The organism is Pseudomonas sp. NFACC14 (assembly GCF_900106885.1).
In the GTDB taxonomy this organism is placed as follows: domain Bacteria; phylum Pseudomonadota; class Gammaproteobacteria; order Pseudomonadales; family Pseudomonadaceae; genus Aquipseudomonas; species Aquipseudomonas fluorescens_AA.
In genome coordinates, this window is the sequence record NZ_FNOA01000001.1 from 1 (window position 1) to 57,671 (window position 57,671).

General features: G+C 61.2%; 52 protein-coding genes (1 of these 52 running past the window's edge). 36 read left to right on the top strand and 16 right to left on the bottom strand.

The features are described from left to right. Positions 1–106: 106 nt before the first annotated feature. Positions 107–1,054, bottom strand: coding sequence for an ABC transporter substrate-binding protein (locus tag BLU85_RS00005; protein ID WP_092204366.1), 948 nt, complete (start codon positions 1,052–1,054; stop codon positions 107–109). Positions 1,055–1,357: 303 nt separating this feature from the next. On the opposite strand from BLU85_RS00005, the gene BLU85_RS00015 reads away from it, so the two are divergent. The 5 genes from BLU85_RS00015 to BLU85_RS00030 all read left to right on the top strand — a co-directional run bounded on the left by BLU85_RS00015 (position 1,358) and on the right by BLU85_RS00030 (position 4,903). Next, positions 1,358–2,350 carry an aliphatic sulfonate ABC transporter substrate-binding protein gene (locus tag BLU85_RS00015; protein ID WP_092204364.1) on the top strand — a complete coding sequence of 331 codons (993 nt, stop codon included), beginning with the start codon at positions 1,358–1,360 and terminating at the stop codon, positions 2,348–2,350. A 62-nt stretch (positions 2,351–2,412) separates the two neighbouring features. Next, positions 2,413–3,258: an ABC transporter permease gene (locus BLU85_RS00020; protein ID WP_092204363.1), complete on the top strand. Its 846-nt coding sequence runs from the start codon at positions 2,413–2,415 to the stop codon at positions 3,256–3,258. 3 nt (positions 3,259–3,261) lie between these two features. After that, a complete protein-coding gene (locus BLU85_RS00025; protein ID WP_092204362.1) occupies positions 3,262–3,975 on the top strand; it encodes an ABC transporter ATP-binding protein in 714 nt (237 codons plus the stop codon). Positions 3,976–4,097: 122 nt separating this feature from the next. Further along, positions 4,098–4,259, top strand: a complete 162-nt coding sequence (locus tag BLU85_RS31035) for a hypothetical protein (RefSeq protein WP_170847644.1) — start codon at positions 4,098–4,100, stop codon at positions 4,257–4,259. A 53-nt stretch (positions 4,260–4,312) separates the two neighbouring features. Continuing rightward, the gene (locus BLU85_RS00030) at positions 4,313–4,903 is read left to right on the top strand and encodes a helix-turn-helix domain-containing protein (protein WP_371128518.1); all 591 of its coding nucleotides are present in this window, start codon (positions 4,313–4,315) and stop codon (positions 4,901–4,903) included. Positions 4,904–4,945: 42 nt separating this feature from the next. Here BLU85_RS00030 and BLU85_RS00035 read toward each other — a convergent pair whose 3' ends face one another. Further along, complete coding sequence (locus tag BLU85_RS00035) at positions 4,946–5,455, bottom strand: hypothetical protein (RefSeq protein ID WP_170847643.1); 510 nt, start codon at positions 5,453–5,455, stop codon at positions 4,946–4,948. A 290-nt stretch (positions 5,456–5,745) separates the two neighbouring features. Further along, complete coding sequence (locus BLU85_RS00040) at positions 5,746–6,702, bottom strand: threonine dehydratase (RefSeq protein ID WP_092204360.1); 957 nt, start codon at positions 6,700–6,702, stop codon at positions 5,746–5,748. A gap of 94 nt (positions 6,703–6,796) precedes the next feature. Between BLU85_RS00040 and BLU85_RS00045 the strand changes: the two genes are divergently transcribed. The 13 genes from BLU85_RS00045 (at position 6,797) to BLU85_RS00105 (ending at position 23,763) form a co-directional block, all read left to right on the top strand. Further along, a complete protein-coding gene (locus BLU85_RS00045; RefSeq protein WP_092204359.1) occupies positions 6,797–7,612 on the top strand; it encodes a helix-turn-helix transcriptional regulator in 816 nt (271 codons plus the stop codon). Positions 7,613–7,840: 228 nt separating this feature from the next. Beyond that, on the top strand, positions 7,841–9,715 hold the full coding sequence (locus BLU85_RS00050; protein ID WP_092204358.1) for a 3-dehydroquinate synthase: 1,875 nt from the start codon (positions 7,841–7,843) through the stop codon (positions 9,713–9,715). Continuing rightward, positions 9,712–10,602, top strand: coding sequence for a UbiA family prenyltransferase (locus BLU85_RS00055; protein ID WP_092204357.1), 891 nt, complete (start codon positions 9,712–9,714; stop codon positions 10,600–10,602). Before BLU85_RS00050 ends, BLU85_RS00055 begins: the two co-directional genes overlap by 4 nt. Next, a complete protein-coding gene (locus BLU85_RS00060) occupies positions 10,599–11,366 on the top strand; it encodes an EboA domain-containing protein (protein ID WP_092204356.1) in 768 nt (255 codons plus the stop codon). Before BLU85_RS00055 ends, BLU85_RS00060 begins: the two co-directional genes overlap by 4 nt. 38 nt (positions 11,367–11,404) lie before the next feature. After that, the gene (locus BLU85_RS00065) at positions 11,405–12,289 is read left to right on the top strand and encodes a TatD family hydrolase (RefSeq protein WP_060741816.1); all 885 of its coding nucleotides are present in this window, start codon (positions 11,405–11,407) and stop codon (positions 12,287–12,289) included. After that, the gene (gene eboE, locus BLU85_RS00070; protein ID WP_092204355.1) at positions 12,286–13,515 is read left to right on the top strand and encodes a metabolite traffic protein EboE; all 1,230 of its coding nucleotides are present in this window, start codon (positions 12,286–12,288) and stop codon (positions 13,513–13,515) included. Before BLU85_RS00065 ends, eboE begins: the two co-directional genes overlap by 4 nt. Further along, positions 13,505–14,950, top strand: a complete 1,446-nt coding sequence (locus BLU85_RS00075; RefSeq protein WP_092204354.1) for an alkaline phosphatase family protein — start codon at positions 13,505–13,507, stop codon at positions 14,948–14,950. The genes eboE and BLU85_RS00075 overlap by 11 nt, the downstream gene beginning before the upstream one ends. Continuing rightward, a complete protein-coding gene (locus BLU85_RS00080; protein ID WP_092204353.1) occupies positions 14,929–16,071 on the top strand; it encodes a hypothetical protein in 1,143 nt (380 codons plus the stop codon). Before BLU85_RS00075 ends, BLU85_RS00080 begins: the two co-directional genes overlap by 22 nt. Before the next feature lie 10 nt (positions 16,072–16,081). Continuing rightward, complete coding sequence (locus tag BLU85_RS00085; protein ID WP_092204352.1) at positions 16,082–18,466, top strand: hypothetical protein; 2,385 nt, start codon at positions 16,082–16,084, stop codon at positions 18,464–18,466. 146 nt (positions 18,467–18,612) lie between these two features. After that, a complete protein-coding gene (locus BLU85_RS00090; RefSeq protein WP_092204351.1) occupies positions 18,613–19,533 on the top strand; it encodes a hypothetical protein in 921 nt (306 codons plus the stop codon). 19 nt (positions 19,534–19,552) lie between these two features. Further along, positions 19,553–20,857: a hypothetical protein gene (locus BLU85_RS00095; RefSeq protein WP_092204350.1), complete on the top strand. Its 1,305-nt coding sequence runs from the start codon at positions 19,553–19,555 to the stop codon at positions 20,855–20,857. A 3-nt stretch (positions 20,858–20,860) separates the two neighbouring features. Next, positions 20,861–22,675 (top strand): hypothetical protein, encoded by a 1,815-nt coding sequence (locus BLU85_RS00100; protein WP_092204349.1) that lies wholly within the window; start codon positions 20,861–20,863, stop codon positions 22,673–22,675. Positions 22,676–22,707: 32 nt separating this feature from the next. Continuing rightward, positions 22,708–23,763 carry a hypothetical protein gene (locus BLU85_RS00105; RefSeq protein WP_092204348.1) on the top strand — a complete coding sequence of 352 codons (1,056 nt, stop codon included), beginning with the start codon at positions 22,708–22,710 and terminating at the stop codon, positions 23,761–23,763. Between the two features lie 59 nt (positions 23,764–23,822). Here BLU85_RS00105 and BLU85_RS00110 read toward each other — a convergent pair whose 3' ends face one another. The 5 genes from BLU85_RS00110 to BLU85_RS00135 form a co-directional block, all read right to left on the bottom strand. Then, positions 23,823–24,587: an SDR family NAD(P)-dependent oxidoreductase gene (locus BLU85_RS00110; RefSeq protein ID WP_092204347.1), complete on the bottom strand. Its 765-nt coding sequence runs from the start codon at positions 24,585–24,587 to the stop codon at positions 23,823–23,825. 279 nt (positions 24,588–24,866) lie between these two features. Then, positions 24,867–27,236: a CehA/McbA family metallohydrolase domain-containing protein gene (locus BLU85_RS00120; RefSeq protein WP_092204345.1), complete on the bottom strand. Its 2,370-nt coding sequence runs from the start codon at positions 27,234–27,236 to the stop codon at positions 24,867–24,869. A 52-nt stretch (positions 27,237–27,288) separates the two neighbouring features. Continuing rightward, positions 27,289–28,038, bottom strand: coding sequence for an ABC transporter permease (locus BLU85_RS00125; protein ID WP_060741800.1), 750 nt, complete (start codon positions 28,036–28,038; stop codon positions 27,289–27,291). A gap of 7 nt (positions 28,039–28,045) precedes the next feature. After that, positions 28,046–29,047, bottom strand: coding sequence for an ABC transporter substrate-binding protein (locus BLU85_RS00130; protein ID WP_092204344.1), 1,002 nt, complete (start codon positions 29,045–29,047; stop codon positions 28,046–28,048). Beyond that, a complete protein-coding gene (locus BLU85_RS00135; protein ID WP_092204343.1) occupies positions 29,044–29,883 on the bottom strand; it encodes an ABC transporter ATP-binding protein in 840 nt (279 codons plus the stop codon). Before BLU85_RS00135 ends, BLU85_RS00130 begins: the two co-directional genes overlap by 4 nt. 134 nt (positions 29,884–30,017) lie before the next feature. Here BLU85_RS00135 and BLU85_RS00140 point away from each other — a divergent pair, with 134 nt between their 5' ends. After that, complete coding sequence (locus BLU85_RS00140) at positions 30,018–30,761, top strand: GntR family transcriptional regulator (RefSeq protein ID WP_092204342.1); 744 nt, start codon at positions 30,018–30,020, stop codon at positions 30,759–30,761. A 6-nt stretch (positions 30,762–30,767) separates the two neighbouring features. On the opposite strand, the gene BLU85_RS00145 is transcribed toward BLU85_RS00140, so the two are convergent. Together BLU85_RS00145 and BLU85_RS00150 are read right to left on the bottom strand one after the other, a co-directional pair. Next, a complete protein-coding gene (locus BLU85_RS00145) occupies positions 30,768–31,679 on the bottom strand; it encodes a bifunctional helix-turn-helix transcriptional regulator/GNAT family N-acetyltransferase (RefSeq protein WP_256572890.1) in 912 nt (303 codons plus the stop codon). A gap of 178 nt (positions 31,680–31,857) precedes the next feature. Beyond that, positions 31,858–32,649 (bottom strand): GntR family transcriptional regulator, encoded by a 792-nt coding sequence (locus tag BLU85_RS00150; RefSeq protein ID WP_092204340.1) that lies wholly within the window; start codon positions 32,647–32,649, stop codon positions 31,858–31,860. 246 nt (positions 32,650–32,895) lie between these two features. On the opposite strand from BLU85_RS00150, the gene BLU85_RS00155 reads away from it, so the two are divergent. From BLU85_RS00155 to hisM, 5 genes are all read left to right on the top strand, one after another. Beyond that, positions 32,896–33,909, top strand: a complete 1,014-nt coding sequence (locus tag BLU85_RS00155) for an SIS domain-containing protein (protein ID WP_092204339.1) — start codon at positions 32,896–32,898, stop codon at positions 33,907–33,909. Positions 33,910–33,911: 2 nt separating this feature from the next. Beyond that, positions 33,912–34,766: a PfkB family carbohydrate kinase gene (locus BLU85_RS00160; RefSeq protein ID WP_092204338.1), complete on the top strand. Its 855-nt coding sequence runs from the start codon at positions 33,912–33,914 to the stop codon at positions 34,764–34,766. 61 nt (positions 34,767–34,827) lie between these two features. Beyond that, positions 34,828–35,598, top strand: a complete 771-nt coding sequence (locus tag BLU85_RS00165; protein ID WP_092204337.1) for an ABC transporter substrate-binding protein — start codon at positions 34,828–34,830, stop codon at positions 35,596–35,598. A gap of 24 nt (positions 35,599–35,622) precedes the next feature. Then, a complete protein-coding gene (locus tag BLU85_RS00170) occupies positions 35,623–36,312 on the top strand; it encodes an ABC transporter permease (protein ID WP_092204336.1) in 690 nt (229 codons plus the stop codon). Beyond that, on the top strand, positions 36,309–37,010 hold the full coding sequence (hisM, locus tag BLU85_RS00175) for a histidine ABC transporter permease HisM (RefSeq protein WP_092204335.1): 702 nt from the start codon (positions 36,309–36,311) through the stop codon (positions 37,008–37,010). Before BLU85_RS00170 ends, hisM begins: the two co-directional genes overlap by 4 nt. Before the next feature lie 10 nt (positions 37,011–37,020). Here hisM and BLU85_RS00180 read toward each other — a convergent pair whose 3' ends face one another. Further along, positions 37,021–37,617 carry a TetR/AcrR family transcriptional regulator gene (locus tag BLU85_RS00180; protein ID WP_092204334.1) on the bottom strand — a complete coding sequence of 199 codons (597 nt, stop codon included), beginning with the start codon at positions 37,615–37,617 and terminating at the stop codon, positions 37,021–37,023. A gap of 512 nt (positions 37,618–38,129) precedes the next feature. On the opposite strand from BLU85_RS00180, the gene BLU85_RS00185 reads away from it, so the two are divergent. The 9 genes from BLU85_RS00185 to BLU85_RS00225 all read left to right on the top strand — a co-directional run bounded on the left by BLU85_RS00185 (position 38,130) and on the right by BLU85_RS00225 (position 51,016). Further along, positions 38,130–39,143, top strand: a complete 1,014-nt coding sequence (locus tag BLU85_RS00185) for an SDR family oxidoreductase (RefSeq protein WP_092204333.1) — start codon at positions 38,130–38,132, stop codon at positions 39,141–39,143. Between the two features lie 80 nt (positions 39,144–39,223). Further along, on the top strand, positions 39,224–40,744 hold the full coding sequence (locus BLU85_RS00190) for a class I adenylate-forming enzyme family protein (RefSeq protein ID WP_092204332.1): 1,521 nt from the start codon (positions 39,224–39,226) through the stop codon (positions 40,742–40,744). Then, positions 40,734–41,345, top strand: coding sequence for an HAD-IB family hydrolase (locus BLU85_RS00195; protein WP_092204331.1), 612 nt, complete (start codon positions 40,734–40,736; stop codon positions 41,343–41,345). Before BLU85_RS00190 ends, BLU85_RS00195 begins: the two co-directional genes overlap by 11 nt. A gap of 3 nt (positions 41,346–41,348) precedes the next feature. Beyond that, positions 41,349–43,112, top strand: a complete 1,764-nt coding sequence (locus tag BLU85_RS00200) for an FAD-dependent monooxygenase (RefSeq protein WP_092204330.1) — start codon at positions 41,349–41,351, stop codon at positions 43,110–43,112. 119 nt (positions 43,113–43,231) lie between these two features. Further along, a complete protein-coding gene (locus BLU85_RS00205; protein WP_092204329.1) occupies positions 43,232–44,311 on the top strand; it encodes a phosphopantetheine-binding protein in 1,080 nt (359 codons plus the stop codon). Positions 44,312–44,385: 74 nt separating this feature from the next. Beyond that, positions 44,386–47,796, top strand: a complete 3,411-nt coding sequence (locus BLU85_RS00210) for a beta-ketoacyl synthase N-terminal-like domain-containing protein (RefSeq protein WP_092204328.1) — start codon at positions 44,386–44,388, stop codon at positions 47,794–47,796. A 7-nt stretch (positions 47,797–47,803) separates the two neighbouring features. Next, positions 47,804–48,325: an SRPBCC family protein gene (locus BLU85_RS00215; RefSeq protein ID WP_256326523.1), complete on the top strand. Its 522-nt coding sequence runs from the start codon at positions 47,804–47,806 to the stop codon at positions 48,323–48,325. 56 nt (positions 48,326–48,381) lie between these two features. After that, positions 48,382–49,080: an outer membrane protein gene (locus BLU85_RS00220; RefSeq protein WP_092204327.1), complete on the top strand. Its 699-nt coding sequence runs from the start codon at positions 48,382–48,384 to the stop codon at positions 49,078–49,080. A gap of 280 nt (positions 49,081–49,360) precedes the next feature. Then, positions 49,361–51,016 carry a sensor domain-containing diguanylate cyclase gene (locus tag BLU85_RS00225; protein WP_170847642.1) on the top strand — a complete coding sequence of 552 codons (1,656 nt, stop codon included), beginning with the start codon at positions 49,361–49,363 and terminating at the stop codon, positions 51,014–51,016. Between the two features lie 4 nt (positions 51,017–51,020). Here BLU85_RS00225 and BLU85_RS00230 read toward each other — a convergent pair whose 3' ends face one another. Both BLU85_RS00230 and BLU85_RS00235 read right to left on the bottom strand, forming a co-directional pair. After that, the gene (locus BLU85_RS00230) at positions 51,021–51,686 is read right to left on the bottom strand and encodes a LuxR C-terminal-related transcriptional regulator (protein ID WP_092204326.1); all 666 of its coding nucleotides are present in this window, start codon (positions 51,684–51,686) and stop codon (positions 51,021–51,023) included. Then, entirely contained in the window at positions 51,673–52,455 is a 783-nt protein-coding gene (locus tag BLU85_RS00235) for a DUF3108 domain-containing protein (RefSeq protein ID WP_092204369.1), read from the bottom strand. The genes BLU85_RS00230 and BLU85_RS00235 overlap by 14 nt, the downstream gene beginning before the upstream one ends. A gap of 243 nt (positions 52,456–52,698) precedes the next feature. Here BLU85_RS00235 and BLU85_RS00240 point away from each other — a divergent pair, with 243 nt between their 5' ends. Genes BLU85_RS00240 through BLU85_RS00250 form a run of 3 tightly spaced genes read left to right on the top strand, consistent with a single transcriptional unit; the run spans position 52,699 to position 54,368 of the window. Next, positions 52,699–53,127, top strand: coding sequence for a DUF1810 domain-containing protein (locus BLU85_RS00240; RefSeq protein ID WP_092204325.1), 429 nt, complete (start codon positions 52,699–52,701; stop codon positions 53,125–53,127). After that, entirely contained in the window at positions 53,120–53,599 is a 480-nt protein-coding gene (locus tag BLU85_RS00245; protein WP_060741778.1) for a DUF4760 domain-containing protein, read from the top strand. The genes BLU85_RS00240 and BLU85_RS00245 overlap by 8 nt, the downstream gene beginning before the upstream one ends. Before the next feature lie 13 nt (positions 53,600–53,612). Beyond that, positions 53,613–54,368 (top strand): SIR2 family NAD-dependent protein deacylase, encoded by a 756-nt coding sequence (locus BLU85_RS00250; protein ID WP_092204324.1) that lies wholly within the window; start codon positions 53,613–53,615, stop codon positions 54,366–54,368. 105 nt (positions 54,369–54,473) lie between these two features. On the opposite strand, the gene BLU85_RS00255 is transcribed toward BLU85_RS00250, so the two are convergent. The 3 genes from BLU85_RS00255 to BLU85_RS00265 all read right to left on the bottom strand — a co-directional run. After that, entirely contained in the window at positions 54,474–55,001 is a 528-nt protein-coding gene (locus tag BLU85_RS00255; protein ID WP_092204323.1) for a GNAT family N-acetyltransferase, read from the bottom strand. 397 nt (positions 55,002–55,398) lie between these two features. Beyond that, positions 55,399–56,643 (bottom strand): saccharopine dehydrogenase family protein, encoded by a 1,245-nt coding sequence (locus BLU85_RS00260; RefSeq protein WP_041476374.1) that lies wholly within the window; start codon positions 56,641–56,643, stop codon positions 55,399–55,401. A gap of 25 nt (positions 56,644–56,668) precedes the next feature. Beyond that, positions 56,669–57,671: the 3' portion of a carboxynorspermidine decarboxylase gene (locus BLU85_RS00265; RefSeq protein ID WP_092204322.1), read on the bottom strand. The gene runs 95 nt beyond the window's last position; the window shows 1,003 of its 1,098 coding nt (coding positions 96–1,098); the start codon falls outside the window, past its right edge; the stop codon is at positions 56,669–56,671.

A 57,671-nucleotide genomic window follows, 5' to 3' on the forward strand; every position in this document is an offset into this window, starting at 1 on the left:
GTCAACATCTCTGCAAGCTGACCCGCCGCTATCGCGAGCAAGCTCGCTCCCACAGGGGATTGAAGCTGCATGGGATGTTGGCGAGCGACTCAAAAAACGGTGGGCCTTATTCGCTCAAGGCTTGGCTGAAGGATGTGTCGATCATCCCGGCAGTGGCCAGCGGGGCCGGCAGCGCCTTGACCTTGAACAGGAAGTCCGCGGTGCTTTGCAGGTCGGCGGCGGCCTGTCGATCCACCGGGCCGACGCTAATGTGGGCCTGGCGCAACCAATGGCGTGAGACGTTCGGGTCGAGGTTGGCCTTTTTCGCCCACAAATCCGCGTATGAGTCGGTGTGGTTGTCGACCCAGGTGCGGGCTTGTTTCACGCGGCCGAGGAAGTCGGCGATGGCTTCGCGCTTGCTGTCGATGGCCGGTGTCGAAGCGGCAATGGCGCTGAGACCGGGCATGAGGTTTTTCGCCGTCAGGATCGGCCGGGCGCCGGAGAACAGGATCTGTTGCGAGATGTAGGGTTCCCACACCGGAAAGGCATCGATGCTGCCCTGGGGCAAGGCCGCCGCCGCGTCGATCGGCATCAGCTTGATGAATTCCACATGGTTCTCCGGCAAGCCGGCCTGCTCCAGGGCGCGCAGGGTCAGTTGCTGGCTCCAGGCGCCGGGCCAATAGGCGACCTTCTTGCCCTTGAGGTCGGCGATGGTCTTGACCGGTGAGTCCTTGGGCACCAACAGCGCAATGGTGTCCGGGTTCTGCCGCGAAACACCGATCAGTTTCACCGGTGCCTGTTTGGCAGCCAGGAACAGAAAACCCGAATCGCCGAGGAAACCCAGGTCCAGGTCGCCGGTATTCAGCGCCTCGGCCAGGGGCGCGGCGGCTTGGAAGTGTTTCCAGTCGACGCGGTAGGGAGCGCCCTCAAGCCCCCCCGAGGCCTCCACCGAAGCCCGCACGTTGTAGTAGTTCTGGTCGCCAACATGCAGGACCAACGGCTCACTGGCCTGGAGCCAAGGGGCGGCGAACAATGTGCTGAGGAGCAGACGGCGCAGGGATCGGGCGAACTTCATGAAGGCATTCCTGAATGAATTTCATAGAACATAACGCTCTTGTAATTCGCATTCGAAATTCTTTTAACGCATAAGCTCATAGTCACAAGCAGCCACTGTCCATGATCCAACAGTGCCGCAACAGACTGTTGCCCGGGCAACATTTCCTTGAAGCCTTCACTCCATGGCAGCACCCCGGAAACCGCCCTTTCGCCGGCCATGGCACAGAGCCTGCAATATTCCTTTCAAGCGAGATTTTCTTCCGCGCTCCGATCTTTCGGAAATAAGAACATTGCCTTCTCGCCACCTTGCTGGAGTTGCTCCATGAAACCCGATTTCCTTTTTTCACTGGCCCTCGCCAGATCCCTGATCGGTGCCTGTGCCCTGGCGTTGAGCCTGCCGACCCTGGCCCAGGCCGCAGAAAGCCCTCCGGCCGAAGTGCACCTGGATTACGCCTATTACTCGCCGGTCAGCCTGGTGCTCAAGCACTTCGGTTACCTGGAAAAGGCCCTGCCCCAGACCAAGGTCAGCTGGGTCCTGAGCCAAGGCAGTAACCGCTCCCTGGAATACCTCAACAGCGGCGGCGTCGACTTCGCTTCGTCCGCCAGCCTCGCCGCGGTGCTGAGCCGGGCCAATGGCAGCCCGATCAAGTCGGTGTATGTCTACAGCCGCGCCGAATGGACCGCCCTGGTGGTGCGCAAGGATTCACCGTACCAGACGGTCGCCGACCTCAAGGGCAAGAAAATCGCCGCCACCAAAGGCACCGATCCCTACCTGTTCACCCTGCGCAGCCTGCAACAGGCCGGGCTGAAGAAAGACGATGTGGAGCTGGTGCACTTGCAGCACCCGGATGGTCGCACCGCCTTGGAAAAAGGCGATGTCGATGCCTGGGCCGGTCTCGACCCGCACATGGCCGCCAGCGAAGTACAAGCCGGGTCGCGCCTGCTGTATCGCAACCCCGCCTTCAACAGCTACGGCGTGGTCAGCGTCACGGAGAAATATGCCCAGGAGCATCCGCAGACCATCGACACCGTGCTTGCGGCCTACGAACAGGCCCGGGCCTGGGCGGTGGAGCATCCGCAAGAGCTGGCCAAATTGCTGGCCGACGAATCCGGACTGCCGCTGGAAGTGGCCCGGTTGCAACTGTCCCGCACCGACTTGGGCAGCCCGCAGTTGAGTGCCAAGGATGTGCTGGCTTCCAAGGCTGCCGCGCCGATCCTGGTCTCGGAAGAATTGGTTCGTCGCGGGGTGAATGTGGACCAGGTGATCGATCAATTGCTCGACACCGGCCGCCAGCAGGCCGTGGCCCGTCAATAACCCTTGCCCAGGCGACAGCCGATCCGCGCCTGGCGCGGATTCGGCGTTGCCGGAGGAACGCCATGAGCAGTGACAGCAAAGACCTTTCCAGCCCCCATTTGGCCCTGCCCGCATCGGGCAAAGCGCCCCTGTTCGATCCCGACCGCTGGCGGCTGCGCCTCAAGGGGCTGGCCTTGCCGGTGCTGATCATCGTGTTCCTGGAGATCATCGTGCGCATCGGTTGGCTGCCCGCCTACCAGATGCCGGCTCCCAGCGAGATCGCCCTGACCCTCGGCGACCTGGCCGAAGGTGCGCTCTGGAAACATATCAGCGCCAGCCTGTTGCGAGTGCTGCTGGGCTTTGCCATCGGCGCCAGCCTGGCGCTGGTCTTCGCCGCCTGGGTTGGCTTGAGCCGGGAGGCCGAAGCCTATCTGGAGCCGACCTTCGCCGGCCTGCGCTCGATCCCCAGCCTGACCTGGGTGCCATTGCTCCTGCTGTGGCTGGGCATCGACGAAACCTCGAAGGTGGTGCTGATCGCCATCGGCGCGTTCTTTCCCGTGTACCTCAATGGCGTGGCAGCGATTCGCGACATCGACCGCAAGCTGGTGGAGGTCGGCCAAATGTACGGCTTCAGCCGCCGCCGTCTGGTGCGGCGGATTCTCCTGCCCGCCGCCCTGCCCGGCCTGTTCACCGGGTTGCGCGGCGGCATGAGCCTGGCCTGGATGTTCCTGGTGGCCGCCGAGCTGATCGCCGCGACCAAAGGCCTGGGCTATCTGCTCAGCGATGGCCGCGAAACCTCGCGTCCGGACATCGTGCTGGCGGCGATCATCGTGCTCGCTCTGCTGGGCAAGCTCAGCGACGGCATCCTCGCCGCCCTGGAAAAACATTTCCTGGCCTGGCGCGACACCTTTAATGGCACCGAGGAGTGAGCCATGACCCAAGCCCTGCTGGACATCCACGTCGAGCGCAAGACGTTCGCCGACACCACCGTGCTCAATCATATCCACCTGCGACTGCAACCCCGCGAAACCGTGTGCCTGCTGGGCCCCAGCGGCTGTGGCAAGAGCACCTTGCTGCGCATCGTCGCCGGTCTGGAGAAAGACTTCGAAGGGCAACTGCTCAGTCACACCGAACACCTGGCCTTTGTGTTCCAGGAACCGCGCTTGATGCCCTGGCTGACGGTGCAACAGAACATCGGGTTCAGTGATGACGACGATTACGACAAGGCCTGGGTCGCGCAGTTGATCGAGGAAGTCGGCCTCAGGGGTTTTGCCGACGCGTTGCCCAAGGCGTTGTCCGGCGGTATGGCGCAGCGGGTGGCGATTGCCCGCGGCCTGTACGCGCGACCACAGGTGCTGTTGCTGGACGAGCCCTTCAGCGCCGTGGATGCCTTCACCCGCATGAAATTGCAGGATCTGTTGCTGCAACTGGCCGAGCGGCACGGGATCGCCTTGTTGCTGGTGACTCACGATGTCGACGAGGCGCTGTACCTGAGCGACCGGGTGTTGGTGATGGACAACCGCCCCAGCCGCATTCGCCAAGCGTTGACGGTGCAACTGGACCATCCGCGAGACCGGCGCGACCCGTTGCTGGCCCGACTCAAGGCGCTGGCCCTGACCGAACTGCAGCGCGCCCATGTGATTTGATCAAGGCGCTTCACTAAGCACTTAAAAGCATTAACAAATAAACAATCAGTATTTATGGTTATAAACATAACCACGTACTCTCAGCTCATCCCGTCCCATTGGTCACGACAGTGAAGTGCCTTATGAAACCGACTGACAACGTTATCGACTTCGTCCAGTTCCGCAAACGCAAGCAGGCTCAGCAACTGGCCCGGGCCATGTGGGAAATGTACGCGCGTAATGCCGGTTACCAGGCGTTCCAGTGGGTCCAGGCGTTCCAGCCGACCAGGACGTACCAGGCGTGAGCGCCCAGGAACCCTCGCGCTTTTTGGCGAGTGCCGACGAACCCGAAGTGGATCTGAACAACCTGGAAACCTTGGATGAAGATCCGATTTGCGAACGGGTCGCGCAGAACCTGCAACGCCTTCGCGGCAAGCGCCACCTGTCCCTGGACGCCCTCGCCCGCCAGTGCGGGGTAAGCCGGGCCATGCTGGCGCAGATCGAGTCAGGACGCAGCGTGCCCTCGATCAAGGTGCTGTGCAAAATCGCCAAGGGCCTGAAGGTGTCGGTTGCCGCGTTCCTGGAACATCGGGCTTTCGAGGGGGTGGCGGTGCTGTCGGTCAGCCAGAGCAAACGCCTGGTCAGCGCCAGTGGCGCCTTCGTCAGCCGTGCCCTGTTCCCGTTCGATGTGGCACGCCAGTCGGAATTCTACGAGCTGCGCCTGAGCCCGCTGGGGGAGGAACACTCCGAAGGGCATGGGCCTGGTGTCCAGGAGAACCTGGTGGTGTCCCAGGGTGTGCTGGAGATCAGCGTCAACGACGAGCGCTACCTGCTCTCCACCGGTGACTCGATTCTGTTTTATGCCGACCAACCACACCGCTATCGCAACCCGGCCGACAGCGAAGCGGTGGCGTATCTGGTGGTCACCTACCCGGAACGCCTGGACTGACCTCGCCACGGGGCCAGTCTCAAGGACGTTGCCCGGCTGTAATCAGCAGGTGCAGCACATCATCGGCATGCCGTTGCAGCTCATCATCATCGGCATGCCGCAGTCGTTCATCATCTTCATCATCAAGGCGCAGCAGTTCTTCATCATGTCCATGTTCATGCCCGCCATCGGCATGACTTTGCACATCATGCAGTCCGCCATCACCGTGCATTCCATCACGCATTTCATCATCGGCATCGGCATGCCCATCATCGGCATTGGCATCATCATGCTCGCCATCGGCATGGCCATGCTCGCCTGGGACATGCACATCATGCTCATGTTGCCGCAGTGCATCATCATCGGCATGCCGCAGTTCATCATCATCTGCATCATGTCGGCGCTGTTCTTGAACATGGCCATGTCCATGCCGGCGGCAGGCATCATTTTGCACAGCATGCCGTCGTCCATCATTTCGCAGGTCATGGTCGCCATCATCATCGGCATGCCCATCATTGGCAACATCGGCATGTTGGCGTTCATCGGCATTGGCATCTGCATGGCGTTCATCATGGTGGTGTTCCCTGTAAGGTCGAGAGTCGGACAAGCTGATGGGGCGGATTCTAAGCATTGACCCGGACCCGACAAGATGGCGATCGAACAGCAGGAATGAACGTTCAGACAGGCTTACCGGAGCGACACGCGCCAAGTCGTCTGCTGCTGCATGCACTGCGCTTTCATTGCAGATACTTTCCAAACGACAGCTTCGATTCTTCGGTCGTGGATATGCCATCCAAACCTATATCAATAACCGTAAGAAATAATCGATCTAGATATCCCCCAGCGTTTCCCGCCACGAGGGCTCAGCCAATCAACCGGGCATACACCGGCCGGTCGATATTCCCACCGGACAGAATGACCCCCACCTTTTTCCCCTGCATCGCTTCACGCTCCTGCATGAGTGCCGCCAAGGCCGCGGCACCTGCGCCCTCGGCCAGGTTATGAGTATCGGTGTAATACACCCGCATGGCCTCGGCTATTTGCGCGTCGCTGACCGCGACGATCCGCGCCGCAGCGGTCCCATAGATGGCAAAGGCCTCGGGGATGGGTCTACGCACGGCCAAACCGTCCGCAAAGGTATTCGCCGAAGCGGTCTCACACAGTCTTCCGGTTTCAAATGACGACTTCGCCGCGACGGCCTCGGTGGACACCACGCCCACCACCTGGGTTTTCAGCCCCAAGGCATCGCGGGCGGCAATGACTGCGCAAATCCCCGACCCACAGCCTATCGGCACGTAGACCGTGTCGAGGTCCGGCACCGCCTTGAACAGCTCAAGCCCATAAGTCGCCACGCCCCTGACCAACTCCGGATGGAACGGCGGCACCAGGTAGAGCCCCTGAGCGTGGGCCAGGCGTGCTGCCTCTTCCCGGGCCTCATCGAAATCGCGGCCATGTTCGACCACTTCGCCGCCAAAGCCACGCATGGCATTGTTCTTCTCCACCGAGTTACCTTGCGGCACGACGATCAACGCTTTCAGACCCAAGGCAGTGGCCGCCAGCGCCAGGCTCTGGCCATGGTTGCCGCGCGTCGCCGTGACAATGCCTTTCGCCTCGGGATGCTCGCGCCTGAGCCAATGCACGAAGGTCAGGCCGCCGCGCACCTTGAAGGCCCCGGTCGGGGTGTGATTCTCGTGCTTGACCCACACCGTGCACCCCAACCGCTCAGCCAGCAACGGCCAGGCGTATTGGGCCGTGGCGGGCATGAATTGATAGAGATGGCGGGCAGCGTGTTCAATGTCGTCGCGGGTCAGTGTGAGCATGATTGGGCCTCCTGGTTTTGCCCAGTCTAATCAGCGCGACGGCGACGGGGCTTTCAGAAAACTGACCTGACTTTCAGGCCCGCTCTTCATTACTATGCTGTTCATGAACCCGCGAAAGCATCCACCACCGCCCCTGTCTGAACCGGTCCGTCGTATCGAGGCAGGGCCCTGGGCGATCGAATTGCTTCCCGGCTGTGCCTACGCGACTCGCTACGTCGCGCCCCAGTCGGCGATCGGTTTTGCCTTCGACAGTCAGCGCGGCCGGCACGCCATCGGCAGCGACCGCGTGTTGCCCTTCGAGGCGCTGCCCAACGGCCTGGCATTCGTTCCCGCCGGGTGCGACGTGTTCTCCGAATCCCCCCGGGGCGGTGAATACCTACGGATGGTGCGCACCGACGGCCTGGCGTTGCCGGCGAAACATGCGTTCAACAATCGTATTGACCCGCAGGCCATCACCCTCGCCTTGAGAATGCGCAGCGCACTGCTGCGTGCCACGGCAGAGGACGATTGGGAAGCCTGGGCGCTCGGGCTGGCCGAGCGAGTGAAGGACCACAAGCGGTTTTCGGCACACTCCCACGGCTCGATCACGGGCGGCCGGATGCGCCTGCTCGATGAATTCATCGACGCCGGTCTCGACGGCCCGCTGGGGGTCAAGGAAATGGCGGGGCTGCTGGGCTTGTCCGAAGGTTATTTCATGCGGGCTTTCAAGCAGGCGACTGGCAAAAGCCCACACAGCTACCTGATCGACCGACGCCTCGCCAAGGCACGGGCGCTGATGCGCGATTCAACCGCCCGACTGACCGACATCGCCCACATCTGCGGCTTCAATTCCCAGGCACACATGACCACGCTGTTCAAGCAACGCCTGGGCGCCAGCCCGGCGCAGCTGCGCGGGTATTCGAGGCCCTGAACCCCCTGGGCAATGGGTTGAGACGGGAAATGGCGCCCCAAATCAAATTGCCATCAGATGGCCTTGCAAAAACACCCTGGCCGTCTAGATTCAAACCTGTCTCCAACCAGATCTTCAACCACACCTGACAGCCCCTCGGGCGAGAGCGTCTATTGGCCTGAAAAACACACTTGGCGTTGCTTTCAATTACTGACACGGAATCAGTCATATCAACAAGAGGGATGCTTGATGAAGCATGGCCGTGGGTATCGTTCGCGCTCGCAAAAAGGACCAGCCGGACATTTCTGGCTGTCATTGGTTTGCTTTTCAGGCCTGGTGATCGCCAGCTTCCTGTTGTTCGAACAACAGATCCAGGATTTCCTGACCCATCTCAACCTGTACCTGCCCTCGACGCCCGCGCAGAAACTCAACTTGGCCTTGCTGCTGATTGCCCTGCTGGCGCTGGACGTGGTGTTGCCGGTGCCGTCGAGCATGGTCGCGCTACTGGCCGTGGCGATGCTTGGCAGCCTGGGTGGATACCTGGTGATTTTCGTCGGCCTGTGCCTGGGGGCCGGGTTGGGTTATGCGCTGGGAGCCGGTTATTTGCGCCTGCTGTCTGGTCGCCTGGGCCTGCATCAACGCCAGCCGGGGCAACTGGCCTACCGGTTGGGCACGCTGTCGTTGATCTGCCTGCGCGGCGTCCCGGTGCTGGCGGAAACCTCGGTCGTCGCCGCCGGCATGCAACGCTACCCATTGCGCGCGTTCATCCTGGTCACCACCCTGGCCAATGCCGGCCTCGCGTTGGCCTACAGTGCCATCGGCACCTTTCTCGTCGAACAGAACGCGCTGTTGGTGACCCTGCTCGCCAGCATGGTATTGCCCGGGCTGTTCATCGCCGGGTACAGCCTGTTCAAGAACATTCGCCGACGCGACACGGAGCAACCGTTGCACGGGCGCTTCAAGGTCAGCTACGACTACCCGGTGGTGTTCACCGATCATCTGTTCGACCCGCTCAATCCCTGCCTGCATCGTCAGCTCACTGCCGGACACCGCGGCCAGGTAACGGTGCTGGTGTTCGCCGATGAACAACTGCTGCACAGCGCTCCGCACCTGCTGGCACAGATCAATACCTACTTCGCCAGCCATTTTCCGGACTTGCATTTGCAGGCGCCCCCCATCGCGGTCCCGGCCGGCGAATCGAGCAAGGATTCCCAGGTGTTGCAGCAGTTGTACAGCGACATGCTGCAACATGGCCTGGACCGGCATTGCTATGTGCTGGCCCTCGGTGGCGGCGCGGTGCTCGATGCGGTGGGCTACGCCTGCGCCACCTTCCACCGCGGCATTCGCCTGATTCGCATCCCCAGCACCGTACTCGCCCAGAACGACGCCGGCATCGGTGTGAAAAACGGCATCAACGCCTTTGGCCAGAAGAACCTGCTGGGCGCCTTCTACCCCGCCACCGCGGTCATCAACGACTTTCAATTGCTGACCAGCCTGAGCCGACGCGACCAGATCGCCGGGCTGGCCGAGGCGGTGAAGGTGGCGCTGATCAAGGACCAGGCGTTTTTCCAGTGGATGGAGCAACAGGCCGACGCCCTCGCCCACTTCGATCACGCGGCCAGCCGCTACGCGATCCGCCGCTGCGCCGAACTGCACCTGGCGCACATCACCGGTGCCGGTGATCCCTTCGAACGCGGTAATGGGCGGCCATTGGACTACGGGCATTGGGCCGCCCACAAATTGGAAAACCTCAGTCACCACCGACTGCGCCATGGTGAAGCCGTCGCCGTGGGCATGGCCCTGGATGGCCTCTATGCCAATGCCCTGGGGTTGTTGAGCGACGCCGACAGCGACCGGGTGCTGCACCTGCTGCTCAAGCTCGGCTTCTGCCTGAACCCGCCGGAGTTGAACTTGAAAGATGCACAGGGACGCTCGCAGGTTCTGCTCGGGCTGGAAGAATTCCGCCAGCATCTGGGCGGGCAGCTCTCCATCCCCATGCTCAGTCGGATCGGCGAGTCGGTGGACGTGCATGAAATCGATACCGCACGAATGGAGCGGGCGCTGCAACGGCTCTGCACTCAGGCCGACCCTGCACTCGCACTGAACGAGAGCTGTGCGCAATGAACCCGTCGTCGCCGGACCTCAAGACCTGGATGACCCTCGGGCGCGTGTCCAACCTGCCCACGGTGTGGACCAACACCCTGGCCGCCGCCCTGCTCGCCAGCAGCGCAGGGGCCCTGGCACCGCCGTCGTCCCTGGTGTGGCTCCTGCTGCTGGCGGCGCTGTCGCTGCTGTACCTGGCCGGCATGCTGTTGAATGACCTGCTGGACGCCGACTGGGACCAACGCCACCACAATCCGCGCCCTATCACCCTGGGCCTGGTCAGCCGCCAGCAAGTGCGGTTGGCCACGGCGCTGCTACTGGTGCTGGCCGCGGCCGCGCTGCTGGGCCTGAGCCGGTTGATCGAACAACCGCACTGGCTGCTGGGCAGCGCCACGCTGTTGGTGGGTTGCATCCTCGGTTACAACCTGCTGCACAAGAAATACGCCCACAGCGTCTGGCTGATGGGGGCCTGTCGCTCGGCGCTCTACCTCACCGCGGCGGCCAGCCTGGCGATGCCCCCCGAACCGATCTGGTTCTGCGCCCTGTTGCTCGGCGTCTACATCAGCGGCCTGACCTACCTGGCCCGCCAGGAACACCGCAATCAACTGATCAGCCGTCTCCCGCTGCTGCTGATGTTGAGCCCACTGGCGTTGGCGATCTACACAGACAACGCCTGGTTCTGGCCAGTCCTGCTGATATGGCTTGGCTGGTTGGGCTGGCACTACTGGCGCAACCTGGCCAACCCGCGGCAACGGCAGGTCCGCGCCTTTATCGGTGCGGGCCTGGCCGCCCTGCCGTTGTTCGATGCCCTGGTGCTGGCCGTCGCCAACCAGCCGCTGGGCAGCCTGTTATGTGTCCTGGTGTTTTTCCTGCTTCCTCATTTCCAACGCTGGATCAAACCCACATGAACACGGACGTTACAGCATCGGCAGCCCTCGACATGCGCCAGGACTGCCTGAACGAACAACGCCGGCATTTCATCCAGTCACTCGATGAAACCGAACGGCAATGGTGGCTCTCGGCGCAGACGCAACTTGCCCAACGCCCGGACGCCAACACCGCGGCGCTCCTGAGCGGCCAGTGCAAGCGCCACCTCAAGGAGCGTGCCCAGCCCGGCACCGACGGCTGGAGCAATGTCCAACTGGCGCGGGCATTGCTGCTGGCCCAGGTCCTGGAACTGCAACCCGGCGCCGGGCAAGTGCCCTTGCTGCGCCAGTTGTTCCTGTGGGGCGACGACCAGGAAAAGATCGCCACCTTGAAAGCCCTCGACTGGCTCGACAGCGGTGGCCTCTGCGTCGGGCTAGCACTTCAGGCCGGGCGTACCAGCAACAGCCAGGTGTTTGCCGCCCTCGCCCTGGACACCGCCTACCCATCGCGTCACTACGACGAACGGGCCTTCAACCAACTGGTGTTGAAAGCCCTGGGCATGGGCCTCGATGTAGGGCGCCTGGTCGGCCTGACGCAACGACAAGGCGTCACGCTCAACCAATTGGCCCTCGACCTGCTGGACGAACAACTCGCCGCCGAACGCACGGTGTCCGCCGGACTGCCCCACGTGATTGCCTTTGCCTTGCTGAGCCCGGCGCAACGTCAGCGCCTGGCCGGGCTGGCCCGGCAACAACGCTTGCCTCCGCCATGGCAGGCGCACCTGGGCGGCACCTTGCCGAACTGATACCCGCTCCTCCCCTGCCTTTTTGACGAGGATTCACCATGCTCAAGTACTTCGACCCGCATATCCATATGGTCAGCCGCACCACCGACGACTACCAGAACATGGCGGCCGCCGGCATCACCGGCGTGATCGAACCGGCCTTCTGGCAGGGCCAGGCCAGGACCAGCGTCGGCAGCTTCATCGACTACTTCGACACGCTGTTGGGCTGGGAGCGTTTTCGCGCCAGCATGTTCGGCATCCATCACTTCTGCACCATCGGCCTGAACCCCAAGGAAGCCAACGACCTGTCGGTGGCCAATGAAGTGCTGGAGATCCTGCCACGCTACCTGGTGAAAGATGGCGTGGTGGCGGTGGGTGAAATCGGCTACGACGACATCACCCCGGAAGAGGATCGCTTTCTCGCCGCCCAATTGGAGCTGGCCAAACAATTCAACCTGCCGGTGCTGGTGCACACCCCGCACCGCGACAAGATCGGTGGCACCAAGCGCACACTCGCGGTCATTCGCGAGGTCGGCATTGCCGAACACCTGGTGATCATCGACCACCTCAACGAACTGACCCTGCCCCTGGTGCTCGACAGCGATTGCTGGCGCGGCCACTCCATCTACCCCAACACCAAGATGTCGGAACAGCGCATGGTCGCGCTGCTGCAGCAGTACGGCACAGAAAAAATGGTGGTCAACAGCGCTGCCGACTGGGGCATCAGCGACCCACTCAAAGTGCCCAAGACCGGCCAGGCGATGCTGGCCGCCGGCTTCAGTGAAGCCCAGGTCGAACAGGTGCTGTTCCACAACCCGGTGGACTTTTTTGCCCAGAGCGGCCAGCTGGACAAAACCCTGGTCAGCACGCCCCTGCCCATCGACCAGCGGCGACAGTGGCAAGACAACTCTGCCTTGCGGGGCCAGGAGCCGGTGATCAAATGAGTGCCCACACGGGTTGGACGGCCATGCAGATCGGCTATTGCAGCAACGTGCACCCGACCCATGACCTGGGCGGGCTGCGCGCTTCCATCGAACGGTATTTCCAGACCGTCCGTACACTGCGCGGGCTCGACACCCAAGACAGTGGATTGTGGATCAGCGCCGTCGCCGCCGCCGAGCTCCAACAGGCGTCCGCCCGTGCGGATTTCCTCGACCTGCTGCAACGCAACGGACTTCGCCTGACCTCACTCAACGGTTTCCCCTACGGCCAATTTCACCAGGGCGCGGTGAAAGCTGACGTCTACCTGCCCAGTTGGGCCGATCCGCAGCGGCTGGCGTACAGCCTGGACCTGGCTCGATTGCTCGCCCAGGCCCTGCCAGCCGACTGTGCCCAGGGGGTGATCTCCAGCCTGCCGCTAGGCTATGCCGCCCACTGGAGCCCGACGTTGCAGCAACGTGCCGAGCAGCAACTGCGCGAGCTCACCGCCGCGCTGGCCCGGTTGCAACGGGAGACGGGCAAGAAGATCGTGATCTGCCTGGAAATGGAGCCCGATTGCGTGCTGGAAAACACCGACCAGGCCATCGCCTTCTTTCGTCACTGGCAAGCCACGGACCCGCACCATGAACACCTGGCGCTGTGTTTTGACGTCTGCCATCAGGCCGTGATGTTCGAAGACTGCTATCAGTCACTGGACCGATTGCGTCGGGCCCGGGTCCCCATCGGCAAGATCCAGCTATCCAATGCGCTGATTTGCCGCCTGCCTGAGGATGCGCAGCGGCGCGAACAGGTGCTCAAGACATTGGGCGGTTTTGCCGAACCCACCTACCTGCACCAAGTCAAAGCCCGCGCTGGACAGGACCGGTTATCAGCCTGGGCCGACCTTCCCGCGGCCCTGTACGAGTGTGAGCAGGACGGCCACGCCCCTCCCGAGCTGAGGATCCACTTCCACATTCCGTTGTTCAGCGAACACCTGCTGTTGCCCGAACTCAGCGGCAGCCAGGTCGCCCTTACACAGACCTTCGATTTTCTGGCCGACCATGGAGATTTTCGCCCGGTACTGGAAGTGGAAACCTACAGCTGGGGCGTCCTGCCCAGCCAGTTGCGACCCACCACCGAGCACGCCCAACTCCAGGGCATCGCGGCGGAGTTGCACTGGGTCGAGGATCAGTTGCAGCAGCGCCAGTTGCTGCAACCCCAAGCGCTGGAGGCCTGTGCCGATGTCCTCTGAGCCTGCGCGCCAGCCGTTGCTGCTGATCAACGTGGTCGGCCTGACGCCCGCACTGTTGGGGGCCGCGACGCCCTGCATCAATGCCCTGTTGAAAACGGCCAGGATGGCCACGCTGCAACCGGTGTTCCCGGCGGTCACCTCCACGGTGCAAGCCTCGATCCTCACGGGCCAGCCACCGTCGGAGCACGGCATCGTCGGCAACGGCTGGTATTTCCGCGATCAGGCCGAAGTGCGTTTCTGGCTGCAACCCAACGCACTGATCCAGGGGGAAAAAGTCTGGCAGACACTCAAGCGCCAGTACCCCGGGTTTCGCTGCAGCCAGTTGTTCTGGTGGTACAACATGTATGCGGACGTGGACGCCGCCATTACCCCGCGGCCGCATTACCCGGCCGATGGCCGCAAGATGTTCGGCCTGTATTCTGCGCCGGCCTCGTTGCACGAGCGTATCGAACAGCAGATCGGCGAATTCCCCTTTCCAAGCTTCTGGGGCCCGGCGGCCGGCATCGCCTCGAGCCGCTGGATCGTCGACTGCGCCATCGCCGAATTCCAGCTCGACCGCCCCGACCTGCAGTTGATCTACCTGCCCCATCTCGACTACAGCCTGCAACGCCTGGGCCCCGATCATCCGTCGATTGCCGACGAGGTGCGCGCCATCGACAGCGAAGTCGGGCGTCTGCTGGACTTTGCCCAAGCACAGGGCGCGGCGGTGATGCTGCTGTCCGAATACGGGATCGAAGCCGTCACCCAATCCGTTTCCATCAACCGGTTGCTACGCGCCGAAGGCTTGTTGCAGGTCCGCCAATCGCTGACCTGGGAGTTGCTCGATCCCGGTGCCAGCGCGGCATTTGCCGTGGCCGACCATCAGGTCGCGCACATCTACGTGAAGCAGGCGCGCGACATCCCTCGCGTCAAGGCGCTGTTGCAGCGCCAGGCCGGCATCGAGCAGGTGCTGGATAAAACCGAACAACGGGCCTGGCACCTGGATCATCCGCGCAGCGGCGAGCTGGTGGCCGTGGCCGCCGCCGGTTGCTGGTTCGATTACTACTACTGGTTCGACGACCGCAAGGCCCCCGACTTTGCCCGCACCGTGGACATCCATCGCAAGCCAGGCTACGACCCGCTCGAGCTGTTCATCGACCCGGCCATTCGCTTCCCGAAATTGAAAGTGGCGCGCCGCCTGCTCCAGAAAAAACTCGGCTTTCGCTACTACATGGACCTGATACCACTGGACACCCGCCTGGTCCGCGGCAGCCACGGACGACTGCCCGCGAGCGAGAAGACCGGCCCGCTGCTCATCACCAATTGTGATCTGTCGTTGCCGCAGCACCTTGCGGCCACGGCGGTGAAGCAACTGCTCCTGGAACACTTCCGGGGGCACCCTCATGCCGATACGGCGAATGCCAAGGAGCTTCCATGCGGCGAGCCATTTCCATAACCGTTCTCGGTGCCCTGGCCGGTTTGGCCCAGGCACAGGACACCAACAACTTCGATTGCAGCAACTTCCTGCAGTTTGGAGCAGACATCAACAAGACCCGGACCGCGTTTGCCCAGAGTCCCGAGACCATGGCCTGGAACTGGTTCGTCTGTTTGAACCAACCCAGCACCGCGCAAAGCAGCAATCTCGTGTGGGAGACGATGAAGCCTTCGGACCAGGTCTACCTGCCCAACGGCGCACCACCGGGCACCTATGACAGCTCAGCGCCGCTCCCGGCCGCGGTGGTGACGCAAGCCAAGGCACAGGGCATGGACCTGTCCCGATCCTTTCATAACATCAATGCCACCCAACAGGTCGATGGCCTGATCCTGCAAATGGGGGGTGCCGTGCCCGATGCCCAACAAGGCCAGCCCGTACGCTTTCAGTTACTGATGGGCAAGGACACGTTCGATTACATCGTGAAGAAGCAGGTCTACAACGTGAATGGCCAGGCCGCCCTGGCCAACGACCTGAACTTTCCACCCACCGCCTGGGAGTTGAAAGCCGCGTGGCTGTGGATCGGCACGGACACGACCTACCGACAAACCCTGGTGAACGACGGCTACTACATTGCCCAGGCCTACTACCAGCAGGACGACGGTACCTACCAGGTCGGCTATGTGGCATTGAGCGGTCTGCATGTCGTCAACAAACTGAACGCCAACTGGGTCTGGACCACCTTCGAAAACATCAACAACAGCAAGTACACCGTAACCAATGCCCCGACGCCGGCGCCGATGACCAACACCACCGGGCCGACTGCGGCCGCCAAGCCGGTCAATGCCAGCTTCCAGGCCAATAATCGGAGCCTGTCGAAGTACGAGTTGATCGGGGTCGAGTTCCAACCCATCACCCAGGTACTGGCCAATTCGCAACTGGAATCGGCGTTCCAGAACACCTCCTCCTGCCTGGCCTGCCACGGCACCGCCGCCTACTCGAACGACAACGGCTACTTCAATTTCGCTCTGAACCAGGGGGGCGGCATCGTCTATCCCACCACCCCGCTGCCGCCCTCGGCATTCGATGGCTACAAAAAACTGGACTTTGTCTGGTCGCTGAAACGCGCCCAGTGGCAACGCTAAGGAGCATGACATGAGCGTATTGAATTTCCCCCGTATCTACCTCAACGGCCATATGTTCTGGAACCCACCGACGGCCAACAATAACGACGTATATCCGCTGTATGACGCGGTCAACGCGGACATCAACTGGCCGTTCATGAGCCACTTCGGCATCAACGCCACGAACGCCCCCACCCAGTTGATGCCCTGGGCCATCAAGCCCCTGGCAAAGAATGAGCTGCCGCTCTATATGCTGCAGGTACCGACCAATGCCAACCCGAAAACCTACCCATACATGCCCGCCGAATGGGATCTGTTTGGTGACAATGCCTGCGGCACGGTGAGCTACAAAGGGACTCGCTCAACGATCATTGGCGGCGAGCTGCAGGCCGACACCTACATCACCCAGGATGCGCTGGTTGGCAGGGACTACCAATTGCTCGGCAATCCCTTTGGCAGCAACGCTCCGACTGCCGCGCGCTTCGTGGACGTCAGCCCGTGGCAGAACACCTTCACCGCGTTGTATTTCGACAAGCTGATGCTGGGGGATGCCACGTGTGGCCTGACCCTCAATCGCCAGTATCGGATGATGGATCGCTTCCTCAATTTCAATTGGGGCGCCTTCGGTGGCCTGGTGTATGTCACCACCACCTGGCAGACCTGCTTTCCCCAGGAGAACCTGGAATGGGTCATCGGCGATTCGGCGCTGCTGAGTAACCTGCAGCAGCAGATGAAGCTGAAAGGGGCAAAGGGCCTGATGTTCAGGTTCTCCACCTACCTGACCTGCTACGACAGGAACGGTGTTTTCAACGACTTCCCGTACGTCAACACCCGTTCCCATGCCCCCTCGGATACGGCTCGTCTGCAAGCGATGTATCAGAAGGGCCTGGACAACGTTTCCGGTATTTTCTTCAATCCCGCCTACAGCCGCACCGCCGCGACCCTGGGCCTCTGGTTCGCCGACGAATACCCGACCGCGCCCGCCGGCCTGCGCCTGGTGCCCGCGCAGGCCGTATCTGTTGTTCAACCCAGTGGAACGCCCCAAAACGCCACACTGGGCGTGACCTCGGTGCAGATTACCGGCAACACCCTGTCGCTGGATCTGGCCAACACGTTCCCGTTCTATCCGGTAGAGCCCAATGCCCCCATCCTGACCGCCGAAAAATTCCAGGCCGGCGACTACCAACTGGGTGTACGCGAGGGTGATCAATTCACGCCGGTAGTGGACTTGGGTTTCGACCGGTATAACCAGGCAGCCTTCGACAAACGCTCCGGCCTGCAGGACTTCACGCTCAGCGACGCGGACCTGACGAAACTACAATCAGGTCATCCATTGGAGCTGCGACTCAAAGCTACGGCCGCCCCGACACCCGTGATCGCCGCCACCCAGCAAACCTGGACCGCCGAAGTGGTGGAGAGCGGCAGTTTCATTGACGTGGGTGACCATAAGACACTGACCATCATGGTGCAGAAAAATGGTCAGCCGGCGGCCAATACCACGCTGTGGGTGGCGGAATATGGCAACCCCTACATGGTGACCACCAGCGACTACTATCTGGCCTCCAGCAATGCGGCCAATTTCACGCTGTTCTTCGACCACCCGAACCACCCCGAGCTGAACAAGGCCAATCTGCCGAACTTCACTAACGCGCCGCCCGTACAAAACTATCTGGCCGAAGGCAGCGGCCGCCGACTGACCGCGCTGCGCAATACGGATGAGTCCAGTGGAGACCAGATCGGTTATCAGCAATTCCTGCAGGGCGAGGGCAAACCGGTCACGATCGACTTGCACCCTTGCCTGGCATTCGACGCTGGCCTCTACGTCACCGGAACCCTGCACGACGACATCCACGCCACTCCGGTGGAGTACTCTTATGTCACCACGACCACCGACGCCAACGGCATCGCCCAAGTGAGCTTCAGGGCCGTGGCTCCGGGCTTCCCGACCTTGCGTTTTTTCGTCAAGGACGGCGACAGCGATCCGGTCATCCCCTTCAGCTTCCCCGTTCCCCAAGCCTATATCGACTTCCTCGCCCCGCTCCGCGTCCTGCCCTTGGACGTGCAACTGCAACAGGACTTCATCAACTACTGGAACACCGTCTACAAGGATCAGAACGCCGCCACGCAGCTGTGGGAGGGCTTCCTCTACCCACGCATCCTGCAGACCTTCTATTACCTGTACCCCATCATGAACAAGTACATGCCGCTCAACTCCCAGGCACGCGTCGAAGGCGCCATCGACCAGTTGATTGTGCTGATCAGCAAGCCCTACCAGGAAGAAAGCACGCTCTCGATGCCCATCACCCGTGACATGTCCCAGAGCCGCCGCGCGGTATTGGAGCTGTGGGCCAAGAAGCTGGTGAAGCGCAACTATCCGCCACAACAACTCAAGATGAGCGACTACGACAACCTCTGACCGTAACGCTGTTCACCCAGGAAAGATAAACCACTGTGGGAGCGAGCTTGTGGATCTGAGCTTGTGTGGGAGCTCAGCTCCCACACAAGCTCGGCTTCCACAGGCTCGCCCACAGTGTCACCCGGTACTTTTCAAAGGAATGACCTATGAAAACCAGTATCTTGAACCGGCTGTTGCTGTTGATCCTGCTGTCCAGCGCTCCGCTGTTCGCCCAGGACAGCGGTGCCGTCTACTTCACCATGGGCGTGCACAACACCGAGGGGTGCAACGAACAGAACGGCAACTGCATCGCCAAACGCGCCCCGGGCGACCCTTCCGATCCGTTCTTCCCGGCATTCTGGATCAGCGATTGGACCATGTACCGGGTGATGCACAACTACGAAAAAAACCCGCCGCCCTACAGCAATCCGCCCTCCACCCTGACCCCGGCGGACTACACCGTCTCCCGAGGCACCAGCTACTACGACACCGCCTATATCCCGGCCGATGGCGACGGCTTCGGGGCGATGATGGAGCACTATGAGAAGTACTGCCTGCCGATCTTCCCGATCAAGAACAACAACTACACCTGCTCCTTCGTATCCCTGGGCAACAAGGCGTACTTCCTGACCTACCCGCAGGATCGCCCCAAGGACATGCCGGCCTGCTGCATGTTCTCGCCGATGAATCATCCGCCGCGCCAAGACTTCATCCAGCACCTGCCCTACAGCGCCGAGCGCAGCCAAAACCTCGACGCCAGCGTGCAGGCCTACGCGCTGGACCTGCAATCGCCACAGGGGCCGATCCTGTTCGGTTATGCCTTCTACAAAAAGATGTCGGGACAACCGCCCTACCGGCAGCCCCAATCGTTCTTTTTCTCCGGCGACACCAGCGTCGCCAATGCCCCCATCGTCAGCCAGAACTACACCCATTTCCGCATCGCCAGACCGGACCCTGCCCAGACCTGGGCGCAGGTGGCCGCGATGTGCCCGGCGAATCCACCGCCCTGCCAGTTGTTCGAGCCACCGGCGTCCCAGAGCAACGGGCAAAAGGCGCAGTGGAACAAGCTCATGCAGCGCAAACCCTGAGCAATGACGGAGAATCGCCATGAACATTTCACTGCGTTTCACCCTGGTACTACTGGGTCTGGCCAATCTTCCGGCCCTGGCCCTGGAGCAATCCCAGGAACAAACCATGCCTCGGACGCAGGCCTCCAGCCTGAATTGCCAGCCCCCCAGCACGGCGCCGGCGGCCAACGCCAGCCAGGACCTGTTCGATCAATACAGCTGGCAGCTGTTCATCGCCGTGAACTGGCCCGCCCAGGCAGGGCAGCGCGGGGATCCCGACTGCAGCAAGCAACCGGGGGACCCTGGCTACACCGTCTGGCAGACCTACAAGACCGTGGCAGAAACCTTCCTGCCACGGGGAGCCGATCCAGGCCCCTGGAACACCCCGCAACTGGCCAAGAGCCTGGGCATCATCAACATCGCCGCGCTGAAGAACAGCTCCCAGGTAAATGCCGTCGACCAGGCCGTCGGCGGCTGGCTGATCGACCAGGCCGGCAACCCGACCTACTACGACATCTCGGCCAACGAGACCTCCTACAACTACATCGTCGCCAACCAGTTCTATAACGCCGACGTGGTGTCCAAAGCCAACAACATCAACTTTCCCTACGGGGTCATCGAGGTCAAATCGAGCTGGCGCATCCTCACCCCCCATGACAATGCCAGCCGCTACCTGACCATGCTTGCGCGCGTAGCCACGTTCGACGACCAAGGCCAGCGCACCGGCGTCACCGAGGCCTACCTGGGCCTGGTGGGGTTGCACATCATCACCAAGGTGAACGGTTATCCGCAGTGGATCTGGTCGACCTTCGAACAGATCGACAACGTTGCGCCCAAAGTGCTCGTAAACGGCGTATGGGTCGACCAGCCGGCAGCCGGCACGGCCTATTCCTACTTCAACCCCAACGCGCCGGCAGCCAGCCTCAACCAGTCACCCTGCGACTGGCAGACCCAGGGCGCGCACCTGGTCTGCGTGCCCAAACCCGGCACCACCTTCCAGACCCCGAACCCGTTGAACCGGTTCACCCCGATCGCCGAGGTCACCAACCAGGTCAACGCCCGTTACCGCAGCGACCCGGACCTGCAACGCAGCGTGTTGAAGTACTACCAACTCATCACCACCCAGCGCCCGCTGATGCCGGACAACCCCAGCAATCCACTGGGCCAGCCGACCCCCGCCCTCTCGGCCAACGTGACCATGGAAAGCTACATCCAGCCCAACAGCAGCTGCATGAACTGCCACTCCATGGCGACCCCGGTCAAGAGCCCCTACAAGTCCGATTACTCCTACCTGTTCAAATTCGCCAATTCGCCTGTCGGCAAAACCATCAAGGACGAGGAATAACTCATGAGCATCCTGAACGGACCACGGCTGAATTTCTGGGGCGGCATCCGCACCGACGTCAGCCTGCCAAACAACTCCCCGACCATTCCCTACGATGGCAACGATGACTGGCCGCTCTTCGACCTGACCACCTCGACCCTGGCACCCGGGGCCGAGTCCTACACCGACGACCAGTTGAACAACATGATCAATGCCCCCGCCCCCATCGGCCACCAATACACCGCCGGGGGCTGGAATCACTACGGCCAGCATGTCGTCGACATGCAGAACGCCCTGATCAGCTCCCAGGGCATCCCCGGCAGCATCAACACCACTGGCGACCTGGTGGGCCAGGCCGTCTATCTGCTCGGCTCGGTGGACCCGGTGACCGGCCAGGGGCCCGTCTCCGGCCCGATGATGGTGGACCTGGACCCCACCGCCTCGACGACCACCCAGATCTTCGTCGGCGGCCTGCAAATCGGCGGCAACGACAACATCCAGTTGCTGATTCGCAGCGACACCGTGTGCAGCAGTTTCTACATGAAGAAGCGTGTGCTGGAACCAGAGCAAATGGATGCCCCGGGCTCCTTCCGCTTCAGCGGCACATTTCAGCTGACCTTCCCCCTGAGTAGCGTCGTCAACTGGAACCAGAACAGCAGTGGGCTGCGTTCGATCATCCAAGCGCCGGGCGCAACGGGTATCGTCCTGCGTTTCGTCATGTTCGAGATGTGTCCCGCGATGACCACCGAGCAACTGGACGCCGACTACGCCGCTGGCCGGTACACGCCCAACCCGAGCATCGGCAGGGTCATCGGCACACTGGCCCCGGCCTTCGCCGACGAGCCGCTGAACTGCCAGCCGGGCCGGCAACTGATTAACCAGTGCACGGGGAACGCCGGCTATGCCGAACTGAGTGACAGTGGCCTCCTGAGCATCGACATGGTGAATGTCATTCCGAAGAAAACCTTCCGGTCTGTCCGGGACGATATCACCAGCCCCATCGGGCCCAACGCCGATTACGGGACCGTGACCATCAGCGCCGGCACCACCACCCTGACCACATTGGACCCGACCAGCAGTCCCTTGGTTGACTACTACGTGTACGGCGGCATCGTCGACGTGCCCCTGACCACCAGTCAGCAGCAGACGGTGCGGACCACGGCACTGGCCATTACCGCGCCCGACAAGGTTTGCAACACCACACTTAATGCCACCGAATCGACCTATCGGATCTATGCCGACCAGCGTAACGTCTACCTGGAGGACTACCCCAACGGCCTGTCGATCACCCTGCAGGTCCGGTACCTGGGCGGCGCGGTGACCAGCACCACCGAAATCGGCCTGAAGGCGGCGGCCCCCGCGGTCTATGATCAACCGCAATACTGGGACTTCCTCGACTTCCCTGATTCGTTGACCGTCGACAATGGCCAGCTTTCCGTCAGCTTCCCGGTCACCCTCAAGCCGGGCAGCGCCGCTCAAGCGGGGTTTGTTGCCCTGACCTGCACGGTCAACAATTTCCCCAGCAGCGCTTACTTCACCAACTTTCGCAAATACGCCCAGACCGACTTCGGCATCCCCCAGGGCACGACCATCACCTGGCCGCTGATGTACCCCAACGTGCTGCGCTTTCACTACCTGGCCTTCCCCGCCATGTCGCGCTATATCCCGCTGAATCAGCCCGACGCCATCATGGGTGCCAAGAACCCCATCCTGGCCCGCACCTCGGATGCGTACAAAGGCACCACGCTGTTCATGCCGGTGGTGCGCTCGATGTCGCCCTGCCAGCGGGCACTGCTGCGGGCCTACCTCACCGGTGAACCGTGGCAACCGCCGCAATGACCGCGTCCCCCTTTTGTTCACGGAGAGAGCCTATGTCAGTTCCCCTTCAGATCCCCGCACACCCGGAGGAAAGCCTGCGCCCCAGCACTCTTGTCGCCGAGGACCTGCTGAACCCTCGTGGCCTCTGCCTGCAAGCCGACGGCAGCCTGCTGCTCACCGAAGCAGGTTCCGGGTTGCCCGACCAACCTTTCAGCGGCCGTATCAGTCGACTGCGCCCGGATCCCCAGCGACCCGGCGCCTACCTGCCCCGCGAAACACTGGCGCAAGGGTTTCGCGCCATGAACATGCAGGCACGTATGCTGCGCGATGAAATCATGGGGCTGTCGGATATCGCCTGCGGTGACGGACGCTGTCTGGTCAGCCAGACCGATTACGTCGCGGGTTCCAAACTGCTGGACCTGCAATTCACGCCGCCCGAGCCGGTCTTCCATAGCCGCGGCAACCTGAATGCGCTGTGCTACCACCCGACCCGCCGCAGTTGGCTGGCCGTCAAGCCCGATACCAATCAGTTGGTGGAGTTCGTCACGGGCCAGCAAGAGCGCGTGCTGGCTCAACTGCCCGAACTGGATCAAGGCCAGGAAGCCGTTCCCGTGACCCTGGTGTACGAACCGGCGACAGACGCTGTGCTGATCAGTCTGTTCTCGGGGGAACTGCACGGCGACCCGAGCCGCAAGGGCATCGACTTTGCCGAAAAGGCCGGCCAGGTGATCCGGGTCTGGACCGCCAGCGCCGAGATCGACATCCTGATTCGCGGCCTGCAACTGCCCACCGGGCTGGCACTGTGCCCCAACGGCCAACTGCTGGTGCTGGAACTCTGCGAGCGCTTGCAACAACCCCTGCTCCCCGACTGGAACGGCGAACCCCTGCATGGCGGCTTTACCCGGTTCAGTGGACGACTGCTGGGCTGCGACTTGCAAACAGCCCAGGTCACGGTGCTTGCCCGAGGCTTGGATACCCCGTCCAACCTGTGCCTGTTACCCGACGCGGTACTGGTCAGCGAAGGCATGGGCCTGGTCGGGCGGCCACTGCCCACGCCAGAGGAAAACGTGGTGCCGTTACGCGGCAGGCTTCGTCGGGTGCATCTCTGATAGAACACCGGCCGGGTGCACAGCCCGGCCGGTGACCCAGGTGCCATCCAGCACTCGATTCAGCCTGCGGTAACGGTCATGCCGCCGTCGGCCATGACCACCGCACCGACCACAAAACTCGCGCGATCGGAGGCCAGGAACGCAACCACCTCGGCAATTTCTTCCGGCCGTGCGGCCCGGCCGATGGGCGCGGCTTCACCGTGCTGGGCGAGGAACGCCGGACCGTCCTCGACCACGTCATTGAGAATGTTGGTGACCACATCGCCAACACCGATGGCATTGACGCGAATGCCATGCTCGATGACTTCCAGTGCCAGGGTGCGCGTCAGTTGCGCCAGGGCACCTTTGGACGCGGTATAGGCGGCAATGGTCGGGAAGGCAAAATAGGACGCGTAGGACGCAATGTTGACGATGGCCCCCGCCTTGTTCGGCATCATCGCCTTGACCGCTTCGCGTGAATGCAGGAAAGCGGCCGTGGCGTTGACCGCCTGGATGCGCTCCCAGTCCTGGCGCGTCATGTCGATGACGAGTTTATTGATGATGATCCCGGCATTGTTGACCAGGATATCCAGCCGGCCGAACTGCTCGACGGCCAGGCCGACAGCGCGCTCGGCGGCGCCATCCGCGGTGATGTCGGCCTCCAGCGGCACCAGCCCGGGACGGGCCAGCTCATGGACGGCGGGGTTGATGTCTTCGGCGATTACCTTGGCGCCGCGGGCATGCAACAGCAATGCGATGGCCTTGCCGATGCCACTGGCGGCGCCAGTGACCAGTGCAACCTTGCCTTGGACTTCGTGGGGAATGTTGTATTGGATATCGGTCATGATCGCTCTCCTGCGTGAGCGGGCAGACGAGACATTCGCCCGCCCGGCGCCCGTGGGCGCTGTCGTTATCGACGACTTCACTTTCTCGCAATGGCGACGGCCAGGCTTTCGCAGGCTTGCTGGGACTGTCGGGGTTTTGCGCAAATGTGACCATAGAGAGCTCTCGCCGGGCTCTGTAGGCGCTGGCGAAGCCTGCGATCTTTTGATCTTGATCTTGATCTTTCACTTGAGATTCAAGTGTCTGGGGAAAGATCGCAGCCTCGTTGCACTCGACAGCGCCTACAAGGTCAGGAACAGCGCGGAGGTCCAGACCCGTGACTGATCCCGCTGGCGGGCACAGATGAACAAGGGGTGTTCACGCCCTGGATCAAGCCCCAGACGGGCCAGGTCTATGCGTCCCTGCAATTCACGGGGTAACGCCGCAGCGGTCATCCGTTCCAGGGACAGCTTCAACTCCGCGCCCGGCAACTCTTCGACCACTTGCGATTGCGCCAGCAACTCATCGCCGGACAGCGCCATCACCACCGTCGGTGCGTGTACGTAAGGTTGCGGTTCGGACGGGTCGCCGACCTTGATGTAATTGTCGATACGGCTGTGGATCTGCAGCGTGGCGCCGGCCAGTTGCGACAGGTCGATTTCGATGCTGTCGGTATCGCCGTTGGTGTCGGTGCGAAACGCCAGGACCGTGGCGTCCTTGCGCCATACGGTCTGCTCGGGATGGTCGAGGCCCAAGGCGCGAAAACCATTGATGACCGCGCCGGTGATGCGGATTTCGCCAGTCCAGTACGCGCCGCGATAGCGGTCCTTGATCCGCGCACCACCCAGGCGCAGGCGAATGCGTTGGGCGCAGAAACCCAGTTCCTGGTGCAGGTTGCGAGACCAGATCAACTGGTCGCCATCGAACAGATCGACCTGCTCCCACCCTGCCTCCCCCAGCAGTCGATAGTCCAGGGAGGCATTCGAATCGGCAGTGAAGACTTCACCCATGACGTGCTTGCCCTGGCGCAGGCTGGCGAACGAACGCTCACCCGTCGTGGCGAAGGTACGGCGGGCGCGCAAGGCCTTGCCGACGCTGGCGCGGTCGAAAGCCTCGGCGACCACACCCGTCAACCCGCCACGGGAGCCGAACACCGCCGTGGCCGGAACGCCGCCACCGCAGCGGCCCTGGTGCTCATCGCTGTTCGCCGCGGCGCCAACCCGATAGCCACGCTGCAGCGCTTCGGCGTAGACCCAATGGAACTGGCCCCAGGCCGAACCCACCTCGATCAGCCGCTCGAGTTCCGGGTGATGCCAGTCGAGGTTGCAACGGCGTCCGCCGACATGGGGCATCATCAGATGGCCTTCGGGGTCCTTGGCATAGGCGGCGTACAACTCGTCAACCGGCCAGGCGCCAGGCTTGATGGTGCCGGCGGTGAACTCGTTCCATTCGAAGGAACGCACCAGTCGCCCTTGATTGTCGAAGGGGAACTCGGGTTTGCGGTCATGCAGGAATACGACGTTGCGGTCGCCGCCCGCACAAGAGTTACCGCACCATTCGGTTCCGGGATAACACACGAATCGGCCCGGCTCATTGAGCTCGTGGATCAGCTTGACCGCCTGATCCCAGCGTTGCTCGGTGATATTGAAGTCATTGGCGGTGTACCCGAGGACGTCGAGCCCGGCGACATCGCGACCGTAGCTGAGGTTGTACAACGTGTCGTTGGTGCCCACCGTGTCATCGGAGTGCACATGCAGGTCGGCGTAGAGCGGGCGCAACGCTGTACCGGCCGGGTCGACAGTGACGAAGGCCTGGGCCCCGTCGACAAAAGGCGCCGCCACGCTGGCGGACAAACGCCACTCGCCCACGGCGCCGAGGTCAAGCGCCTCGAGCCGGGCCGTCGCCCAACCTTCGGACGCCAGCGTGAACGGCTGCCGACGCTCGCCGCCCTCCGGATCGACCAGGGTCAGTACACCCTCGAGCGGCAGGTTTCGGCAGGTGTTGCCCCAGGCATCATCCACCCGCAAGAGGACATCGAAGGCTTCCCCGGCGCTGACTAGTCGAGGCACGATCAGTTGCACGCGCTGCGCCGGTCCCGGCACTATGTCCAACAAAGGATCGCCCGGCACTTCGGCAAATTTCGAACTGCCCAGCGGGTCGATGAACAGGCGGAAACGGAAGTCCTTCTCGACGAAACTCTGCACCCGCGTCCCCGCCCCGCCCTGGCGTCGGTCCCCCAGACGAATGATGACTTTATCCCCCGGGTTCAGGTACCCGTCGATGATGTCGATGATGATCGCTTTCTGAAATGGCCGTTCATGGCCCTTCTGGTCGAATCGCACCTTCAAGTGCTGCACCGTGGCCTGGCTCTGGCCGGGGACCAGCTCCCCGGCCTGGTATTCGGCGCTGACATAGTTGGGGCCGGCCGGGTTCGAGGTCTGGAACAAGGCCCAGTCGGAATAGAACTTGAAGGCCAGCTTGAGCCACGCGCCGTCGGCCAGGCCGCTGCCACCGACCTCGTAGACCAGGGTGATTTCATCCCACTGCCCGGCGACCAGCGTGTCACGGTCGCAGTGGACGCTGCCCAGGAACGGACGTTTCTTGTTGCGTTCGTACAGGCCTTGTGGGGCGATGTAATGCCCGGCTTCGCGGGGATCGAAAACGTTACTCACATGACACCTCGTGCAGTGGTCCACTGAAGGGTTCGAATACGTGGGGCGATGCTTATTGCACGCGCCATTGCTGGTAGTGACGCTCGATGCGCCGGAACACAAAACTTTCCATGAGCCAGGCAATCAAGCCGATCACGACAATGCCCAGCAGCACCTGGCTGCTGTTGCCGATCTGCCCGCCCGTGGCGACCATCCAGCCGATGCCTCGGGAAGCGCCGATCATTTCCGCCGCCACCAGCGCCCGCCAGCCCTGGCTGAAGCCGATGCGCAAGGCGGCGGTCACGAACGGCAACGAGGCCGGCAAATAGACGTGGGCCAACAGTTGCCAGGCGTTGGCGCCCAAGGTCCGTGCCGCGCGAACTTCACCGCCGCGGATGCTCTGCACGCCCTCCTGGATGGTCACCGCCATGGGAAACATCGCGGCAATGAAAATCACCAGCACGATGGAGACATAACCCAGGCCGAAAATGATCATGATCAGCGGCGCCCAGGCAATCGGCGGGATGGCCATGAACAGGCTGTTGAGCGGCGAGATGAAATCGCGAAAGCGCGAGGACAGGCCCGCGGCCGTGCCCAGCAGGAGCGCAACGATCACCGCGGCGCAAAAACCACCCAGCTCTTCCAGCACACTGGCCTGCAGGTGCTGCCACAGCGAACGGTCACCCAGCCAGCGCAGCGCCTCGCGGGCAACGTCCCAGGGCTGCGGCAGGATGTAGGTGGGAAAGCGGCTCGCCAGGGCGATCCAGATCAACAACAGGAATGGCAGCGACGCCCATCCCCAATTCGGTTTTGGCAAGGACATGACGGACTCAGTGCGCGGCTTTTTCCAGGTAGGAGGTATCCACGATCTGTTCGGTCTTGAGCGTGGTGTCGATAAAACCCAGGTCGTGGGAGTAATCCATCAGGCGCTGGATGAACTGGATGTCCGTCGCCTGCAAGTCCGCCGACCAGCCCAGGCGGGTCCGGGCCTGGGCGACGATGGCTTCGGGGGCGATGGTCTTGCCGTCCGGGCCTTGCACCGCTTCGAGCTTGAACGCCTCGGCGATGAGCCGGTTCGATTCGGCGGGATGTTCGTTGAGGAAAGCGATGGCCTTGCGATGGGCGCGCAGCAGCTTCACCACGTCATCCGGGCGCTCCTGCAAGGTTTTCGGCAAGGCGATCACCACGTACCACGGGTACTGGGGCAGCGCCTGGTTGACGTCCAGCAGGATCCGGCTCGAACCGCGCAACACCGACTGGCTGACGAAGGGTTCCCAGGAAAATGCCGCGTCGACGATGCCACGCTCGAGGGCGGCGTTCATGTTGCCCGGCGGCATGTCGATGATGTCCAGGTCCTTGTCGGGATCGAGCCCGGCCTTTTCCTTCAGGACATAACCGCGCAGCAGCACATCCATGCCACTGCCCTTCTTGACCCCGGCGAGTTTTTTCCCCTTGAGCGCTTCCAACTGGGTGATCGGACTCTTGGCGTCGACGATCACCGCGGCCTGGCCGTAATTGACCTTCGCCAGGATCCGGCTTTGCAGCCCGCGGGAAAACCACTGGTACACCGGTGGGGTGCCGACATAGGCCACGTCCAGTTCACCGGCGGCCAGTGCCTGCTGGATCACCGGGCCATCGCCCAAGGCCTTGAGGTCGACGTTCAAGCCTTCTTCGCGGTAGTAACCTTGTTTGTCGGCGATCAACGCCGGGGCGTTGGCCATGGCGAAGACATAACCCACACGCAAGGGTTTCGCCTCGCCCGCCACGGCGAATGCGCTGCCTGCCAACGTGGCGGCAGACAATGTGAGGGCAAGCAGCGAACGTTTGATCATGCTGTCAGCTCGAGTCGAGGGGTGGGATGAACCGTGGTGTCGCAGGCGTCCATCACCTGGGCAATGCGCGTCATCAGCTCATTGCGGTAATCGAGGAACGCCGGCAGGCGACGGGTTTTCAGGTTGCTGCGGGGACGCGGCAGGTGGATCTCCAGCTCGCTGTGAATGCCCCCGGGGGCGATGTTGAGCACGATGACCCGATCGGCCAGGAACACCGCTTCATCGATGTCGTGGGTAATGAACAACACCGTCTGGCCCAGTTCGGCCCAGATGCGCAACGTCTCTTCGTTCATGCTGTTACGGCTGATGGCATCGAGCGCGGCGAACGGCTCATCCATCAGCAATACGCTGGGTTCCAGTGCCAGGGTCCGGGCCAGGGAGACGCGCTGCTGCATGCCACCGGAAAGCTGGTGCGGCAGCCGATGCGCCGCACTCTCCAGGCCGACCAGGCGCAGGTACTGCAATGCCTGTGCACGCTGCTGCGCTTCGTCGGTGCGGGCGCTCATCCGCAGACCAAAACGGACGTTCTCCAAGGCGCTCAACCAGGGAAACAATTGCGGCGCCTGGAACACATAACCCAACTCCGAACGCTCCGGGCGTACCGCTGTCTGGTTGATGGTGATGCGGCCACTCTGCGGTTGCACGAACCCTGACAACAGGTTCAGCAAGGTGGTTTTCCCGCAGCCGGATGGCCCCAGGATCGCGACGAACTCGCCGGGCCTGGCGTTCAGGCTGAAAGAAGAAAACACGCGGTGCCCATTGGGGTAGCTGAAGCTGATGTCATCGACCGTCAGAGCGTCGGCTTGCGGCTGCGGGTAAGGGAGGGTTTTGAGCATGGCAAGTGTCGTCAGGTCGTTTACAATGGGAATGCCTGGCATAATACGTATTAATACAAGTTGTCCCAATAACCTATTTTTATAACCTTAGAAGTGAAGGCACCCTGCCCCACTCAAGGCCATGGAAGCTGACAGTGTCCACCTCCATTCTTCGCGACAGCACCACCTCGCTCTACGAGCAGATCGCCCATCAACTGCTGGAAGAAATCCAGCGCGGCGACTACGAACCCAGCGGCAAGCTTCCGTCCGAGGCGCAGTTGGGCGAACGGTTCGGGGTGAGCCGCGTCACGGTTCGCCTGGCGGTGGGCAAGCTCAGCGACGATGGCGTTGTGGAACGCAAGCAAGGCAAAGGCACCTTCGTGGCGGCCAAGCAAGTACGCCATGGCCTGGATGCGCTGCGCAGCTTTCATGAGGCGTTGTTGCTGCAAGGGCTGCAACCGAGCATGCAGGTGCTCAGCCATGCCCTGCGGCCTGTCCCGGAAACCCTGCGGGGTCTGTTTGAGCAAGCCCACGACTGCCTGCTTCTGGAGCGACTGCACTTGGTCGATGACGAACCCATCGCACTGGGACGCAGCCACCTGCCGGCAGAGTTGGCCAGCGTGGCCTGGGCTGAGGTCGAACATCAGCCGATCTATTCCATTCTCGAGTCGATCACCGGCCTGGCGGTCAGCCGCGCCGACCTGGCCATCCGTGCACAGGAAGCCGACAAAAGCCTGGCCAGTGCGCTGCACGTCAAACGCGGTGCCGCGCTGCTGGTCATGGAGCGCACGTCCTATTTCGCCGATGGCCGTTGCTGCGACCGCACGACGTTTTTCATCCGCCCGGAACGCTATGCCTTCGTGCTCAGTGGGGTGTTCAAATCCAATAGCGCCAATTGATAGGATTCAAATTGGCGCAACGGTTGGGCCCGGCCTGACAAAACACTGTTCTGTAACCGGTCGCCCCCATTGCTGCCCCTCTTGCTCCTGCTCCAACCTGAAACCGAACGCTTCATACAGCTTGCGAGCAGCGTCGAGCCCCTGGAACGTCCAGAGGATCGTTGAATTAAAGCCCCACTCGTCGCAGAACTTCATCGCTTCGGCCAACAGGCGCCTGCCAGCGCCCTTGCCGCGCGCCGAATCATCCAGGATGAAGCAGCGCAGCACCGCACTGCCGCCCTCGCCTTCACCGTCGATGGCAATCGAACCGACTATTCGTTCGCCATCCAGGACTACCCAGACCTCATTGCGCGGATTGTGCAGGCGCCCCATCAGCTCGGCCATGTCCGATGCAACCAGGCTCTCGAACGACTGGCCGAAGTTCGAATGCCTGGCGTAATAGTCCGCATGCATTTGCACAATGCGGCCAATGACGCCAGGACGGTAGCCACGCGCAATCTCCAACTGCGCCGGCGCGGGCGGCGCTGTACCGAGCCGATGGGCGTGTAGCGCGCTGGCATAGCTGGCAATCCCCTCACTCACGGTCTGACACTGCCCATTGGATAAGTGAGACATGGCCGCGACAACCTGCTGCGTGGCGAAAGCATCGATGGTTCGGAGGGTGTTTTGCCCCTGGGCGGTGAGTCGCAATCTCTTGGCCCGCGCATCCAGTTCATGGGCAATTTCTTCGATCTCGCCGGCCTCGATGAGTTTGCGGACCATCCGGCTCACGCTGGATTTTTCCAGGCCGAGCATCTCGACAAGCTCGCCCGCGGTCAGGGATTGGCGATTGCCGAGCTCCACGATGGTGTGCACCGACGACGGCGGATAACCCGTCGCAGCCAACGTGGTATTCATGAACCCCAGTTCCCGCACCATGAGACGCGACGCCGAACGGATTTTCTCAATCAGGGCTGGTGGGCAATGGTTCATGGGGACCTCGGATGCGATGGGTATTTAGTTGTACCGCACAACTAAATACCCATCCGTGCGTTCAGTCAAGCTTTCCAGCCCGGATCCCAGGACAGCCACGCCGCGTATCGAATGGAGCATGGACCTAATGATCGCTATGGATGCTATTGACCCGACTGTCCGCCAGTTTGAACACCACGCGCTGGGGGTGGTTGATCGAGACCAGGTATTCCACGGGCTGCCCTTGGCGGTCGAAGATCACGCCCCGGTAGACCAGCGCGGCCGTCCCGGGCTCGACGTCGAGCAAACGGGCCTCCTGGTCGTTCATCGTGGCGATGCTCAGCGTGCCCTCGTCGCTTTCTATTTCGATCTGGTAGCGCGATAACAGCAATGCATACAACGAAGCCCCCTCGACCAGGTCTTCCGCCACCAGCTCCGGTGCCCGGGCGGCCGGGATGTAACTGGTCTCGATGCAGAATGGCTTTTGATCCACGGTGCGCAGGCGCCTGATAGTCAGCAAGGTGTCGCCTTCCTGGATCTTCAGCAGTTTCGCCACACGGGCACTGGCGTGGGTTTGTTCGAAGTAGAGCAATTTACTGCCTGGCCGGGCGCCAGCCTGCTCGACCACTTCAGCGATACCTTTGCGCGCGACGGTATTGAGCGGCCGCTCGACACCTGGCGCCGTGACAAAGGTGCCACGATTACCCCGACGCTCCAGGACCCCGCGATCGATCAGCGTCTGCAACGCCTTGCGCAGGGTCATCCGGCTGATCCCCAGGTGCTCGGCAAGATCCCGTTCCGCCGGGATCCGTTCAGTGGGCCCGAATTCCGGGCGTTCCAGCATCTCCAGCAAGGCCTGCACAGCCTGCCAGGCCACCTGCTTGCGTTCGGGCGCCAACAGCGCAACGTCGGAAGACTTTGGAGGCGTTACTTTCATGGTCTACATCCTGGATTATTTTTTCGACACTGCATTGCGACTGTGGAACCCCAGAATAATGTCGCAAACCCGCCAGCTTGATCATAAGCGGCAAAACCGCCTCGCAGAACACCGTAGAAATCCCGTAGGAAGCCTATTAGACCATGGGGAAAAATCCTTGTAATGGTATTTTTCATGGTATAGCTTTTGGTCTAAATCGTGTTCATGACAGCAGCATGAACCCTTTAACAAGGCCCAGGAGTTCACATGGCGATCCAGTTCAACCGGGAAGCATTCATCAGTTCCTTGCAGCAATCCGTGCACATCGTCGACGACGCCCAGCAGTTTGGCCAGGAGTTGGCCGCGCGGATCGACCGCATCTATTTCGTCAGCTGCGGCGCTCCCAACCGCATCATGCTCGGCCTGCAATACTGGCTTGAACGCTACAGCCACACGCTGGAAGTGCGTCGTTATTTCCCGGCCGACTTCATGGACATCGATCCACCGCGCCTGGATGAACGCACCCTGGTGGTCCTGGCCTCCAAGTCCGGAACGACCCAGGAAACCATCGCCGCCGCACGCTTTCTGCAAGACAAGCCCTGCCTCACCGTGGGCGTGACCCAGACCGCCGAGCTGCCACTGGCCCAGGCCGTCCAGCATTGCTTCCTGCTGGGACGTACCGATGAGGCGTACTTCGGTTGCTTCATGATCCTCCAGGCATTGGTCGGCGGGATCCTGGCCAAGCGCGAAGGCTGGCCGCTGCTGGACAAGCTCACCCGCTCGCTCAAGGCATTGCCAAGGGCCCTGGCCGATGCCGCGATCAATAATGACCAACGGGCAACCGAAGAGGCACGCCTCTACAAAGATGACCGCGTCATGTATTTCCTCGCTTCGGGCCCCATGTTCACCACAGCCTATGTGTTCGGCGTCTGCGTGGTCATGGAAAGCCAGTGGTTGCATTGCCTGCCGGTGGAAGCCGCGGAGTTTTTCCATGGTCCGTTCGAAGCCATCGATGCCACCACGCCCCTGCTCCTGTTGGTGGGCGAAGACCCCAGCCGGGCACAGATGGAACGCGTCGTGCGGTTCTGCCAGCGCTACACGGAACGGGTCATGGTCTATGACGCCAAGGACTTCCCGATGGAAGGTATCGACCCGGAGATCCGCGCCATTGTCGCGCCCTACATTGTCGGCATCGCCGTGGAACGCATCGCCGCCCACCTGGCGGTCTGGCACCAGCAGCCGCTGACGACGCGCCGCTACATGTGGAAAACGGAGTACTGAGCATGGCCAGCCTGATCGCGGTCGGCGACAACACCCTGGATGTGTACCTGGACCGGAACATCGAATACCCCGGTGGCAACGCACTCAACGTGTCGGTGTTTGCCGCCCGGCTGGGGGCTCTCAGTGCCTACCTGGGCTGCGTTGGCGATGACCGGCATGGCCGGTACCTGCTCGATTGCCTGCAACAGGAAGCGGTCGATGCTTCACGCTGCCGGACGTTATCGGGTGCCAATGGCTGGGCGTGTGTCGACAACGTCGAGGGCGAGCGAGTGTTTCTCGGCAGCGATCCGGGCGTGTGTCGCCAACTGCGACTCAATGCCGACGACCTGGCCTATCTCGCGAAATTTCCGCTGGCCCACAGCAGCCTCTACAGCGGTCTTGAGGGTCAACTGGGGCAGATTCGCCAGGCCAGCGGCTGCCTGTCATTCGACTTCTCCGACAACTGGGTGGAGTTCGATTGGCAGGCACTGATCCAGCAGGTGGACATCGCCTTCTTCTCGGCGGCCGACCTGTCAGCCAGTGAAGCCCGTGACCTGGCGGATTCGATGCGGGCGATGGGCCCGACGACGGTGGTCATCACCCGTGGTGCCCAGGGCGCCCTCGCAGTCGACGCACAGGGCGTGCATGAGCAAGCCGCGCGGCCCTGCGCGGTCGTCGACAGCATGGGCGCCGGCGACGGTTTCATCGCCGCGTTCCTGCTGGCATGGCAAGCCAGGCACACCCTTGCCGAGTGCCTTGCGCGAGGCGTCGATCATGCCGGCCAGGTGTGCAGCTGGGCCGGTGGCTTCGGCCATGGGCGGACCGTGGACAGCCAACGCGTTCAACAACTGAAACACGCCTTGAACATTCAAGGCTGATGCGTACTGCCCCGGGACCCTCCCGGGACGGCTCTACCAACCTGTCGTGGATACCCTGTCGATGAAAAAATATCTGATCGGTTTGATGCTCGTGGCCAGCCCGCTGATGTCCTGGGGGGCCAACGAAGAACTGCGTTTCGGGGTCGATCCCACCTACCCGCCCTTTGAGTCCAAGCGACCGGACGGCTCCCTGACAGGTTTCGATATCGAACTGGGCGAAAGCTTGTGCAGCGAATTGCAACGCCGTTGCGTCTGGGTCGAAAACGCCTTCGACGGCATGGTCTCGGCCCTCAAGGGCAGGAAGTTCGACGGGATACTCTCTGCCCTCTCGATCACTGAAGCACGCAAAGCCGAAATTGCCTTTTCCAACACCCTGTACGACACCCCGGCACGCCTGGTGGCCCCGCAAGGCAGTCAATTGCAACCGACGGCCGAATCCTTGCGCGGCAAGCGCATCGGCGTGCAGCAAGGCAGCGTGTTCGAGGTCTACGCCAAGCGGATGTGGGGCCTCAAGGGCGTGGAAGTGGTGCCCTATCAAAGCAGTGACTTGACCTATTCGGACTTGATCAACGGTCGGCTGGATGCGGCGTTCGACGACGCCATCGCCGTCTCCGAGGGCCTGCTGAAGAAGCCCGCAGGCAAAGGCTTCGGCTATGCCGGCGAGGTGGTCAAGTCACCGGAGATCTTCGGCCCGGGCACCGGCATCGGATTGCGTAAAAGCGATACCGCCCTGGCCGGGGAAATCAATCAGGCGCTCGAACGGCTCCACCGCAATGGTACCTACGAACGCATCGCCAGCAAGTACTTCGACTTCGACATCTCACCTAAGTGAACCAGCCGCGCGGAGCCTGAAAGCATGTTTCTCGAAGGGTACGGCTATCTCATTTTCCAGGGTGCGTGGCTGACCGTCCAAGTGGCCACGTGGGCCGCCTGCGTCGCCCTCGTGCTTGGCCTGCTCGGGGCCTTGGCGAAACTCTCGCCAGTGGCGCCGCTAAGGCTGGTCGCGACGGTCTACACCACACTCGTGCGCAGCGTCCCGGACCTGGTCCTGATGCTGCTGATCTATTACAGCGCGCAAATCGGAATCAACCAGATAGCCCAGGCGTTCGGCCGGGAATCGTTGCAGTTGAATCCCTACGGCACCGCCATCGGTACGCTGGGATTCATCTACGGCGCATACTGTGCCGAAACCTTTCGCGGCGCCTTCAGGGCTATCCCGTCAGGTCAATTGGAAGCGGCCCGGGCCTATGGCATGAGCCATTGGCAAGTCCTGCGGCGCATCCGCCTGCCGCAAATGATGCGGTTCGCATTGCCTGGCATCGGCAACATCTGGCAAGTGCTGTTGAAAAGTGCCGGCCTGATCTCGCTGCTGGGCCTCAATGACATGGTTCAGGTCGCCAAACAGGCGGGCAGCGCGACGTCAAGGCAGATGTTCTTCTATCTGGTGATTGCGGCGGTCTTCCTGGCTTTTGCGGTCCTGTCCAGCCTGGCCCTCAAACACCTTGAACGACGCTACAGCATCGAACCGCAGCGGAGCGTGTCATGATCGAGATACTGAAAGAGTTCGGGCCAAACTTCCTCTGGTCCGACGGTTACCGCTGGAGTGGCGTGTCCGTCACCCTGTGGCTTTTAGTGACTTCCGCCCTTATCGGCCTGGCCGCGGCGATTCCCCTGGCGCTGGTTCGCACCTATGGCAATCGTTGGCTGGCACTGCCTGTCCAGATTTATACCGTGGTGTTGCGCGGCACGCCGTTGTTCGTGCAACTGCTGATCATCTACAGCGGCCTGGCCAGCCTGAGCCTGATCAGGGAATCGCCGAGTCTGTGGTGGTTCTTCCGCGATGGCATGCATTGCGTGATCCTGGCGCTGGCCTTGAACACCTGTGCCTACACCGTCGAGATTCTCGCCGGCGTACTGCGCACCACCCCACGCGGTGAGATCGAGGCGGCGCTGGCCCTGGGCATGACCCAACGCCAATTGTTCATTCTGGTACTGATACCGAGCATGCTGCGCCGGGCACTCCCGGCCTACAGCAACGAAGTAATCTTTGTCCTGCACGCCACGGCAATCGCCTTTACCGCGACCGTTCCTGACATCCTTAAAGTCGCGGCAGATGTCAACGCTGCCACCTTCAAGACGTTCCAGGCCTATGGCATTGCCGCGCTGCTCTACATGTTGCTGGCGTGCGCACTGGTGGGTGTCTTCCGATTGGCTGAACGCCGATGGCTGGCCTATCAGCGATAACGAGGAAGACCTATAGAGGCTCCGCGGTCTGGATGAGCGAATTGAGCACCAGCTTTATTTCAATCGCCGGATCTTTATGCCCTTGCAATATCAAGCCTTCGGACAGGGCGGTGAAGGTCTTCGCAAGCGCGGCATGGTCCAGCGGCGGTTTCTTGCCAGCATGGTTGAATATGATGGTAATCAACTTGCCCAGGGCTTCGCTGTTTTCCTCATGCAAGTCGTAGTAATGCTGTGAGAATTCTTCATCACGCAGGGCGATCAGTTGCAACTCGGCATCGAGGATCGCACAGCGGGTATTGTTCTTCAGGGTGTCGATATAGGCATTCAAGCCATGGCTCAACTGCTCCGCCGAATAGCCCAACGCCAGGGTCGCGCTCAAGCGATCGATTTCAACTCGCTTGAAGCGTTGAGTCAGTTGCAGGAGCAAATCCGATTTACTGGAAAAATTGGAAAAGAAGGCCCCTTTGGAAAAGCCCGCCTCCTCGGCGATAACGTTGACGCTGGCGGCATGAAAGCCTTTGCTGATCATCAGCTCAGTGGCGGTGTCGAATAATTTATCTCTTGTTACTTGCTGGCTCTCTTCTCGACCTAGTCTCTTTTTAATCACGCCCTCGGCTCCTTTGGCCAGTCAAAATATGTACATGTAACTAAATGCGACGAAGCGGCTACTCACTGTATGGAATCCATCTTCGCCATCATATCTTATACGCACCTCGTTCAATCATTTACATTTTAACTTTCATCCCGTGCCATGTATGTGCCATGTAACCGGGACAATCTTGGGGCACATGCAAGATGACTGCACAGTCACTTTTTTGCCAGGGTCCAGGCAAGTCAAAACCGTTGTGGTCTTTGCCTGAGCAGCGGGATGAAGCGCCTCCTGCCCACCTCAAAGCGGCATTTTTCCCGCCGTCCACGGCACACCACAGGGTAACAAAAATCTGCGTAATGCCCGGTTTAGAGCCACTGATTTGCTATTACCACTAAATACCACTTGATTCTCAGATACCGAATGGTTTTTAATTGCGCCGTTGGTGGAGCCCAACGCCTGATCCAGGCATCGCGTCCGTGACACGGTCTCGATGCAATGGCAGGTCATCCCACAGGAGCGGTATTTTAATGGAATATGCCTTCGTTACAGGCGCTACTGGCCTGCTCGGGAATAATATCGTTCGTGCGCTGTTGAAACGAAACATCAAAGTAAAAGCACTGGTTCGTTCCGCAGAGAAAGCCAAGAAACAGTTCGCCAGCCTGCCCGTGGAATGGGTCGAAGGCGACATGCTCAATGTCGATGCCTTCAGCCATGCCCTGCAAGGGTGCGATGCCCTGTTTCATACGGCAGCCTATTTCCGCGACAGTTACAAAGGCGGGAAACACTGGCAAAAACTCTATGACACGAATGTGACCGGCACCGAGCGATTGTTGCAAGCCGCCTATGCCGCCGGTATCCGTCGTGCCGTCCACACCTCTTCCATCGCCGTGTTGAAGGGCAATAAAGATCAAGTGATCGATGAAACCATGTCTCGCAGTGAACAGGAGGCTGACGATTACTACTTGAGCAAAATATTGTCCGAACAAAAGGTCCAGCAATTCCTGTCGCAGCACCCGGACATGTTCATTGCCATGGTCTTGCCAGGATGGATGTTCGGCCCGGGGGATATTGGCCCGACCTCCTCAGGCCAGTTCCTGCTCGACTTTGTCGGACAGAAATTGCCCGGCGTACTTCCCGGAAGCTTTTCCGTCGTCGATGCCCGGGATGTGGCCGAACATCAAATCGCGGCCATCACCCGCGGCAGGTCTGGAGAGCGTTACCTCGCAGCCGGCAATCACATGGACATGAAAAGCATTTTCCAGTCGCTGTCCAGCGTCAGTGGCGTGAAAGCCCCGGAACGAAAAGTGCCCTTGTTCATGCTGCGAATCATCGCGCTGATCTATGAAGGTTATTACCGGATTACCAAGAAACCGGTACTCATCAGTACTTCCACGGTCAAGCTCATGGCGCAAGAACAAGGCCGTACCCATTTCAGCCACGACAAAAGTTCAAGGGAGTTGGAATGCCAGTTCCGCCCTGTCGCTGAAACCCTGACCGATACCCTGGCCTGGTATCGAAATAACAACTACACAGATGCTTGATTGAGACACCTCATATAAAGCCTGCCTCTGTAGTACTTTTTTGACGCGCCCTATATCCAAGGATTGAAAGAGGTTGGTAAATGAAAAGCCTTTCATATAAAGAAGGTTTTCTGCATCGCTTTGTCGGTTTTTCGGAATCGTTCCCCGAACAAGTTGCTATCCGGCACCTGGATACGGAAGAAGAGACCGTCACTTACCGCGAGCTGCGCATCAAGGCCGAAGCCTGCAACGGTACCCTGACGGCACTCGGTGTATTGCCAGGCGATAAAGTAGCGCTGGTGCTGCCCAACGGGGTGGCGTTCATCGCTTACTACCTGGCGATTATCGGGCGGGGTGCCATCCCGGTCATCCTCAACTACAAGTTGACTCCCTTCGAAATGAACAGTGTCGTCAGCCTCGCCAGGCCGACGCTGGTGGTCACGACCGAAACGTTGTGGGGACAACACAGCGAGGTATTCCAGCCGGACAATGGCGTCAGGCACTCCCTGGTGCTGGACGGTGCGAGCGAACCGTCATCGCCTCTGCCCACCAATGCAACGGCCGCCTCTGAACTTCCTCGACAGCTCGAACCCTTGTCGTTGCCTGAAGGCAATCCGATCGTCTCGGTGCAGTTCACCTACCGTGGTATCGGCAGGCCCCTGGCTGTCGCTCACCGCTACCTCGACCTGACGCAATCGAGCGATGGCCTGCACGAGCACTTTCACCGGCAGGGCGTCGGCTCGGTGCACCTGGTGACACTGCCGCTGTATGCCATTTTCGGCCTGTCGGTGATGATGGTCTTCCCATTGAGCGTGGGCGCCACGTTGCTCATGACCAACACCCTGCTCAATCGCGACCTGGCCGAAGTCTTGTCCGAGCATCAGGTTACCTTTGCCTGCCTGGTGCCCGATGTCATCCGCTACTTCAATACGCGCCTGGCCAAACGCAAAGGCACGCCGTTGCCGCTACACCCGCAACTGATGATGTATTCCGGCGGCAGCCACCTGCCGGCCGATGAAGCCGAGAAACTGGGCAAGCTGCTGGGTTGCAGTCCCGTGCTGCAAGGCTATGGCCTGACCGAGAGCATGCCGGTCATTGTCCAGAGCTCGATCGGCGAGGTCCATCGCGGCGCCATGGGCCAGCCGATCGACGGCGTGGAACTGCGCGTCGTCGATGCCGAGGGCCAGGACGTGGCACCCGGGCGCATCGGTGAATTGCTGATCCGCGGCGCGATGGTGATCGACGGCTACAACGATGCCGAGGACAGCAATGCCCGGTTCTTCCGCGAGGGCTGGTTCCACAGCGGTGACTTGGTCTGGCGGGACGACGATGGGCATGTGTTTTTCTTTTGCCAACGCCTGCGGATCTCGAAGATCAAGGCGCAGATGGTCGACCTGGTGGAAATCGAATCCATCGCCCTAAAGCACCCCGACGTGGTGCGGGCCAGGGCCTATATCGTCCCGGACCACAAGGAAGTCAACGTGCTGCACCTGTGCGTCGAAGGGAGCGGCGAGCTGACCCAGAACGCGCTTTGCACCCTGCTCTCGCGCTACCTGTCGGGCTTCAAGCTGCCCAAGACCATCGAGATCATCTCGCTCAAGGAAGAGGCACATGCACGCTAACAGCACCCAACCGGTACTGGCCGTTTTCGACTTCGACGGCACATTGACCGACCGGCACACGTTCTGGCGCTACATGCGTTTTATCGTGGGCACCCGTTCGTTCTGGCTCAGGATCATTCCCCTGCTGCCCAAGATGCTCAGCGTGATCCTGGGCATCACGCCGCTGATGCAAGCGCGCCTGGCCTTCATCGCCTGTTACCTGGGCGGGCTCTCGGTGGAACAAGAACGCGAGCACGCCAAGTACTTCATCAGCGAACAGCTTCCGCGCTGGCTCAGGCCCGAGGCGTTGCGGCGGCTGCAATGGCATCAATCCATGGGGCACGTCACCGCCCTGGTCAGCAACTCGCCGGAAAACTACCTGATTCCCTGGGGCCGGGTCGCGGGGTTCGACTATGTGTGCGGCACCCGCCTGGCCACGGCGAAGAACAAACTGACTGGCGGGATAGCCGGTACCAACTGTGTAGAGCGAGAGAAAGTCACGCGGCTCAAAGGCTGCCTGAACAACCTGGATGATTTTTACATTTATGCCTACGGCGACTCGTCAGGCGACGATGCCCTGCTCGGCATTGCCAACTCTCCCTTCTACAGAAACTGGTACTGATCGATGAACACTCTGAGCATGTTGGCCCCCCAGCATTTCAAGCGCCCTGGCAGCGCCCCGGCCGTCATGATCGTCGGTGCCGGCCCCATTGGCCTGTCCCTGGCAATCATGTTGAAAAAATGGGGCGTGGCGTTTCGCATCATTGAAAAGAACGCCGGCCCCTCGACGGCGACCAAGGCCATGGCGATCCACTCCCGGACCCTGGAAATCTTCAGAGACCTGGGTGTTGCCGAGCAAGCCATCAACGACGGCTTCACGATCAACCAATTCTCCGTGCAGTCGAACGCCAGGCGGGTGCTGAACTACAACTTCTCCTACCTGGACGCGACCTATCCCCTGCTCTTGAGCCTGCCACAGCCGCAAACCGAGAAGATTCTCCTGGAGCGATTGAAGGAACTGGGCGCAGAAGTGGAGTGGAACACTGAACTGGTGGACATCGAAAACCTGCCGGGTTCGGTGCGCATGACGCTCAAGCATGCCGACGGCACCGACGAAACCTTCACCAGTCGCTGGGTAGCCGCCTGTGACGGGGCTCGCAGCAACATCAGAAAACGACTGGACATGACCTTCGAAGGTTCGTCCTACGACCGCTTCTTCATGCTGGCCGACGCCGATATCCAATGGTCCGGCAGCCAGGATGAGGGCGCGTTCTTCCTGGGTGCGCAGGACGGTTATGTGGCCGTCGCACCGATCAGCGCCCAGTCCCGTTATCGGCTGTTCATCGAAATGCCCTACAACCTGCCCCCCGAAGGCGAGCGCCCGTCCTTGAGCCTGGAGAACTTCCAGCGCCTGTGCGAAGGACGCGGGCAAAAGATGACGCTGTCCAACATCTCATCGACCACCATCGCCTCGTTCCAGCATCGCCGCGTGCAAACGATGCAGCAAGGCTCGGTGTTCCTGCTGGGAGACTCGGCGCACATCGGCAGCCCCATTGGGGGTCAGTGGATGAACCTGGGGGTTTCCGAGGCCTATAACCTGGCCTGGAAAATCGCTTATGTCGCCCAAGGCCTGGCGGCCCCATCCTTGCTCGACAGCTACAACGAAGAGCGTTATCCGGTTGCCCTGGAAGTCGAGAACACCGCACACCGCCTGACACGGCTGATTACCGTCCGGCGGCGTGCCCTGGTCTGGCTGCGCGACCATGTCCTGCCGCTGTTGAGCAACCGGAAAAAGGTCCAGCGCAGGTTGCCGTCGATGATTTCCGGTCATCAGTACCACTATGGCAACAGTGACTACATCCAAGAAGCGCTGACAAAGAAGCAGCGCAAAAACTGGAATAAAAAAGGGAAAAAACCCGAGTTCCAGACCGCCGCGCCCCGCGCCGGGCAACTGGCGCCGGATGTCGAGTTGTGGCAACTGCAAGGGCTGCCCACGAAGCGCTTGATCGACCTGTTTCATGGCACGTTCACGTTGTTGATCTTCAGCGCGGCCGATCAGTTCTCGCCGTTATTGCCGGGCTACTACGCCTTGGCCGAGTCGGTGGAAAAGGACTACCCGGGCATCAAGGCCTATTGCGTGATCGACGCCTTGAGCAGCGCCGGGCTACCGGCCTGGCACTCGACACTGCTGGACCCCGATTGGCGGCTGCACAAGCGCTACCACGCCAAGGAAGGCACGTTGATGCTGATTCGCCCTGACGGCTACATCGCTTTCCAGGGCGCCGATGCAATGACGCTGGTGACGTATCTGAACGTAAGGTCCGGGTTGCTCAAGGGCGCCAGAAAGACACTGACTCGCGAGATCGACGCAGTGGAACTCCAACTTTAAGTCGCTCCATGGCTACTGCCAGTTTGCTTCATTGATATAAACACGGCCCATTCCCGGGCCGCGATTTCTGATCTTTCTTCTGTATAGAAATATCCACCGACTTTGGTTAGGAGAACCTTATGCGCATGCAACTTAACGATGTGGTGCAGGAATTCATCGTGTCCAATGGAAGAATAGCCCACAGCTATTTCTCTCTGTCCGAAAAGATCATTGAATCATTGTGCGAATCCAATATCGCCAAGGAAGCGATATTGCTGCGGGTGTTGGAACAGGCCGAATCCGTCACTGCTCACTATTTCAATGCTCATCAACAAGTGCTCGAGGGCGTTTATGCCCATGGGATCGCCGCCCCCGGCAGCCAGAATATTGCGGTGCTGGAGCCTGTTCACTCGAACCCGACAATACTGGCTCCGGTGCCCGCCGCCGAAACCGTCGAACAGGCCACCGCACTCAGCTACGGGCAATGGTTGCGCAGCGAAATAAGCACGGTGACCGGGTTCCAGGCACAACAGATCGACTTCGATCAGAGTTTCGAAAGCCTGGGGATCGACTCGCTGGGGCTGGTGGATATTTTCGAATCCCTGGCCCAGCACTTCCCGGAAAAGAAAGCACTCACTTCGCAGCTCTTCGATGCCCCGACCCCGACCGCCTTGCTGGCACGGCTCGAAGCCGATCCGCAGGCATCGGCGTCGGATGTCCAAGGGTGGGTACTCGACCAGTTGGCGGCGATCACCGGCTTTACGGTCGAGCAGATCGACCCGACACACAGCTATGAAAACCTGGGCCTGGATTCGCTGGTGCAGCTGGATTTCCTGGAGTCGGTAGTCGCCCAGTGGCCGCAGCTCAAGGCTCACAGTTCCGAACTGGCCAATGCCAAGTTCCCGCAGGCAACCATCGCCCTGATTCAAGCGACCCTGGCCGATCCCCAGCCACAAGCGGCGCCTTCCCCTGCCGCGGCAGCCACTCAAGGACAGGAGGAAAACCTGCTGCTCAACGCCCTGTCGCCATTGATCCCGGACGCAGCGCAGGCGATCGATATCCAGACGCCTTTCGCACAACTGGGTCTCAACGGCTTTGCCCGGGAGGCGCTCTGCCAATCCATGGCGCAGCAATGCCCGGCCAGCGAGTTTGCCGGTGAAGCGCTGATGTCCCGTCGCACGCCCCAGGATGCCTTGTCGCTGCTGGCCAGGCTGAGCTGAGCCCAGCAGCAACAGGAATGGAATCCGGGTGACCGAACAGGTCACCCAGCATTTTGGCGATCAGGAGACAGGGTATGAGTGGCGCAGTAACGACAGCGGGCGATTTTTGCTTCAGTGCGATGGCGGGCGAGTTTCCGGGGGCACCGTCAACGGAGGCGCTCTGGCAGTTGCTCGCCCAAGGGCAGGTCGCACCGATGGAATCGATGCCGACACGCTGGGAAGTGGACAAGGCGTCGATCTATTCAACCAAGGCCGGCGAGAAGGATCGCACGTACCTGGACAGCGCTTTTTGCCTGACCGATGACGCTTCGATCCCGTCACGGCACGAAGGGAGGCAGGTCGCCATCGGCAAGAAGGTGCTTCGGACGCTGCTGACCCAACTCGCCGCACAAGGCTCGCCATTGAGTGGCGAACGCACGGCGCTGGTGGTCGCGACGTCTTGGAGCGACGAGAGCTATTTCGTCACCGGCATGTCCGGAAAAACCGCTGCGCCACCGGGTTTTACACCAGGTGAACAAGTGGCGGCACTGGCCGCGGCCTTTGCCTTGGGTGGCCCGGCGTTATCGGTGGACACGGCCTGCAGTTCGTTCCCTTACGCCCTGGATATGGCCCAGGCGCTGGTCAACAGTGACCAGGCGGACAACGCGGTTGTCATGGCCCTCAACACCGTACTGCCTCCGGCGCTGTTCCTGGGGTTCTCGCAGTTGACGGCGTTTTCCGCGCGGGCGCGGATGGAAGCCTTCGGCCAGGACGCAGACGGCATCGTGCCGGGCGAATGTGCGGTCGCGTTTCTGGTCGAACCCGTCGCCCAGGCCCTGACGGCGCAGCGCCGTCCCCTGGGGGTCTTGCGCGCCGTGGGCATGTCCGCCGACGGTGCCGAGGGCTCGGTATTCGCCCCCGGCAAACAGGCCCAGTACTCGGCTTACCAACGTGCCTATCGCGGCCTCGATCCAAGGGACGTGGACTACATCGAGACCCACGGCACCGGCACACCGCTGGGAGATGCGACGGAGTTGGCCTCGTTGAACAGCTTCTTCGCCCCCCATCGCCCGGACGACCGGAAAATCACCATCGGTTCGATCAAGTCGGTCATCGGCCATCCCCTGGCCGCCGCCGGCGGCGCGTCGCTCGCCAAGGCCTTGATGATACTGCGCCACAAAGGCATTCCACCGCAGCCCGGCTACCGCCCCAGCACCAAGGTCGACGACACCTGCCTGCGACTCGCCACCCAGCAGGTACAGCCTCTGCAAGCGCGTCCGTCGGCGATCCGGATTGGCATTTCCAGCTTTGGTTTTGGCGGCGCCAACGCGCACCTGGTGGTGGACGAATACCTGCCCGGCGACCACCCTGCCGCAGCCCCCGCAACCACCTCCGGCGTGCTGATGCTGGACCTTGCCATTGTCGAGGCTGAAGCCGCGCTGGGCAGCCACCGCTCGTTGCAAGCATTCCAGCAACAGCTCGACCAACCCGCCGCACCTTCGGTCGTGTTTCCTTATGGGCGCTTCGTTGACTACACCCCGGCTCCCGGCCAGCCTTTGCTGGGCAAATTCCTCGCCCAGGACCACGTCATCGATATCGACGGCTTCGGCATGGGCCCCAAGCCACTGGCCCACGTCGATCCGTTCAAGCTGTTGATCACCGATCGCGTCAATCACTTGCTGCGGCGCTTGCCGGGCGTGGCCGGTTCGCCCGGCACCGCGATGGTCATGTGCTGCAACATGGGCGGCGAGCGCTTCAGCAACGCCTATAGCAGCGCCCACAACTTCTATTCCCGGGCACAAGGCGCGGCGCCGGGCGTCGAGGTGACTGACGTGGCAACCATGCTGCCAAACATGCTATCCGGCTACCCGGCGCAGATTTTCGACTTCAAGGGTTTCCATCAGACCCTGGTCGGCACGGCGGGCCTGCTCTGGCAGACCTTGCTGGCCTCGCCGCAATGGTTCGACAACGGCATCACCACGCTCCTGCTCGGCGCCGGGCGTTTTTTCAGCGGTGAAATCGAGGTCGAGCGCGCTCGGTGCAACGCGACCCAGCAAGGTGAAGGCCTGGGGTTGATCGCGCTGCGTCGCTATCAACCCCAGGCCACTGACAAACCCTTGCTGGTGATTCGCGCCGCGGTCCTCGCCCATGCGGCGGGCTCACTGGAAGAGGCCTGCCGGTTGTTGGGCAAAGCGCCCGGCCACTCTTTGCACGTTGAAGTCTGCGAGTTGCAGCCGGTTGCGACGCCTGCCAGCGGATCGCTGCAGGAAATCACCGGTTTCCTCGCCGAAGCCAGTGGCATCGAAACCCTGCTGGCGGTGATGTTGCGGGACGCGACCCATACCGTGATCGAAGTGCGCGACGCCGGCAAGGCGGTGATGTGGCTGTTTACCGAGCAGCTTCGCCAGTGGAACCCGACCACCGCCGAGGTCAGCTCGCCCATCAAGCATCCGTTCATGTTGCGCTTTGCCCATTCGTCATCCCAGGAACTGCAGCAAGTCATCACGCCTGTCAGCCTGGTCCGCGAGCCGCAGAACGATGGCGTCGACGTGCAGCAGCTCAGCGACATGCTCACCAGCACCCTGCTCTCCGGGCTGCGGGTACGGGTGCGCGCCATGGAAAGCCTGTTCACCCTGCACCGTGGCGATACCGCCCAGCAACCGGCGCACTGGCAGCGCAGCGCGGAACATAGCGTGATAACCAATGCCCTGCGCACCCCTCAGTCGCTGCACGCCCAACTCGTGGTGAATGAAGCGCACCCGTACTTCTTCGATCATCCCCTGGATCACATCCCGGGCATCTTGCTCCTGGAGGGCGTGCTGCAACTGCTCGAACTGGCCATGCCGCCTCTGAGCGGACGGGTCGCCTACATCAAGACCCTGACGATCAAGTTCCAGCACTACGTACAGAAGCAGGGCACGGTCGATCTGCACGTCGAACAAGGCGAAGACCCCCAGGTGTTCAACGCGAAAGTCATGCAGGCCGGAAAAGTGATGTGCACCTGCGTCCTCGCCATGGCCTACAGCTCGGCATTCGAGACCTCACCGGCCGGCGAATTCAGCGCCACGCCCTGCCGCGACAAGGCGCTGTTGCACAAGGCCAGGGCGGAAAACGTCATCGTCAGCGACATGAGCGGCGTCGCCCAGGGCCTGAGCGTGGACACCGTGAAACTGCCAGCGGAACACTTCTTCCAGGCCGGCGATCCCCAGCACTATTCGATGGTGTATTTCCTCGAAGTGGCTCGCCAGTGCTACATGCAAATTGCCCACAGCCACCTGCGGATCCCGCTCAATACCCCGATGAACCTGCTGGCCTTGAGTTTCACCCTGGACCGGCCCATCCCCAGGAACAGCCCGCTGTCCTTGGCGCCGCAAGCCGGTTTCGATGCGTCGCTCCAGGCCTTCAAGACCAACCGCATCTATATCGACCTGTTCAACCGGGGCGAAAAAATCGGTCAAGCCAGCATTACCGCCCAGGTGCTGAGTCAATCGGAACCGGCAGCCTGAGCATTGAATGGACCTGCCTACCCAGCATGACCGTGCCCCCCACATCCAAGGTGTCGCCGTGAACGATGTCAACGTGCAAGTCATAGTCAAATCGCCCCCTTCCGAAATCTGGAAGCTCTGGAGCAATTTTCCCGAAGCGCCGCTCTGGGATACCGACGTCCGCCAATGTCAACTCGACGGTCCGTTCCAGGCTGGAACCCGCGGCAGATGTGTCCTCAAGAATGGCTTGAAGATGCCTTTGAAACTGGAAGCCGTGAGTCCGCACGAAAGTTATCGCAACAGCGCCCGGCTGCTCTGGATCGACCTCGAATTCGATCATCGGATGCGCAGGCTCTCTGCTGATGAAACCCATGTCATCCATAGCGCGAAGATCTCGGGCCCGTTGGGTTTCCTGTACCGCGGGATGCTGCGCAAAGCGCTGACCAAGGCGATGACTACCGCACTGGACAACCTGTGCAGGCTGGCTGAACAACGGGCCATCGACACATCGGTGCACGGGAAAACCGCGACGCCCTTGCACCTCGTATGAACGTCTTCGGACACGCTTCGCCTACTTATCGATAACAGCAATATTTCGGATCTAGCATGAACCTACAGAAAAACCCCCGGTATCTTGTCATGGGCATCATTGGCCTGTGTGTTACCGCCCCAGCGTCGAGTTTCGCCGACACCCTCGGCCCCTATGTCACTGGCATGGGCGGCGTGAACTGGGTCGCTGAGCAGGACCTTAACCAGAACGACCTTGACTTCGTCGAGATGGAATTCAACCAACCGTTGCATTCCGGCTTCGCCACCGGCCTGGCACTGGGCTGGCGATTCCCGGTCGGGCTAAGGCCTGAAGTGGAACTGAGCTACCGCCGCAACACCCTGACCCAGTTCAATCACCGGGTCTACGAAGGTGGCGGCAGCATCGACGGCAAAGGCGAAGAGCAAGCCACCAGCCTCATGGCCAACCTCTGGTATGACGTCACGAACCTGCCAACCCCCTTGAGCCGGTTCACGCCTTATGTTGGCGGTGGCCTGGGCTACGCCGTGCTGACCATCACCGGCCTGGAAGCCGGCGGCGTCAAGTTCGGCGACACCCATCGCGACACCGTCTCGGCCTGGCAACTCGGCGCCGGGGTCGCTTACGAGCTCAGCGAGCACTGGTCCATGTCCCTGGATTATCGCTATTTCAAGACCGGCGAAGCGCACTTCGGCAACATCCAGGGCCTGCCCCAGGGCGATGTGCAAACGGAGTACAACGCCCAGTCCCTGATGCTGGGTTTGCGGTACTGGTTGTAAGCGGTAGAGGGCGCGGCGCCTTGCCTCATTCGCAGGGCGTCCGGTCGGTGTATCTTCAGACCTTTCAAGCGCCGTGATCAGTATCCATTCACAGCCACAAGGGCATCGCTCCCCCGCTGTCTGACAACAGCGGCGAAAAAGGCCGGTAGCGACATTGCGCTTTTTGTCGCGCTCAGCGGTGACCGGACCGATACCCCAAACTGGAAAATTTTGAGAGAATGCAGGCCAAGAACGCCATGGAATACAGGCTTTCCAATTTCCATCTCCGTGGCGGCCCGACATGTACATCCCTCTCTTCCAAAGCTTACGGGCACGCTTCGCCATCGTCGTGGCGCTGGTGGTGCTGCTCCTCAGTTGCATCTTCGGCACCGTTATCGGCGAATCCTCCATTTCGCGGCTCAAGGAGCAAACCGGGCTGCAACTGAGCGAATATGCCTACTCGATGATCGATCGCCTCGATCGCGACATGAGCAACCGTTCAAAAGCGCTTACGGTCCTGAGCAAGCTGGAAACCCTGCGCAACACGGCGAACCCCGGCGAAGCACGCGCCCTGCTCGACCACCTTAGCCAGCAATTCCCGAACTATTCCTGGATCGGCCTCACCGACGCCCACGGCAAAGTGGTCGCATCGACCAACGGGGTGCTCGCAGGCGCCGACATCTCGCAACGGCCGGTCTTTGCCAATGCGCGGGAAAAGACGTTCATTGGCGATGTCCACGAAGCCGTCCTGCTGGCCAAGCTGCTGCCGAATCCTTCCGGGGAAGCGATGAAATTCGTCGATATCAGCATGCCAATCAAGGACGTCGCCGGAAATCTCACGGGGGTGCTCGCGACACATCTTTCCTGGGAATGGGCTGCGGAAGTCGGTCGGTCGCTTTTCGACCCCTTGCAGGAGCGCCTGCCTGGCCTGGAGTTCCTGGTCATCAGCAAGGACGGCACCCTCTTGCTGGGCCCCAAGGACATGATCGGCAAGCCCGCCGGGATCACGCTCGATGGGCGCGGACAAAGCTGGTCGGTCGAGCGCTGGCCGGACGGCAAGCTCTATCTGGCAGGTGCGGCACAAAGTGTCGGCGTCGACGACTATCCCGGCCTGGGCTGGACCGTGGTGACACGCCAGCCCGCCGAGATCGCCTTTGCGGCTGCACGCGAGATGCGCAATGAAATACTCCTCTGGGGCGGCCTGCTGTCCATCCTGTTCGCGGTCATCGGATGGATCATGGCAGGTATTCTCACCGGGCCGGTGAACGTCATCGCCGAGGCTGCCGCGCGCCTTTCCGAAGGCGCCGATGTGGGGATTCCCTTGCTCAAGGGGACGCGCGAAGTCGAAACGCTGAGTGTCGCGATCCGGCACCTCGTTGACAGCCTCACCCGAAAAAGGGGTCAGTTGGCCGTGGTCGAGGGTATCGCCTACCGCGATGTCGTCACCGGCCTGCCGAATCGGGCAGCCTTGGAAAAATACATCGAGGCAGTACGCAGCGAAGTCGACGTACAGCCTGGCTTCGGCGTGCTGTGCCTGGATCTGGACGGGTTCAAGCCCATCAACGATTGCTTCGGCCATGCCGTTGGCGATGCATTGCTCCAGGAGGTCGGCCTCCGGCTCCTGGGCGCTGTGCGCGATGGCGACATCGCTGTGCGCCACGGCGGGGATGAATTCGTATTGCTGCTGCGCCTGCGTACCGGAGAATCCTTGTCCAGCATGCAGGGCGCCGCCCAGCGCATCATCGCAAAACTGGCCGAGCCGGTCGTGCTGGCCGGGGAGTCGATCACGGTCGGCTGCAGCATCGGCGGGACGCTGTGGACCGGCGGCGAGTTTGCCGATGCGCTGGCCCAGGCCGATGAAGCACTCTACCGGGCCAAGCGTGCGGGCAAGTCCCAGGCGAAATTCCATGACACCTCGCACACCGACGAGGCTGCACAGGCCAGTTGGAAAGTCTGAGGCGCTAGCGCAAGGTCTGAAGCGCCTCGCGCCCGGCAAAACGAGCAGCGGCCACCGCCCTGTTGGGAACGTTAAGCGCACGGATCAACGAAGAGACATGAATGCGCACGGTGAAGGGAGAGATCTCAAGCGCTGAGGCGATTTCCTTGTTGGTCTTGCCTTCGGCGATCAATTGCCAGACCTCTCGCTGCCGGGACGTGAGCTTGCTCATGTCATCATCGGGACCGAGTGGCAGCGAGCCCGAAGGCTCATACTTGACCCGTACTTCGCCACGGCGAATATCGGCGATGGCCTGGCCGACCTGGTCGGGAGAAAGGCTCTTGCCGACAAACCCGTCTACACCGGTGGCCATGACACGGCCAATGACATCGCTGTCATCCAGCGTCGAAACCACAATCATCACGGTGTGCGTGAGTGCCTGGCGCAACTGCGCGAGCTCGCTGATGGAGCCCAGGCCGGGAAGACGTATTTCAAGAATCAGCGTATCGAGAGGTTGTCCATTCGTTGCCAGCGTCCGTACTTCCTCCAGGCTGCCTGCCTGTTCGATCACTGCGTCAGGTATCAGGCGTTCCAGCAACACCAGCATCCCCTCTCGGAACAGCGGATGCTCATCTGCCACGATTATCCGGCAAATCTTCCGACCCGAGACGCGTCTCTCATCGCGTCCCATACTGCATCTTGACGACTTCACTGATTCTCTGCGCAACGCCATTGAACGGAGGCGTGACGGATCGGATCGACTGACCGCGATAAGGTCCGTCCGCGGGAAACCAGTTCTGGACAACGACAACCTGTTTCGGCTGCCCGGCCGAAACCGGGCCCGTGGAGATTTCATTGGTGAACTTGCAGGTATCGAACGTCCCCAGGGCCGTCTTGATCGTTTCACGCCCGTTATAGGTCAGCTTCTCGACGATATCGAACTCGACCGCTCCCCCGGCGCTCACCGCTTTGCTTTTGTAGCTGACGGTGACGGTCTGCCCTGGTTGCAGATCAATCGGTGTGGAAGCGGGTGGCTGGTAGGTGGTGGTCACCAACGATGCCCCGGCACCATGGCGATCGCCGTAACGAACCAGCCGACCGTCCTTGATCTCGGCGAAGGTCGTCGTCAGGAAAAACGGCGCATTGTTCAGGAACGACGTGTGCACCGAAGCCACCGGATTGGCGCCGGCAAACGCCTCGCGCCCGAGCGTCTCGGTTTTACCGCGACTGGTGCCTGGCGACAGGTTGTCGCGACTTTCATATTCCACCACCGTTCCGGCCTGGAAATCCGCCTCGTTGGTGCAAGCCGCAGAGGATGTCTCACTGGCGGTGGCAGCCGACGCACCGACGATCAAAGAACCCCAGCCACTGGCGACAAGGGCCGAGACGGCGAATGCCGTTGCGAGGCGCTTGCGATAAGCCGGGCAGATGTTGGACTTTCTGGCGGGTGTGTTTTTCAAAAACAGGTCCTTGTTCAAATAGGCTCGTTGCGGCCGGTCGAAAACCCGATAGCGCTCATAGGTTAGGGTCGAGTGCCGACCGGCGCTATAGCGCAAGTGTGCTATAGGCTTTGCCCTCGTTCTGAATGGGGGTGATGATCGAGACTACCGATACGCGCCAGAGCATGACATCATAAGGCCACTATTTTTGGTCGAGCCTGACGCGCTTCATTCTTCAGCCTTGAAACCGTATCAGAGGCTCGCATGACCGAATCACTGGAGCGTTTTGTCCAGGCGCAAGCGTCAACCTATGACCGCGCTTTGCTCGAGCTACGGCACGGCCGTAAGGAAGGCCACTGGATGTGGTTCATCTTTCCCCAATTACGCGGCCTGGGTATCAGCGAGAACGCCACCTACTACGGCCTGCGCGACCTGGAAGAGGCGCGCGACTATTTGCATCACCCGCTTCTGGGACCGCGACTGGAGTGCGCAACCCGCGCCGTCCTGGACTCGGAAGTCACGGTAGAGAAACTCCTGGGGACACTCGACGCCATGAAATTCGCGTCCTGCATGACGCTGTTCGCAGCGGCCGCGGGCGAGCATTGCGTGTATGCCCAGGCGCTGGAGGGTGGGGTGAATGTCGACTCAAGAACACTGGAACTACTTAAGGAGCGAGAGAGAAAAAATGTCTAATTACGAAACATGGACGTTGGTGGTCCAGGTGGCCGTGGCCCTGGTGGCCCTGCTGTCGATGTACCTGGTTGTTCGCCAGGTGGTCATCCTGACGGCACAACTGAAGGCGACTCAACAGGCTTCCGAGGCCCAGAGCATCATTTCGATTGTCGAGTTCCTGCAAGCCAGCCAGGCCCGCGATGCCCGGCAAGCGGTTCGCGCCACGCTGTCGACCCTGCATCATGACCAATGGGACGCCACCCATGTCCAGCACGCCTCGCTGACCTGTGCGAACTACGACGTCGTCGCGGCGTTATTGCGTGCCGACCTGATCAAGAACAAGCACATCATCATCGAAAACTGGGCACCGAGCATCAAGCACTGCCACCAGATACTTGCCCCTTTCATTGAGACAAAACGTGCCCAGCCCGGCGGCGACCGAAAGTACTGGAGCAACTTCGACTGGCTGCGCGAGCAGTGCTCTAAGGTCTGACGGGGTTGAGACGATGAATTCAGAAGTCATTTTCGCTGAAACGGTGAAACGCCTGCGAGCGGCCAGGCACCTTGCCATTTTTACCGGTGCCGGCATTTCCGCACAAAGCGGTATCTCCACGTTCCGTGATCCCTCGACCGGCCTCTGGGCGTGTTACGACCCAAAGAAACTGGCCACCCCCGCCGCCTTCGCCAAAGACCCTGCGCTGGTATGGGCATGGTATAGCTGGCGCCGAACGCTGGTTAACGAAGCACACCCCAATGACGCGCACCGGGCAGTCGCCAGGCTGACCCAGAGCTTGCCCCGCGTGACCGTCATCACACAGAACGTCGACGACCTGCTCGAACGCGCCGGGTCCAAGGAGGTGATTCACCTTCACGGTGATCTGGCCAGCGCGCGTTGCTTCCAGTGCAATCGTCCCTACCTGGGCGCGTTGCCCGTGGATGTCGGGCCCGACTGCGACAGCCTGGAACCCCCGCGCTGCCCGCACTGCGACGGCCGGATCCGCCCCAATGTCGTCTGGTTCGGCGAGGGAATGCCGGAACGGGAACTGGACCTGGCCTTCAGCGCAGCCCGCGACTGCGACGTCATGCTCTCCATTGGCACTTCTGGAGAGGTCTACCCGGCAGCACGGATTCCAACACTGGCAACCGAGCATGGCGCCTGGCTGGTGCATATCAATATCGAACCGATGGGGGCCGCTTCCGATAAAACGCTGGTGGGCGATGCGACCCACTGGTTGCCGAGGCTGGTCGAGGCGTTGGGCTGAGAAATCGCCTGCAAGGCTTGCCCGACATCGCTGAACTGAACCAGGATGTCGCCGCCCAGGCCGATCATGAATTGCCGCAGTCACGCTGTAACATTGCGTGAGGCCTCAGGACTGGATCGTCGGGAGTTCTACTTGAATGGTTTTACACCATCTGGAAGAACTCCCGGCTTGATGGTCACAAGACAGCGCTTCAGGCACAAACCCGCACCGCTCAAGGACCTTCCTTGAGCCGATGTTGTGCTCATAGACATAAGCCACCAGTTGCGTAAGCCCCCAGCGCATCCGCGCCGCCTCGATCAGATGTTTCAGGGCCTGCGTCGCCAGCCCTTGCCCGCAAGCGCGTTGATCGATGCGATAGCCCACCTCGGCGCAACCGCGTGGTGAATGAATGCCTTTCAAATTCGCCCGCCCCACTATTCTCCCGCTGGCGTCTTCGATCACAAACGGGTGCCAGGCGCCCACGGCGAAATCGGCCAGATAGCCTTCAATGTGATCGGTGACGCCCGTCCATGAATAAAACGCAGGGGCCCGTGCGTCGATCTGCGACTCGAACCATTCACGGTTATGGATTTCGAAGGCCAGCAGCGCTTGCACATCGGTCATTTGCAGCTCGCGAATTATGAAGGGTTTCACTGATGGCTTCTCCTGGGGCCGTGAAGCGCATCGTAAGGTCGAGTGTTCGTTCATGGCGAGGGTTTCTGCTTGGGCGGTCCTTTGTTGGGGCCGCTGCGCTTTGTAGGAGCTGGCGAAGCCTGCGATCTTTTGATTTTTCGCTTGGAGACTCAAGCGTCAGGGGAAAGATCGCAGCCTCGCTCCGCTCGACAGCTCCTACCCCGCGTGCCAGCGGGAGCAGGCGCCCTCCTCATGGGGCCCTAAACGAAAAATGCCCCGTACCTTTCGATACGGAGCATTTCTTCAAGGCTTCCCGCGGATTGCCAGGTATTCACGCGACGGTGAGTCTTCTGGTTCAATCGCCTGCAGAATCCAGAGCGATTCTGCAGTTCCTATCGGGGAACCCGCCTGGAGTCCTTCAGGCGTTTTGGTTCCAGGGACGGTCGCCATGCTCGTCCTTGATGCGCGTCGGCAGGCCCATCACATCGAGCGCCTCGAGGAACGCCTCGGCAGGCAGCTCTTCGACGTTGACCATGCGCTGCACGTCCCACTCGCCACGGGCCACCAGCAAGGCCGCGGCCACGGGTGGCACGCCGGCGGTATAGGAAATGCCCTGGCTGTCGGTTTCGGCGTAGGCGTCCTCGTGGTCGGCCACGTTGTAGATGAACATCTCGCGCGGCTGGCCATCCTTGACGCCCTTGACCAGGTCACCGATGCAGGTCTTGCCGGTGTAGCCCGGCGCCAGCGAGCTCGGGTCAGGCAGCACGGCCTTGACCACTTTCAGCGGCACGACTTCCAGGCCTTCGGCGGTCTTGACCGGTTGCTCGGACAGCAGGCCGAGGTTCTTGAGCACGGTGAACACATTGATGTAGTGCTCGCCGAAGCTCATCCAGAAACGCACGTTGGGCACGTCGAGGTTCTTCGACAGCGAGTGCACTTCGTCGTGGCCGGTCAGGTACAGGTTCTGCGAGCCGACCACTGGCAGGTCGTCGGTGCGCTTGACCTCGAACATGGTGTTGCTGGTCCACTGGCTGTCCTGCCAGCTCCACACCTGTCCGGTGAACTCGCGGAAATTGATTTCCGGATCGAAATTGGTGGCGAAATATTTGCCATGGGAGCCAGCATTGACATCGAGAATGTCGATCGAATCAATGCGGTCGAAATGCTGTTGTTGCGCCAGTGCCGCATAGGCATTGACCACACCCGGGTCGAAGCCCACGCCGAGAATGGCGGTGATGTTCTTTTCCTGGCACTCCTGGAGATGGTTCCACTCGTAGTTGCCGTACCAGGGCGGCGTCTCGCAGACCTTGCCCGGTTCTTCGTGGATGGCGGTGTCCAGGTAGGCCACGCCGGTATCGATGCAGGCACGCAGCACCGACATGTTGAGGAAAGCAGAGCCGACGTTGATGACGATCTGCGACTCGGTTTCGCGAATCAGCGCCTTGGTCGCTTCGACATCCAGGGCGTTCAGTGCAAAGGCCTTGATGTCGGCGGGTTGCTTGAGGCTACCCTTGGCCTTGACGCTGTCGATGATGGCCTGGCATTTGGAGATGTTGCGCGACGCGATAGCAATACGACCGAGTTCGTCGTTGTGCTGCGCGCACTTGTGGGCCACCACCTTGGCGACACCTCCTGCACCAATGATAAGTACGTTCTTCTTCAATTTCTTTATTTCTCCTTCCGCCAACTCAAGAGAGGCTGGACAAGTAGTCGTCGTAAACAAACTCGCGAACCACCTCGACGCTGCCGTCGAGTTGCTTCACAACGATGGACGGCATTTTCAGGCCGTTGAACCAGTTTTTCTTGACCATGGTGTAGCCCGCTGCGTCGATGAACGACAGCCGATCGCCGATGGACAGCGGACGATCGAATTGGTACTCGCCAAAAATGTCTCCAGCCAGGCAGGATTTGCCGCACACCATGTAGGTGTGTTCGCCCTCGCTCGGTGCCAGCTTGGCGTCCAGGCGATAGATCAGCAGATCGAGCATGTGTGCCTCGATGGAGCTGTCCACCACGGCCAGGTGCTTGCCGTTGTAGAGTGTGTCGAGCACGGTGACTTCCAGCGACGCACTCTGGGTGATCGCAGCCTCGCCCGGTTCCAGGTAGACCTGCACGCCATACTTGTGCGAGAAGGCCTTGAGCCGTGCGCAAAAGGCGTCCAGGGCGTAGCCCTCGCCGGTGAAATGGATGCCGCCACCGAGGCTGACCCACTCGACCTTATGCAGCAAGTGACCAAAGCGTTCTTCGATAGTGCCCAGCATCTGGTCGAACAAACCGAAATCGCCGTTCTCGCAGTTGTTGTGGAACATGAACCCGGAGATATGCTCGATGACCTGTTCGATTTTCACCGGATCCCATTCGCCCAGGCGGCTGAACGGGCGCGCCGGGTCGGCCAGCAGGTAATCGGAGCTGCTCACTTGCGGGTTGACCCGCAGGCCGCGGACCTTGCCGGCCGACGCCTCGGTGTAGCGCTGCAACTGGCCGATGGAGTTGAAGATGATCTTGTCGCAGTTGGCGAGCATCTCCTCGATTTCATCGTCGGCCCAGGCCACGCTGTAGGCGTGGGTCTCGCCCGCGAATTTCTGCCGGCCGAGCTTGAGTTCATACAGCGACGACGACGTGGTGCCGTCCATGTACTGCTGCATCAGGTCGAACACCGACCAGGTGGCGAAGCACTTGAGCGCCAGCAAG

Coding starts and splice junctions, on each gene's coding strand:
- BLU85_RS00005 (WP_092204366.1), bottom strand. CDS start 1,054: ATGAAGTTCGCCCGATCCCTGCGCCGTCTGCTCCTCAGCACATTGTTC.
- BLU85_RS00015 (WP_092204364.1), top strand. CDS start 1,358: ATGAAACCCGATTTCCTTTTTTCACTGGCCCTCGCCAGATCCCTGATC.
- BLU85_RS00020 (WP_092204363.1), top strand. CDS start 2,413: ATGAGCAGTGACAGCAAAGACCTTTCCAGCCCCCATTTGGCCCTGCCC.
- BLU85_RS00025 (WP_092204362.1), top strand. CDS start 3,262: ATGACCCAAGCCCTGCTGGACATCCACGTCGAGCGCAAGACGTTCGCC.
- BLU85_RS31035 (WP_170847644.1), top strand. CDS start 4,098: ATGAAACCGACTGACAACGTTATCGACTTCGTCCAGTTCCGCAAACGC.
- BLU85_RS00035 (WP_170847643.1), bottom strand. CDS start 5,455: ATGATGAACGCCATGCAGATGCCAATGCCGATGAACGCCAACATGCCG.
- BLU85_RS00040 (WP_092204360.1), bottom strand. CDS start 6,702: ATGCTCACACTGACCCGCGACGACATTGAACACGCTGCCCGCCATCTC.
- BLU85_RS00045 (WP_092204359.1), top strand. CDS start 6,797: ATGCTGTTCATGAACCCGCGAAAGCATCCACCACCGCCCCTGTCTGAA.
- BLU85_RS00050 (WP_092204358.1), top strand. CDS start 7,841: ATGAAGCATGGCCGTGGGTATCGTTCGCGCTCGCAAAAAGGACCAGCC.
- BLU85_RS00055 (WP_092204357.1), top strand. CDS start 9,712: ATGAACCCGTCGTCGCCGGACCTCAAGACCTGGATGACCCTCGGGCGC.
- BLU85_RS00060 (WP_092204356.1), top strand. CDS start 10,599: ATGAACACGGACGTTACAGCATCGGCAGCCCTCGACATGCGCCAGGAC.
- BLU85_RS00065 (WP_060741816.1), top strand. CDS start 11,405: ATGCTCAAGTACTTCGACCCGCATATCCATATGGTCAGCCGCACCACC.
- eboE (WP_092204355.1), top strand. CDS start 12,286: ATGAGTGCCCACACGGGTTGGACGGCCATGCAGATCGGCTATTGCAGC.
- BLU85_RS00075 (WP_092204354.1), top strand. CDS start 13,505: ATGTCCTCTGAGCCTGCGCGCCAGCCGTTGCTGCTGATCAACGTGGTC.
- BLU85_RS00080 (WP_092204353.1), top strand. CDS start 14,929: ATGCGGCGAGCCATTTCCATAACCGTTCTCGGTGCCCTGGCCGGTTTG.
- BLU85_RS00085 (WP_092204352.1), top strand. CDS start 16,082: ATGAGCGTATTGAATTTCCCCCGTATCTACCTCAACGGCCATATGTTC.
- BLU85_RS00090 (WP_092204351.1), top strand. CDS start 18,613: ATGAAAACCAGTATCTTGAACCGGCTGTTGCTGTTGATCCTGCTGTCC.
- BLU85_RS00095 (WP_092204350.1), top strand. CDS start 19,553: ATGAACATTTCACTGCGTTTCACCCTGGTACTACTGGGTCTGGCCAAT.
- BLU85_RS00100 (WP_092204349.1), top strand. CDS start 20,861: ATGAGCATCCTGAACGGACCACGGCTGAATTTCTGGGGCGGCATCCGC.
- BLU85_RS00105 (WP_092204348.1), top strand. CDS start 22,708: ATGTCAGTTCCCCTTCAGATCCCCGCACACCCGGAGGAAAGCCTGCGC.
- BLU85_RS00110 (WP_092204347.1), bottom strand. CDS start 24,587: ATGACCGATATCCAATACAACATTCCCCACGAAGTCCAAGGCAAGGTT.
- BLU85_RS00125 (WP_060741800.1), bottom strand. CDS start 28,038: ATGTCCTTGCCAAAACCGAATTGGGGATGGGCGTCGCTGCCATTCCTG.
- BLU85_RS00130 (WP_092204344.1), bottom strand. CDS start 29,047: ATGATCAAACGTTCGCTGCTTGCCCTCACATTGTCTGCCGCCACGTTG.
- BLU85_RS00135 (WP_092204343.1), bottom strand. CDS start 29,883: ATGCTCAAAACCCTCCCTTACCCGCAGCCGCAAGCCGACGCTCTGACG.
- BLU85_RS00145 (WP_256572890.1), bottom strand. CDS start 31,679: ATGGTGCGGGAACTGGGGTTCATGAATACCACGTTGGCTGCGACGGGT.
- BLU85_RS00150 (WP_092204340.1), bottom strand. CDS start 32,649: ATGAAAGTAACGCCTCCAAAGTCTTCCGACGTTGCGCTGTTGGCGCCC.
- BLU85_RS00155 (WP_092204339.1), top strand. CDS start 32,896: ATGGCGATCCAGTTCAACCGGGAAGCATTCATCAGTTCCTTGCAGCAA.
- BLU85_RS00160 (WP_092204338.1), top strand. CDS start 33,912: ATGGCCAGCCTGATCGCGGTCGGCGACAACACCCTGGATGTGTACCTG.
- BLU85_RS00165 (WP_092204337.1), top strand. CDS start 34,828: ATGAAAAAATATCTGATCGGTTTGATGCTCGTGGCCAGCCCGCTGATG.
- BLU85_RS00170 (WP_092204336.1), top strand. CDS start 35,623: ATGTTTCTCGAAGGGTACGGCTATCTCATTTTCCAGGGTGCGTGGCTG.
- hisM (WP_092204335.1), top strand. CDS start 36,309: ATGATCGAGATACTGAAAGAGTTCGGGCCAAACTTCCTCTGGTCCGAC.
- BLU85_RS00185 (WP_092204333.1), top strand. CDS start 38,130: ATGGAATATGCCTTCGTTACAGGCGCTACTGGCCTGCTCGGGAATAAT.
- BLU85_RS00190 (WP_092204332.1), top strand. CDS start 39,224: ATGAAAAGCCTTTCATATAAAGAAGGTTTTCTGCATCGCTTTGTCGGT.
- BLU85_RS00195 (WP_092204331.1), top strand. CDS start 40,734: ATGCACGCTAACAGCACCCAACCGGTACTGGCCGTTTTCGACTTCGAC.
- BLU85_RS00200 (WP_092204330.1), top strand. CDS start 41,349: ATGAACACTCTGAGCATGTTGGCCCCCCAGCATTTCAAGCGCCCTGGC.
- BLU85_RS00205 (WP_092204329.1), top strand. CDS start 43,232: ATGCGCATGCAACTTAACGATGTGGTGCAGGAATTCATCGTGTCCAAT.
- BLU85_RS00210 (WP_092204328.1), top strand. CDS start 44,386: ATGAGTGGCGCAGTAACGACAGCGGGCGATTTTTGCTTCAGTGCGATG.
- BLU85_RS00215 (WP_256326523.1), top strand. CDS start 47,804: ATGGACCTGCCTACCCAGCATGACCGTGCCCCCCACATCCAAGGTGTC.
- BLU85_RS00220 (WP_092204327.1), top strand. CDS start 48,382: ATGAACCTACAGAAAAACCCCCGGTATCTTGTCATGGGCATCATTGGC.
- BLU85_RS00225 (WP_170847642.1), top strand. CDS start 49,361: ATGTACATCCCTCTCTTCCAAAGCTTACGGGCACGCTTCGCCATCGTC.
- BLU85_RS00230 (WP_092204326.1), bottom strand. CDS start 51,686: ATGGGACGCGATGAGAGACGCGTCTCGGGTCGGAAGATTTGCCGGATA.
- BLU85_RS00240 (WP_092204325.1), top strand. CDS start 52,699: ATGACCGAATCACTGGAGCGTTTTGTCCAGGCGCAAGCGTCAACCTAT.
- BLU85_RS00245 (WP_060741778.1), top strand. CDS start 53,120: ATGTCTAATTACGAAACATGGACGTTGGTGGTCCAGGTGGCCGTGGCC.
- BLU85_RS00250 (WP_092204324.1), top strand. CDS start 53,613: ATGAATTCAGAAGTCATTTTCGCTGAAACGGTGAAACGCCTGCGAGCG.